Annotated in this window: 38 protein-coding genes and 1 pseudogene (1 of these 39 running past the window's edge); 28 read left to right on the top strand and 11 right to left on the bottom strand. The window is 64.6% G+C overall.

Annotation, left to right across the window (positions count from 1 at the left end):
• Nucleotides 1–193: 193 nt before the first annotated feature.
• The 4 genes from ABG80_RS21335 to ABG80_RS08655 all read left to right on the top strand — a co-directional run bounded on the left by ABG80_RS21335 (nt 194) and on the right by ABG80_RS08655 (nt 4345).
• Entirely contained in the window at nt 194–376 is a 183-nt protein-coding gene (locus ABG80_RS21335) for a hypothetical protein (RefSeq protein WP_456059601.1), read from the top strand.
• Between the two features lie 249 nt (nt 377–625).
• Nucleotides 626–3352 carry an AAA domain-containing protein gene (locus ABG80_RS08645; protein ID WP_058087357.1) on the top strand — a complete coding sequence of 909 codons (2727 nt, stop codon included), beginning with the start codon at nt 626–628 and terminating at the stop codon, nt 3350–3352.
• 27 nt (nt 3353–3379) lie between these two features.
• Nucleotides 3380–3943, top strand: a complete 564-nt coding sequence (locus tag ABG80_RS08650) for a hypothetical protein (RefSeq protein WP_058087325.1) — start codon at nt 3380–3382, stop codon at nt 3941–3943.
• A gap of 6 nt (nt 3944–3949) precedes the next feature.
• Nucleotides 3950–4345 carry a hypothetical protein gene (locus tag ABG80_RS08655; protein WP_058087326.1) on the top strand — a complete coding sequence of 132 codons (396 nt, stop codon included), beginning with the start codon at nt 3950–3952 and terminating at the stop codon, nt 4343–4345.
• Nucleotides 4346–4426: 81 nt separating this feature from the next.
• On the opposite strand, the gene ABG80_RS08660 is transcribed toward ABG80_RS08655, so the two are convergent.
• Nucleotides 4427–6865, bottom strand: coding sequence for a sensor domain-containing diguanylate cyclase (locus ABG80_RS08660; protein WP_058087327.1), 2439 nt, complete (start codon nt 6863–6865; stop codon nt 4427–4429).
• A 166-nt stretch (nt 6866–7031) separates the two neighbouring features.
• Between ABG80_RS08660 and ABG80_RS08665 the strand changes: the two genes are divergently transcribed.
• Complete coding sequence (locus ABG80_RS08665) at nt 7032–8234, top strand: amino acid aminotransferase (protein ID WP_058087328.1); 1203 nt, start codon at nt 7032–7034, stop codon at nt 8232–8234.
• A gap of 28 nt (nt 8235–8262) precedes the next feature.
• Here ABG80_RS08665 and ABG80_RS08670 read toward each other — a convergent pair whose 3' ends face one another.
• The 4 genes from ABG80_RS08670 to otnI all read right to left on the bottom strand — a co-directional run bounded on the left by ABG80_RS08670 (nt 8263) and on the right by otnI (nt 12323).
• Nucleotides 8263–9837 carry a methyl-accepting chemotaxis protein gene (locus ABG80_RS08670; RefSeq protein ID WP_058087329.1) on the bottom strand — a complete coding sequence of 525 codons (1575 nt, stop codon included), beginning with the start codon at nt 9835–9837 and terminating at the stop codon, nt 8263–8265.
• A gap of 140 nt (nt 9838–9977) precedes the next feature.
• Entirely contained in the window at nt 9978–10526 is a 549-nt protein-coding gene (locus tag ABG80_RS08675) for a YaeQ family protein (RefSeq protein ID WP_058087330.1), read from the bottom strand.
• Between the two features lie 10 nt (nt 10527–10536).
• A complete protein-coding gene (locus ABG80_RS08680; RefSeq protein WP_058087331.1) occupies nt 10537–11412 on the bottom strand; it encodes an alpha/beta hydrolase in 876 nt (291 codons plus the stop codon).
• Between the two features lie 68 nt (nt 11413–11480).
• The gene (otnI, locus tag ABG80_RS08685; RefSeq protein WP_058087358.1) at nt 11481–12323 is read right to left on the bottom strand and encodes a 2-oxo-tetronate isomerase; all 843 of its coding nucleotides are present in this window, start codon (nt 12321–12323) and stop codon (nt 11481–11483) included.
• Nucleotides 12324–12565: 242 nt separating this feature from the next.
• On the opposite strand from otnI, the gene ABG80_RS08690 reads away from it, so the two are divergent.
• Genes ABG80_RS08690 through ABG80_RS08700 form a run of 3 tightly spaced genes read left to right on the top strand, consistent with a single transcriptional unit; the run spans nt 12566 to nt 28035 of the window.
• Entirely contained in the window at nt 12566–13909 is a 1344-nt protein-coding gene (locus ABG80_RS08690; RefSeq protein ID WP_058087332.1) for a leukotoxin LktA family filamentous adhesin, read from the top strand.
• A 1-nt stretch (nt 13910) separates the two neighbouring features.
• A complete protein-coding gene (locus ABG80_RS08695) occupies nt 13911–26309 on the top strand; it encodes a beta strand repeat-containing protein (protein WP_058087333.1) in 12399 nt (4132 codons plus the stop codon).
• A gap of 10 nt (nt 26310–26319) precedes the next feature.
• A complete protein-coding gene (locus ABG80_RS08700; protein WP_160322498.1) occupies nt 26320–28035 on the top strand; it encodes a ShlB/FhaC/HecB family hemolysin secretion/activation protein in 1716 nt (571 codons plus the stop codon).
• Nucleotides 28036–28118: 83 nt separating this feature from the next.
• Here the strand turns inward: ABG80_RS08700 and ABG80_RS08705 are convergent, their stop codons facing one another.
• Nucleotides 28119–29948, bottom strand: a complete 1830-nt coding sequence (locus tag ABG80_RS08705) for a methyl-accepting chemotaxis protein (RefSeq protein WP_083505944.1) — start codon at nt 29946–29948, stop codon at nt 28119–28121.
• Between the two features lie 152 nt (nt 29949–30100).
• On the opposite strand from ABG80_RS08705, the gene ABG80_RS08710 reads away from it, so the two are divergent.
• Together ABG80_RS08710 and ABG80_RS08715 are read left to right on the top strand one after the other, a co-directional pair.
• Nucleotides 30101–31627: an MFS transporter gene (locus tag ABG80_RS08710; protein ID WP_058087335.1), complete on the top strand. Its 1527-nt coding sequence runs from the start codon at nt 30101–30103 to the stop codon at nt 31625–31627.
• 77 nt (nt 31628–31704) lie between these two features.
• Nucleotides 31705–32718, top strand: a complete 1014-nt coding sequence (locus ABG80_RS08715) for a M48 family metallopeptidase (RefSeq protein WP_083505946.1) — start codon at nt 31705–31707, stop codon at nt 32716–32718.
• Nucleotides 32719–32784: 66 nt separating this feature from the next.
• Here the strand turns inward: ABG80_RS08715 and ABG80_RS08720 are convergent, their stop codons facing one another.
• Entirely contained in the window at nt 32785–34230 is a 1446-nt protein-coding gene (locus tag ABG80_RS08720; protein ID WP_058087359.1) for an aminotransferase-like domain-containing protein, read from the bottom strand.
• A 175-nt stretch (nt 34231–34405) separates the two neighbouring features.
• Here ABG80_RS08720 and ABG80_RS08725 point away from each other — a divergent pair, with 175 nt between their 5' ends.
• A complete protein-coding gene (locus ABG80_RS08725) occupies nt 34406–34690 on the top strand; it encodes a DUF2917 domain-containing protein (protein WP_058087336.1) in 285 nt (94 codons plus the stop codon).
• A gap of 78 nt (nt 34691–34768) precedes the next feature.
• On the opposite strand, the gene ABG80_RS08730 is transcribed toward ABG80_RS08725, so the two are convergent.
• Nucleotides 34769–35404 carry an MBL fold metallo-hydrolase gene (locus ABG80_RS08730; RefSeq protein WP_058087337.1) on the bottom strand — a complete coding sequence of 212 codons (636 nt, stop codon included), beginning with the start codon at nt 35402–35404 and terminating at the stop codon, nt 34769–34771.
• A 513-nt stretch (nt 35405–35917) separates the two neighbouring features.
• A pseudogene (locus ABG80_RS21340) lies at nt 35918–36167 on the bottom strand (transposase); the annotation flags it as partial.
• Nucleotides 36168–36372: 205 nt separating this feature from the next.
• On the opposite strand from ABG80_RS21340, the gene ABG80_RS08735 reads away from it, so the two are divergent.
• The 4 genes from ABG80_RS08735 (at nt 36373) to copD (ending at nt 40766) form a co-directional block, all read left to right on the top strand.
• A complete protein-coding gene (locus ABG80_RS08735; RefSeq protein ID WP_058087338.1) occupies nt 36373–38223 on the top strand; it encodes a copper resistance system multicopper oxidase in 1851 nt (616 codons plus the stop codon).
• A 26-nt stretch (nt 38224–38249) separates the two neighbouring features.
• A complete protein-coding gene (locus tag ABG80_RS08740; RefSeq protein WP_235513793.1) occupies nt 38250–39224 on the top strand; it encodes a copper resistance protein B in 975 nt (324 codons plus the stop codon).
• 225 nt (nt 39225–39449) lie between these two features.
• Nucleotides 39450–39839 carry a copper homeostasis periplasmic binding protein CopC gene (gene copC, locus ABG80_RS08745; RefSeq protein WP_058087361.1) on the top strand — a complete coding sequence of 130 codons (390 nt, stop codon included), beginning with the start codon at nt 39450–39452 and terminating at the stop codon, nt 39837–39839.
• Between the two features lie 3 nt (nt 39840–39842).
• Entirely contained in the window at nt 39843–40766 is a 924-nt protein-coding gene (copD, locus tag ABG80_RS08750; RefSeq protein ID WP_058087339.1) for a copper homeostasis membrane protein CopD, read from the top strand.
• Nucleotides 40767–40829: 63 nt separating this feature from the next.
• Here copD and ABG80_RS08755 read toward each other — a convergent pair whose 3' ends face one another.
• Nucleotides 40830–42206, bottom strand: a complete 1377-nt coding sequence (locus ABG80_RS08755; RefSeq protein ID WP_058087340.1) for a heavy metal sensor histidine kinase — start codon at nt 42204–42206, stop codon at nt 40830–40832.
• Nucleotides 42207–42890 carry a heavy metal response regulator transcription factor gene (locus ABG80_RS08760; RefSeq protein ID WP_058087341.1) on the bottom strand — a complete coding sequence of 228 codons (684 nt, stop codon included), beginning with the start codon at nt 42888–42890 and terminating at the stop codon, nt 42207–42209. It lies immediately after the preceding gene.
• Between the two features lie 256 nt (nt 42891–43146).
• Here ABG80_RS08760 and ABG80_RS08765 point away from each other — a divergent pair, with 256 nt between their 5' ends.
• From ABG80_RS08765 to ABG80_RS08825, 13 genes are all read left to right on the top strand, one after another.
• The gene (locus tag ABG80_RS08765; protein ID WP_058087342.1) at nt 43147–43488 is read left to right on the top strand and encodes a copper-binding protein; all 342 of its coding nucleotides are present in this window, start codon (nt 43147–43149) and stop codon (nt 43486–43488) included.
• An 88-nt stretch (nt 43489–43576) separates the two neighbouring features.
• Complete coding sequence (locus tag ABG80_RS08770; RefSeq protein ID WP_200964289.1) at nt 43577–44008, top strand: hypothetical protein; 432 nt, start codon at nt 43577–43579, stop codon at nt 44006–44008.
• 26 nt (nt 44009–44034) lie between these two features.
• The gene (locus ABG80_RS08775) at nt 44035–44316 is read left to right on the top strand and encodes a DUF2933 domain-containing protein (RefSeq protein WP_058087344.1); all 282 of its coding nucleotides are present in this window, start codon (nt 44035–44037) and stop codon (nt 44314–44316) included.
• Complete coding sequence (locus tag ABG80_RS08780; protein ID WP_058087345.1) at nt 44313–44951, top strand: methyltransferase family protein; 639 nt, start codon at nt 44313–44315, stop codon at nt 44949–44951. The genes ABG80_RS08775 and ABG80_RS08780 overlap by 4 nt, the downstream gene beginning before the upstream one ends.
• A gap of 92 nt (nt 44952–45043) precedes the next feature.
• On the top strand, nt 45044–45352 hold the full coding sequence (locus ABG80_RS08785) for a heavy-metal-associated domain-containing protein (protein WP_083505947.1): 309 nt from the start codon (nt 45044–45046) through the stop codon (nt 45350–45352).
• Nucleotides 45353–45455: 103 nt separating this feature from the next.
• Complete coding sequence (locus tag ABG80_RS08790) at nt 45456–47840, top strand: heavy metal translocating P-type ATPase (protein ID WP_268760954.1); 2385 nt, start codon at nt 45456–45458, stop codon at nt 47838–47840.
• Nucleotides 47841–47847: 7 nt separating this feature from the next.
• The gene (locus ABG80_RS08795; protein WP_083505945.1) at nt 47848–49641 is read left to right on the top strand and encodes a DUF3141 domain-containing protein; all 1794 of its coding nucleotides are present in this window, start codon (nt 47848–47850) and stop codon (nt 49639–49641) included.
• Nucleotides 49642–49667: 26 nt separating this feature from the next.
• Entirely contained in the window at nt 49668–50276 is a 609-nt protein-coding gene (locus tag ABG80_RS08800; RefSeq protein WP_058087348.1) for a LemA family protein, read from the top strand.
• Nucleotides 50273–51109 carry a TPM domain-containing protein gene (locus ABG80_RS08805; protein ID WP_058087349.1) on the top strand — a complete coding sequence of 279 codons (837 nt, stop codon included), beginning with the start codon at nt 50273–50275 and terminating at the stop codon, nt 51107–51109. The genes ABG80_RS08800 and ABG80_RS08805 overlap by 4 nt, the downstream gene beginning before the upstream one ends.
• On the top strand, nt 51103–51609 hold the full coding sequence (locus ABG80_RS08810; RefSeq protein WP_058087350.1) for a TPM domain-containing protein: 507 nt from the start codon (nt 51103–51105) through the stop codon (nt 51607–51609). Before ABG80_RS08805 ends, ABG80_RS08810 begins: the two co-directional genes overlap by 7 nt.
• Nucleotides 51610–51973: 364 nt before the next feature.
• Nucleotides 51974–53167 carry a TolC family protein gene (locus tag ABG80_RS08815; protein ID WP_058087351.1) on the top strand — a complete coding sequence of 398 codons (1194 nt, stop codon included), beginning with the start codon at nt 51974–51976 and terminating at the stop codon, nt 53165–53167.
• On the top strand, nt 53164–54408 hold the full coding sequence (locus ABG80_RS08820; RefSeq protein WP_058087352.1) for an efflux RND transporter periplasmic adaptor subunit: 1245 nt from the start codon (nt 53164–53166) through the stop codon (nt 54406–54408). The genes ABG80_RS08815 and ABG80_RS08820 overlap by 4 nt, the downstream gene beginning before the upstream one ends.
• Nucleotides 54405–57671: the 5' portion of an efflux RND transporter permease subunit gene (locus ABG80_RS08825; RefSeq protein ID WP_058087353.1), read on the top strand. 159 nt of this gene lie beyond the right edge of the window; only the first 3267 of its 3426 coding nucleotides appear in the window; it begins with the start codon at nt 54405–54407; its stop codon lies off the right edge, out of view. Before ABG80_RS08820 ends, ABG80_RS08825 begins: the two co-directional genes overlap by 4 nt.

Here is a 57671-nt window from a genome sequence, read left to right on the forward strand (position 1 = left end):
CGCCCGCAAGGGCCTGAAGGGCCTTTTTGCGCCCGCCTTGTGGCTGGCCATGTGGGGCATGTGGGTCCGAGCAAGCCTTGAACGCAGCCACGATCATGCACTCAAGGGCTCAAATTGAATTTTGCAAGGCCGACTAGGTAGCACCGAGGCGGTCAAACACGCGGTCCACGCAGGGCTAGGAATCTCGCTTGTGATGGAAAGCGCGGTCAAGCATGAACAGGCAAGCGGATGGTTACATGCAATTCCGATTGAAGAAGATGTTTACAAAGATCTTTATCTCGTACATCGCTCAGAAACTTCGTTAAGCGGTCCGGTGGCAAGCCTTGCAGATTTGATTCTCCATTCTCCGGATTTAGGCTCAATAGAATATAAATAGCAAAACGAATGTCTGCTTCTGGCCGAGAGCTGACCTTCTCTGCGCGCATCTCACTGACCGCAACCGCTGCAGAACAGCCATTCGCCGCCCAACCATCCAACGCGCATCGTTGCTCCCATCCAAAGTCCTGGCCTGCCTGCTGATCACCCCCTTTGATGGTGGCAAGATTGCCGCCAACGAACAAACAAAGGGGTTGATCCACGGTGCATGAACGGCGCTGCCGGCCGATCTCCCCGGCACCAGGGCCTCATGACGCAAGACAGCCGCGTGTCCATCCACATCCAGGGACAAGACCGAACCCACCAGATCAAGGACTGGTCCATCCGCTGGAGCGATCCCCGACAGGCGCTCGTGCTCACCTGTCAGTTCCACTCCGACAAGTCGTTCACCAGCTTGCTGAGCGACTGCCGCATCACTCCCTGCACAGAGATGGATCAGCCCGTGCTGGTCAAGCAGGGCAGCGCCAGCGTCAGCGCGCTCGACAAGGCCGTGGTGCATGGTGGCAAGTACGCCGTGGTTCACTACCCTGGCAGCGCCAAGCCCTATGTTTTCAGGCTGGACGGCAAGGTGACGCTGCAGCCTCGCTCACCCATGAAGGACAGCGACGTGTTCCGCTACTTCGTGTCGGTGGCCCAGGCGCGGGCAGAGCAAGCCACGTCGCCAGAGCAGCAGCAGATCGCGGCCAACGTGCTCAAGCAGCTCGACAAGCTGCCACCCGTTGCCGACTCGGCCTTGCATGCCTACTGCACCGGGCAGCTGGCCCCCTTGGCACCAGCCGGGCCTTTGATCTACCCGTTCGGGGTCAACGCCAGTCAACTGCTGGCCGTCGAGCGCGCTTTGGGCTCGCAGGTCAGTGTGATCGAAGGGCCACCCGGAACCGGCAAGACGCAGACGATCCTGAACATCATCGCCAATGTGCTGGTTCGGGGGCAGTCGGTGGCGGTGGTCTCCAACAACAACGCAGCCGTCCAGAACGTGGTTGAGAAGCTGGAGAAGGCCGGCTTGGGGCACGTGGCGGCTCGGCTGGGCAGCCAGGAGCTGCGCGAGAAGTTCTTCGCTGACTTGCCTGCTGCGCCCACCGGCGAGCCCGAACTCGCTCCGACTTTGGACGCGCTGCAGGGCACCCTGTCGCAACTCAAGGGGCAACTGGAGGCCTTCAACGCCGCCGCTCGATGGCAGGCGGAGCTGGACGAGATCGCCATCGAGCAGCGCCATCTGCTGCAGTGGCAGCAGGACAACCCAACCAATCGCTTGCCCAGCCTGGAGCGGTACGACCTGTCTGCGAGCCAGGCAGTGGACCTCATGGCTTACCTGTCGCACCTGCAAGGGCGAAGCATCCGGTTGCGCGACCGCTTTGCGTTGTTTCGCCGCTTCAGGATCTTGCGGACCCGGCCGTTTGGCGACGCGGCCAGGCGGCAGGCGTTTGTGCGCGCCTTGCAGCGCCGGTTCTATGACCAATCCTTGCGCGACAAGGAGGCGGCCCTGGCCGAATGTCGCGCCGCTTTGAGCCGTGGCGACTTCCAGGTGTTGCTGCAGGCCTTGACGACCGACTCGATGCGCCACCTGAAGCGCCACCTCCATGGCAGCTTGCGTGCTGGCCAGGCTTTCGATGCCACCACCTACCGCCGCCAATTCGATGACTTCCTGAAGCGCTTTCCAGTTCTGTGCAGCGGCACGCATTCCATTGTCAACTCGATCGCGCCAGGGGCCTTGCTCGACTGCGTCATCATCGACGAGGCCTCGCTGCAAGACATCGTGCCGGGCATCCTGGCGCTGGGCTGTGCGAAGCGCATCGTCATCGTTGGCGATCGCAGGCAGCTGCCGCACATCCCCTTGCGCCTGGGCATGACCGCCCCAGCGGACGCGTGGGACTGCGAAAAGCACAGCCTGCTCGATTCATGTCTGGCCGTTTTCCGGGACAGCTTGCCGGTGACCCTGCTCAAGGAGCACTACCGGTGCCACCCCCGAATCATCCAGTTCTGCAACCAGCAGTTCTATGACAACGAGCTGATCCCGATGACGCGAGACAAGGGGGAACAGGCCCTGCGCCTGGTGGTCACGGCCAAGGGTAACCATGCGCGGCGCACCACCAACCTGCGCGAGCTCGACTCGGTCATGCAGGTGCTGGAAGATGCCGGCGAGACCTCGTCGCCGGGTGAAGACGGCAGGGGGTTCATCGCGCCGTTTCGGGCGCAGGTCAAACTGTCAGGCGCGCGCTTGCCCAGCGACTTCGTGCGCGACACCGTTCACAAGTTCCAGGGCCGCGAGTGCGATGAGATCGTGTTCTCGACCGTGTTGGACAAGAACTGCCGCGATGAGGAAATGCGATGCTTCGTGGACAACCCGTGCATGGTCAACGTGGCGGTGTCCAGGGCAAAACACCATTTCACCCTGGTGACCGGAGACGAGGTTTTCACGGGCCACAACGGGCCGCTGGCCGCCTTGGTTCGCTACATCAGCTACCACGCCGACGGCGACCAGATCCATCGCTCCCCCGTGGTCTCGGCTTTTGACTTGCTCTACACGGAACACGACCGGTCGCTGGCGCGTCTGCAGGCCAGGCTGCGCCCAGAAGACTCGCCGTACAAGTCCGAGCAGATCGTGGCCCAGCTGTTGCGCGAAGCTTTGTCGAGCCCAACTGTGCGGGCGTTGACGTTCCACGCTCAGGTTCCTTTGGATCAGGTGGCGGCTCGGCACAACCCTGCCCTGACAGACCGCGAGAAAACGTTCATGGCGAACCAGGCGAGCTGCGACTTCGTCGTTTACTTCAAGGTGGGCAAGGCCCCGGTCGCTGTGATCGAGGTGGATGGCGGCTCGCACGAGTTGCCGGAGCAGGTCAAGCGAGACGCCCTCAAGAACAGCATCCTTGAAAAGTGCAACATCCCCTTGTTGCGCCTGCGAACGGTGGAAGGGCGCATCGAAGAGCGGCTGGCTGCGTTCTTGGCACAGTGGGCGAGCAACGCAGCCAGCCATTGAACTGAGCGCCCGATATCCTCTGACGAAATGGAAAACGCGAATCACATGACTCGAATCACTCTTTTGCTTTCCGCTCTGGCCATCACGACACTGGCTTCGTGCGCGAAAAAACCTGAGTTCAGCGAATTCACGCTCGAGGACACATCGATCGTGGTGCAGATGCCAAGGCCCATCGAGCACAAAACCAAGGAGGCACAACTTGGCGATGAGGATGTGACGGCGCATGCATACATGGCCTCCTTCGATGGGGTGAACTACGTGTTGAACCACCAGGCCATTCCCGAAGCATTGCAGGAGCGGATGCGCCGAGTTCAGACCCAGGACGCGCTGGATTCAGCCATCGCCCAACTGGTGCAGACCTCTGGCGGGACCGTGATGGAGCAAAGTGGGGTGTCGCTGCCCGGCGCAACGAAGGGCTACCTGGGGCGCGAAGCCAAGCTGAAGTTGCCCGATGGGCGCAGCATGATGCTGATTCGCATCTTCCCTGCTGGCGAGTCTTACATTCAGATCGCCGCGACGTTTCCGGCCGAGCCGTCATACAACCAGGAGCTTTATGCGCGGCGTTTCGTCGAGTCCGTACGCCTGCGCTGAGCGACCATGAAGCACGTGTCGCGAGCATGGGCCGCGCCCGTTTCTTTGCTGGGTCTGACGCTGGCGTTGGTGCTGTCGCTCATCGCCCGCACGCGATGGCAGGTTGTGGCGGGTGTCATCGAGGTCGCACCTCGTGATGGCTGCCACGCCTTCGGTACCAGGTGCTTGAAGAAGTTGCCGTTCGACGCCATCACCCTGGGCCATGTCGTGATCGGCTCCAGCACCTCGTGCCTGCGGTCTTTGCGTGCGCACGAACACGCGCACGTCCGTCAGTACGAGCGATGGGGCGTGTGCCTGTTGATCGCTTACCCTGCCGCCAGCGTCTGGATGCTGGCTCGGGGGCGCAGGCCCTACCTGGACAACCCGTTCGAGGTCCAGGCGCGGGCCGCAGAACGTCGCTGACCAGGCCGTTCACCACGGCGGCTCACTCCGATGTGGGTGCGGCAGGGCGATTCGGCAGCGTGTGCCGCCGCCGGTTCCCCATCAGGGCTGGCCTGAGGCCACTTGGCTGCTGGCCACACACAAGCGATTGCGCCCTGCGGCCTTGGCTGCATACAAAGCCTGGTCTGCCTGCGCCAGCCAAGCGTCGGGTGACGCCAGGCCTTCTCGCCATTCGCAAAGCCCGATGCTCACGCTCACGCTGACCGCATGACCATCGAGGGTCACCACGCGCTCTGACAGCAATTGCCGGATTCGCTCCAGCGGGATGAGCGCTTCCTGCTCGCCCGTCGACGGCAGCAGCACCGCGAACTCCTCGCCGCCCACGCGCGCGGCCAGGTCGCTCTCGCGCAGCACCTCCAGCAGCACCCCGGCAAACGCCTTGAGCACGGCATCGCCCATGGCATGGCCATGCTGGTCGTTGACCTGCTTGAAGTGATCGAGGTCCATCAGCGCGATGGTGGCCGGTGCGCCGTAGCGTCGGCACTGGGCCAGCAGGCTGTCGGTCACGTCGAAAAAGCGGCGACGGTTGGCCAGCCCGGTCAGCGCATCGACCGTGGCCTGGCGCACCAGTTGCCGCTCCACGCGAGCGCGCTCTTCTTCCACCGCTCGCGCGTGGATCAAGGTGCCCAGGGTCAGCGTCAGCGGCTCCAGCATCTGCACCATCGCGGGCTCGTAGCCTTCCTGGCGATTGCCCAGGGCCAGCAGGCCCAGCACCTTGCCGTCGTGGCGCAAGGGGATGCCCATGAAGCCCTGCAACGACGGGATGCCGGGTGGGTTGGTGTTCTGACCCGGGTGGTTGATGGCGTCGTTGGTGCACACCACGGTGTTGTGCTTGACCACGTAGCCGAACAGGTTGTCGAGTTCGGTGAAAAGCACCCCCTGGGCCGCGTGCAGGTGCCTTTGCTGCCAGTGGTGGCTGGAGGTGTCCCAGCTCAGGTTGGACACCGATGGCACCCGCAGGGCGGCGCTGCCGTCTTCTGCTGACTCGAGGATGCCGATGAAACCGAATCGGCTTTCCGTGAGCTCCAGCAGCGGCTCGAAAAGGCCTTCACAAGCGGTGGCCAGGCTCTTGTCCTGCAGAAAGGTGCGTTGCGCCACGTTGACCAGCGAGAGCAGCTTTTGCTGGCGGCGTCGCAGCTCCTCAGCGGCTTTGGCTTCGGTGATGTCGATCAGCGTGCCCACCACGCGGGAGGGGCGGCCCAGGTTGTCGCGCGAGACCAGGCGGGCGCAGCTTTGCACCCAGATGTAGTGGCCTTCGCGGTGGCGGATGCGGTACTCGATTGAAAACAGCTCGTTGCGTGCAGCGAGCTCGGCATCGCTCAGGGCCAGGCGTTTGACCGCCTTCTCGATCAAGGCAGGGCGGTCAAAGGGGTGGACCAGGGCCATCCAGGCATCGCTTGAAAGCTCGAACTCCTCGTGGCGCAAGCCGAGCATGCGGGCCACGCGGGGGTTGCAAAGGCGTTTTTGGGCGATCAGGTCCATGTCCCAGGCGCCGATGCGTGCCGACTCCATGGCCAGGTGCAGGCGCTCGTTGGTGGACGCGATGGTGGTTTCCAGCTGCTTTTGTCGGCTGGCGTCGCTCAGGTAGCCGCGGATGCGCTGCAGCTTGCCTTGCCGGTCGTGGTCGCCCACCGTGATGAGCTGCAGCCAGCGTCCGGTCAGGTTGAGTCGAAAGCGAGTCTGGTTGTGGGCCGAGCTGCCTGAGGTCGTGGCGGGGTGCTGGTGGCTGAGCAGGGCCAGGCGAACATCCTCCGCGTCGCGAGGGTCAACGCAGGTGTGCAGCGCGGCGCCCGCCAGCAAGGCCATGGCCACGTCGGTGCCCACGACGCTCGCCAGGTTGTCTGATCGGTGCTTGATCCGGGGCTGCGTGGGGTGGTTGTCCCACGTGAGGGCGGCAAAAGGCCCATCGGCGAACAGCTCGCGCTCGCGTTCGGCGTTGATCTGAACCTGTCGCAGTCGCATGGCATCGCAGACCACTTGGGCCATGTCGGCCAGGATGGCTTGCTGGTCGGCACCAAAATCGGCGCGGGCGCGCTCGTCGAGCACACACAGCGTGCCCACCACTTCGCCGTGGACCAGCAGGGGCGAGCCGGCGTAGAAGCGCAATGGGCTGGGCGAGCGACGCAGCAGGGCGTGCTGGGCGTGCCTGGGGGCGTTGCTCAGGTCCGGACAGACCAGCGCCTGGCCGGTTTGAACCACCTCGTGGCACAAGCTGCCTTGGCGGGGGGCTTCGGCCAGCGTCACGCCGACGCGGGATTTGAACCAGATCCGGTCGCGGTCAACCAGCGAGATCAGGCAGACGGGCATGCGCAGGCTGCGGGCCGTGACGGCGGTGAGCCGGTCGAGCTCGGCATCTGGCGGGGTGTCGAGCAGTTCCAGCCGCGCCAGCGCACGCAAGCGAGTGGCTTCCTGGGCAGGGCGCTCTGCCGGCTGGTCTGCCCTTTGTTCGGCCTGGTGAGAGGCGGGCACAGAGGGGTTCATGTGGCTCCTTGTGGGAGACATTGTCTCAGGCGATGAGGCCGCTCCCTGATCTCATCATCGGCAGGCCGCCCCCAAAACTGGAGGGTGAACCCACGCAGCACCGGGGCGGGCCCCCACGATAATGCGCCCTGACCCCCTCTCATCCTGCTGTGCCCCAGGAGCCAACATGTTTTTGCACGTCGACGCCTACCCCGGCGACCCCATCCTCACCCTCAACGAGGACTTCCAGAAGGACCCGCGCGCGGACAAGATCAACCTGTCCATCGGCATTTACTTCGACAACGAGGGCCGCCTGCCGGTGATGCGCGCGGTGCGCGAGGCGGAGTCGTCGCTGCTGGCCAAGGTCGGCCCCAAGCCCTACCTGCCCATGACCGGTCACCCCGGCTACCGCCAGGCCGTGCAGGAGCTGCTTTTCGGCGCCGACCACGAGGCCGTCAAGAGCGGCCGCATCGCCACCATCCAGACCCTGGGTGGCTCGGGTGGCCTGAAGGTGGGCGGTGACTTCCTCAAGCGCTACTTCCCCGACTCGCAGGTGTGGGTGAGCGACCCGACCTGGGACAACCACCGCGCCATGTTCGAAGGCGCAGGTTTCCAGGTCAACACATACCCGTACTACGACCCGGCCACCAAGGGCCTGAAGTTCGACGCCATGCTGGCGGCGATCGACGCGCTGCCCGCCCAAAGCATCGTGCTGCTGCACGCCTGCTGCCACAACCCCACCGGGGTGGATCTGAACAACGCCCAGTGGACGCAGCTCATCGAGGTGCTCAAGAAGCGCCAGCTGCTGCCCTACCTGGACATCGCCTACCAAGGCTTTGGCGACGGCATCGAGGAAGACGCCTTCGCCCTGCGCGCCCTGGCCGATGCCGGCGTGAGCTTCTTCGTGGCGAACTCGTTCTCCAAGAGCTTCTCGCTGTACGGCGAGCGCGTGGGTGGCCTCAGCGTCGTCTGCCCCGACAAGGCCCAGGCCCAGCTCGTGCTCGGCCAGCTGATGTCGGCGGTGCGCCGCAACTACTCCAGCCCGCCGACGCACGGTGCGCAGATCGTGGCCCAGGTGCTGCAGTCCAGCGAGCTGCGCCAGCTGTGGGCCGACGAGCTGAGCGAGATGCGCCAGCGCATCAAGGTGATGCGCCAGCGCTTGTACGACGGCGTGGTGGCCCGAATGTCGGACCGTGTGCCCGGCCGCGACGTGCGCTACTTCATCGACCAGCGCGGCATGTTCAGCTACACGGGCGTGTCGCCGGAGCAGGCCGATGCCTTGCGGGTCGAGCACGGCGTGTACGTGCTGCGCTCGGGCCGCATGTGTGCGGCGGGCCTGAACGCCAACAACGTGGACGCCGTGGCCCGGGCCTTTGCAGCCGTGCTCTGACCCACCGTGAGGTGGATGGCGGAGCGCCTCAGCCCCGCTCGTCCGTCTTGAAGCGCGCCACCACGCGTGCCAGCGCCTCGGCCTGATCCTTCAGGCTGCTGGCGGCGGCGGTGGACTCTTCCACCAGGGCCGCGTTCTGCTGGGTCATGCTGTCGAGCTGGTTGACCGAGCCGTGCACGCTGCCCACGCCCTGGCTTTGCTCCTGCGTCGCGTGAGCGATGTCATGGATCAGCCGGGCCACCTGGTTGACCGACTCCACGATGGCCGCCATGGTCTGCCCCGCATCGTGAACGAGGGCGGCCCCCGATTCCACGTGTTCGGTCGAGTTCTGGATCAGGGCCTTGATCTCGCGAGCGGCATTGGCCGAACGCTGCGCCAGGGTGCGCACCTCGCCTGCCACCACCGCGAAGCCGCGTCCTTGCTCGCCTGCGCGGGCCGCCTCCACCGCCGCGTTCAGGGCCAGGATGTTGGTCTGGAACGCGATGCCGTCGATGACGGTGATGATGTCGGTGATCTTGCGCGCGCTGCCGTGGATGGCCTCCATGGTCTGCACGACTTGCGAGACCACCTCGCCACCTCGGCGCGCCTGCTCGGCCGCGTCGCTGGCTCGGGCCTGGGCCGAGCTCGATGACTCGGCGTTGTTGCTGACCGTGGCGCTGAGCTGGTCCATGGCCGAGGCGGTTTGCTGCAACTGGGCGGCAGCGTGCTCGGTGCGTTGGTTGAGGTCCTGGTTGCCCATGGCGATCTGGTGGCTGGCCATGGCCACGCTGTCCACGCTGACGCGCACATGGCTCAAGGTCTCACCCAGCTGTCGGCCCATGGCCTGCATGGCTTGCAACAGGCGGGCGACCTCGTCCTGTCCTTGCGCCAGCGGGTGCGGGGCTTGTGCCTGGGCCACGTCGCCCGAGGCGATGCCTTCGGCGCGATGCACGGCCAACTGGATGCCTCGGCCCAGGTCTCGCGCGGTGCGGTACGACAGCACCCACACGCAGGCGGCCACGAGGCCCACGATCACCAGGCTGCCGGCGATCTCTTGCCGGAAAGCGGCCTCCAGGTCGTCGATGTACAGGCCCGAGCCGATCACCCAGCCCCAGGGGCCAAAGGCCTTGACGAAGGACACCTTGTCGACCGGGTCTTGCGCGCCCGGCTTGGGCCACTGGTAGGCCACGAATCCACCATCGGCCGCAGCCTTGGCGGTGGCGATGAACTCGCGGAACAGGAAGGTGCCCTGAGGGTCCTTCATGTCCAGGACGCTTTGGCCATTGAGCGCGGGCTTGATGGGGTGGTGCACCATGCGCCCCTGCAGGTCGTTGACCCAGAAGTACTCTTTGCCGCTGTAGCGCAGTTGGTCGATGGCGGCCAGGGCCATCTTCTGCGCGGCAGCCTCGTCGAGCTGGCCGCTGGCTTGCTGGCTGTGTGACCACTGCAGCACGGCGTGGGCCACCTCGACGGTATGCCTGACGGCGGTGCGTCGGTCATCGAGCTTGGCCTGGTGGGCCGTCCACAGCAGGCCCCAGGCCACGGTGAGCAGCGAAACCACCGAAAATGCGGCCAAGGCATGCAGGCGCCCGGCCACGCTGAATCGTCTGAACCAAGTGAACATGTGCTGAGCCCCCATTGCGTTGCACGCGGGACGCACATGGACCCCGCGATGTGCAAATCTTGGGGCCCGCGGTGCCGAGCCAGGCGCCGATCTCAGCTGGAAACCACGTTCAATTCAGTGCTTTGTCGCCCCGCAGCGGGTCAGTTCAGCTTGACCGGCGTGACCTCGATGGTCTGCTCGCCATCGTTGACCCAGGCCGTGCCGTCCTGCACGGTGAACTGCAGCGCCATGCTGCGTCGCGCGAGGGTGGCCAGAGCCTGGCTCTGCTCGGTGGGCACCTGCCAGACGGTCAGGTTTTGCGCGCGGGTGAGCTTGGAAGCGATGCCCTCCCACCAAATCGGCGTGCTCGACTGAAAGGCCCACAGGCTGACCTGGCGCGCGCGTCCGCTGGCCTTCATCAGGCGCTTGTCATCGGGCTGCCCCACTTCCACCCAGTGGAGGATCTCGTCGGAGAAGCTCTTGTGCCACAGCGCGGGCTCGTCGGGCTCCCACATGTCCTTGGCGAACTCCAGCGTGCCCTCCGAGGTGTCCTGCGGCCAGCCCAGCACGAGGGCGAGCACGCGGATCATCATGCGCTCGTCGTTTTCAGACGGGTGGCGGGCGATGGTCACCGAGATGTCGGTGTAGACGTTGCGGTCCATGTCGGCCAGCTGGATGTTGGCCTTGTGGATGGTGGCTTTGAGCGCCATGGTGTGTTCTCTAATTCTGGGCAGGGAAGGTCGATTGCAGCCAGTCGCTCATCGCGGCCAGCACCCGGGCTTGTTCGACCTCGTTGAAGATCTCGTGCGACAGCTGCGGCCAGGGGTGGCTGTTGACGCGATCGCGCGGGGCGCTGGCAGCGAAGGCGGCCGAGCCGGCCGGGTCGACGCAGCGGTCTTCGCCCCCCCACATGACGAGGGTGGGCACCCGCCATTGTGCAGCCCGGCTGCGCACCACCTGTCCGGCTTCGAGCAGCCAGGAGGTCAGGCGGCCGGTGACGCGGTCGTGCACCAGGGGGTCGGCCTGGTATGCGGCCACGGTGGCAGGGTTGTGGCAGATCCACGCGGGCTTGAGCCCGTTGCCGACGGCGACGTCGGGGGTGAGCTGGCCGACGGTGGACAGCAGCAGCTTCTGGAAGGCGCTGATCGGGATGGCCAGCGCGGGCGAGGACAGCACCAGGCCGTCGATGGGGCGGGCCCAGGCGGTCGCGTCAGCCGGGTTGGTCAAAGCGGCCGCGAAGCGCGCGGCGATGGCACCCCCCAGGCTGTGACCGACCAGCACCAGGGGCTGGGACGGGTAGGCCTGGCGCGTGGCATCGACCATGGCGGCCAGGTCGTGCAGCAGGTCGTGGTGGTCGCGCAGCGCACCGCGTTTGCCGGGCGAGTGGCCATGGCCACGGTGGTCGAAGCCCACCACCGCCCAGCCTTGCTGGTTGAGGTGGCGGGCCACGTGCTCGTAGCGGCCGATGTGCTCGCCCAGGCCATGGACGAGCAGCGCCACGCCGGGCGCGGGGCGGGCGCCGGCCAGGGGCCAGTGCCGGGTGAACAGGGCCAGGCCGTCGCGCGTGGCAACGGTGGCGGGGAATTCGACCATCATGATGTGTACTCCTGTCATGGTGGGTTGAGTGGCCGCCTGGGGGCGGGCAAAGGTCTTGACGGGCTGGTTCAGCCCGTGGCGTCGGGGGCATTCGCCCGGCGCAGCCAGCCCAGGCCGGCCGAGGTGGCTGTGCCTGGGGCATCGGGCCGCACCTTGGCCCTGGGGCGGTACTCGCAGCCGATCCAGCCGGACCAGTTGAGCCGGCGCAGCTCCTCGAACACCCAGGGGAAGTTCAGTTCACCGGCATCCGGCTCGCCCCGGTCGGGCACAGCCGCGATCTGCAGGTGGCCAACGCGGCCGGTGGGCAGCATCTGGCGCAGGCGCATGGTGACGTCGCCTTCGACGATCTGTGCATGGTAGAGGTCAAGTTGCACTTGCAGGTGCGCGGAGTCGATTTGCTCCACCAAGGCGAGCGCTTGGCCTGAACGGGTCAGCAGGTAGCCGGGCATGTCGCGCGGGTTGATGGGCTCGATGGTGAGCGTCCGGTCTGCCGCGCGTGCTTGTTCGGCGGCCCAGCGCAGGTTGGCCTCGTAGGTGGACCAGGCCTGCGCGCCGTCCTGGCACAGCCCGGCCATGACGTGCACGCGGGGGCAGCCCAGCTGTTGGGCCAGCTCGAGCGCGGAGATCAGGCTGCTGCGGAACTCGGCCTCGCGCCCGGGCACGCCAGCCAGGCCCCGTTCACCGGCCGCCCAGTTGCCAGGCGGGGCGTTGAAGAGCGCCAGCGCCAGGCCGAGGTCGCGCAGGCGGGCGGCCACTTCGGCCGTGGGGTGTTCGTGCGGAAACAGGCATTCCACGCCTTTGAAGCCATCGCGGGCGGCTGCCTCGAAGCGGTCCAGGAAGGGCAGGTCGGTGTAAAGCCAGGACAGGTTGGCGGCGAATTGCAAGGGATTCAAGGGGGCGAAATGTGACATGGCGCCATCGTGTTGCGGCATGGCAAAGGCGGCCGCAAAAAGGGCAGCGTAGCATCCATTCGCGGGGTGCTTACCCCCTGGCTCATCCTTTTGGCCTATGGCAGATTCGGGCCGCCCCTCAGCATTTCGTTGCATGTGACACGTTTTGCTTCGGGCGTTGTCGGTCAAATGTTGCAGGTGGGGGAGCAGCCGGCGGTCAGACCTGGACCGCGGCTTGCCTTCTGCCTTTGCGGAGGTCCCCCATGAGCCACGGTGCCATCACCCAATTCCGTCGTCAGTACCTGGCGATCCTGCGCCGTTGCGCCACGTTGAACGCCATGGGGTGGATGGCCTGCGGGCTGGGGGCCGGCGGCATGGTGCTGCTGACGCCGGTGGACGCGCAGGCCCAGGGCATCGTGACCGACGGCCGCACCGCCACCACGGTGACGGGAGGGGGCACGGCCAACGTCACCGTCGACACGGGCACGGTCAAGGGCGTCAACGCCTTCAACAGCTTCAGCCAGTTCAACGTCAACGCGGGGCAGACGGTCAACCTGAACCTGCCCACCGGCACGGCCAACCTGCTCAACCTGGTGCGCGACTCGGCCAGCAACATCGGGGGCATCGTCAACGCCTACAAGGACGGCCGCATCGGCGGCAACGTGTTCTTCTTCAACCCGCACGGCTTCGTGGTGGGTGCGGGCGGCCAGATCAACGTGGGCAGCCTGCTGATGGCGACGCCGACGTCGGCTTTCATGGACAAGCTGGTGGGTGCCGATGGCGCCATCGATGACGCCTCGGTGGCCGATGCGCTGGCCGGGCGCATCCCCCTGACCGCCAGCGGTTTGATCACCGTGCAGGGCCGCATCCGCGCGGCCGATGGCGCTTTGCTGCAGGCCAACACCGTCGACATCAGCGGCGGTGGGCAGGTGCGAGTGGGCGCGGCGGCCCGCAACGAGCTGGCGGCCTTGGGGCAACTGGTCAACGTCAACGGCCTGAGCGCTGGCGGCGCCACCTTCGTGCAGGGCGAGACGGTGCAGATCGTGGCCGAGGACGACATCACGCTGGGCGGCTCCATCTACACCGATGGCGCCAACTACCAGCTCACCGCCAACGACCGCATCGTGGTGGGCGAAGACGTGGTCATCTCCACCCGCGACGTGGCCGACCCGGCCAACGCCAACCACGAGACGGCCACATCCGAAGGCAACTCGGGCGACCTCAAGTTGCTGGCCTCGCACATCGAGCTCAAGCGTGGCGCCAAGTTGCTGGCCCACGCCGACAACGGCCACACCGCTGGCGACGTGACGGTGCTGGCGCGCGACATCAACGCCATCGGTGCGCTGCGCGAAGCCGATGCCAGCATCGGCATCGACCGAGCCACCATCAAGGGGCGCGACATCCTGATCCGCGCCGAGGCCGACACATCGGCCATCGCCGTGGCGCTGGCACAGAACCCGGCCACCACGATCGAAGAAGCGCAAAAGCTCGTCAACAACGAGCTCGATGACCTGCTCAAGGATGGGCCGGGCGGCGAGTTCATGGCGGTCACGACCAAGGCCACGGCGCGCACCACGTTGCAAGGCGCGCATCGAAGGCTCGCGTGACGTGACGGTCGAGGCGCTGGCTACGGCCCGTGCCGGCTTCGAGAAAGACGCCCTGGCCGAACTGCTGGTGCGCGACGCGCCTGCCGCGGGTGGACAGCCCGCGGTCGCCACCGTCATCACCGGTCGCAACGTGACGCTGCGCGCCGAGGCCAGCACCTCGTTCACGCTCAACGTGCTTGGCTCGGTGATGAAGCTGGCCGACCAGAGCTGGTTGCCGGCCGACGACGCCACCCTCAAGGCCTTCAACGACCAGCTGTTCGACTTCAGCAGCGTGCCGCTGGTGTCGCTCTCCAAAGCCAAGGGCACCGTCCAGCTTGACGACAACACCGTCGTCAACGCCACGGGTGATGTGACGGTCAAGGCCGATGCCATTTCGGCGGCCAAGCCCACCTTCGCCAGCCCGTTGCTGTTCTCGGCCGCCTGGGCGGAGTCCACCGCTGAAGCCAGCACGAAGGTGCAGGGGCAGACCGAGCTGAACGCCGGTGGCGCCGCGAAGGTGCAGGCCTCGACCGACGTCGAGGTCAACGTCAACGCGACGGTCAACTCGACGAACAAGCCGATTGATGCGGTGTTCGTCTACGCCGACAACTCGGCCACGACCACCGCTGAAACCGGCGCCGACACGCGCATCCGCGCCGGCAGCGTCGAGGTCAGCGCAGCCAACACCACCGACCTGTCGGTGAGCGGCACGGCGGCCAACACCGGTGGCAGCGGCGTGGGCATCGCCGTGGCGGTGAACCTGTCCGAGAACAGGGTGAGCGCCACCCTGGGTGGCGATGCGGCCAGCACCAGCGGCGATGTTGACGTCAAGGCCAGCATCGAGATGCTGAAGAACACGACGGGCGCCGACGCCTCGACGCTGGGCAACCCCAGCTCGCTGAGCGCAAGGATGACCAACTTCCAGGCGGGCATCCAGCGCAACGTGACCAGCGGCTTGCTGGGCGCGACGGGCAAGCTGAGCTCTGGGACGGCCGACAAGGTCAGCGGTTTCCTGTTCCCCGGCATCAAGGAAGGCAAGTTCAACCTCTCGGGCGCGGTCAGCTACAACGACTCGCTCAACGTCGCCAAGGCCAGCGTGGCCGACGGCGCCACCGTGAGCTCGGCGCGCGACCTCAACGTCATCGCCGACATCAAGGACCGCCCGACCTCCACGGTGGGCGCCAAGTCCACCTCCACCGGCACGGCCATTGGCGGTGCGGTGGCTCTGGGCAACTTCGAGAACCAGGCCCAGGCCTGGATCGGCAAGAACGCGAAGGTGGACGCCAAGCGCACCACCAAGGTCGATGCGCAGACCCGCATCCCCTTTGCCTGGCAGATCGATTGGAGCTCGCCCGACCAGATCCTCAACCACCTGCAGGGCAGCGTGCTGGACCTGGTCTTCACCAGCTTCGGCATCAACTCGGCCAGTGGCAAGAGCGGGGCCGGGGTGGCGGCAGCGGTCACCGTCTTTGACATGAAGAACTCGGCCCAGGCCTGGATCGATGAAGGCGCCAAGGTCAACACCGTGTTCACGCCGGGCTCGGAGGGCACGGGCGGCCAGTCGGTCACGGTGCACGCCAAGAACGACGTCAACACCGTGCACGCGGTTGGCATCGCGGGCAAGAAGTTCCTGGGCACCACGGGTGGCAAGGCGGCGGTGGGCGGCTCGGCCAACGTGCTGGACCTCGACACCACGGCCACCGCGCTGATCTACGGCGGCGCCGATGTGCGCGCCACGCAGGGCGTGACCGTCGACGCCGAGCAGACCACGCAGATCGTCAGCGTGGCCGAAGCCGGTGGGCAGTCTGACAACGTGGGCGTGGAAGGCGCGGTGGGTGTGCACCTGATCAAGCAGCGCACCGAAGCCGGCATCGACGACGACGCGCGCGTGCAGGCCGGTGGCCCGGTGACCGTGCAGGCCAACGGCGACCTCGAAGACATCACCGTGGCCGGTGGCGTGGTGGCGACCAAGGGGCAGGTGGGCATCGGCTTTGCGGTGTCCGTCAACCAGGTCGACACCGACACCAAGGCCATCATCGGCAACGTCGATGCCGCAGGTGCCGACGCGGCGGGCGTGCAAGGCTCGGTGCGCAGCAGCGGCGCCGTGACGGTGCAGGCGATTTCGGGCACCGAGGTCGGCGCCTACTCGGTGGCGGGCTCGCTGGCCACCAACTCCAAGGCACAGACCGAAGCGCCTTCGGGCTCGGACAGCAGCACGCAGTCGGGCAAGAGCGGCGCGGGCTCGGGCAAGTTCGGCATCGCCGTCTCGGCCGACGCCGCGTACAACGAGATCACCGCGAACACGACCGCTGCCATCACCGATGGCGCGAACATCGCTCAAGGCACGGACGTGGCCGTGACCGCCACCAACGACCTGGCGCTCAACGCGCTGGCTGGCGCGGTCACCATTTCCACGCAAGCCAACGGCAACGGCCTGGCGGGCTCGTTCGCCTACAACGAGCTGGGCGGCTCAACCTCGGCCTACATCGATGGCGCCACGCTGCGCAACACGGGCACGACGAAGGTCGAGGCCACGGTCGATGGCGAAATCAAGACGCTGTCGGCCTCTGTGCAGGCCAGCCACGGCAAGCTGGGTGTGGCCGGCTCGGTGTCGATCAACGAGATCGCGCACGCCACGCAGGCTTTCCTGCGCGGTGCTGACGTGTCGGGCACCAGTGGCGTGACGCTGTCGGCGCGTGACAGCGCGGCCATCAAGTCGGTGGCCGGTGCCATCGCCTTCGGCGGCAAGGCCGGCATCGGCCTGTCCTTCGGCTGGAACCACATCGACAACCGCATCAGCGCCTTCATGGCGGGCAGCGACGTCAACACGTCGGGCGCGGTCACCGTCAGCGCCATCAGCAACGCGAGCATCGACACCATCGCGGCGTCGCTGGGCGCCAGCTCGGGCCAGATGGCGGGCGCAGGGGCCGTGGCCATCAACCAGATCGACACGCAGACCACGGCGCGAGTGGAAGGCCAGAAGACGGCCTCCGGTTTGGACGCGGCATCGCTGAGCGTGAGCGCTTCGGACGAGTCGGACATCAACAGCATCGTCGGGGCGCTGGGCCTGAGCGCAGGCAAGGCCGGCTTCGGCGTGAGCTTCGCCTGGAACGACATCGGCTCGCAGGTGCACGCCAGCCTGGTCTCGCCCAACGTGAGCACCACGGGCCTGACGTCGGTGAGCGCCAAGCACGATGGCGACATCGAAACCTACGCGATGGCAGGTGGCGGCGCCGCCAAGGTGGGCGCATCGGGCTCGCTGGCCATCAACGACATCACGACGCAGCTGAGCGCGACCACGCAGGGCGGCCGCGTGACGGCCTCAGCCGTGGACGTGAAGGCGCAGGAGCGCGCGCGCATCTTCGCGGCCACCGGTGCCTTGTCGGGCGGCGGCACGGCGGCGGTGGGCGCGTCGGGCTCGTACAACCACCTCTCTGGCACGGTGCTGGCACAGGTCACCGGCGGCCAGGTGAGCGCACAGACCGGCTCGGTGACCGTGCAGGCGCTGCGCGATGGCGAGGTCGAAGTCTGGGCCGCATCGGGCTCGGGCGGTGGCACGGCGGGCTTTGCCGGCTCGATTGCCATCAACGACATCGGCGGCAGCACCACGTCGCGCGTGAGCGACGGCGCGCAAGTCCAGGCGCAAGGCAATGTGCGGGTGACGGCCGAGGCCGATGACCGCATCGAGGCCCGCGCCGGCACCGTGGCCCTGGGGGGCACGGTGGGCGGCGGTGGCGCCATCGCCATCAACGACGTGCGCAACACCACCACGGCTGAAGTCACCGGCAGCGGCACCACGGTGAACGCGCTGGCTCAGGGCAGCAGCACGCTCGCGGTGGACAACGGCTCCTTGGCCGCATCGGGCAGCACGCTCGACGCGCGCCAGCAAAAGGATTCGCTCAAGGGCACCGCCGTGGTGGCCTCTTCGACCAGTCAAGTCGAGACCATCCTGGCCAACGTCTCGGGCGGGGGCAAGGTGGGCGTGGCCGCCAGCGTGTCGGTCAACATGCTGGGCGGCAGCACCACGGCGCAGGTCAAGGACGGCGCTTCGGTGCAGGCCGATGCCACGGGCGCATCCAGCGAGCAGCAGGCTCGCGTGGGCGCTTATCACCACGATGAAGTCGTCGCAGGTGTCGGCAGCGCCGGCGTGGGCGGCGCCGTGGGCGTGGGCGGCTCGGTTGACACCACCATCCTGTCGCACCAGACCCTGGCGCAGGCCCAGTCGGCCACGGTGGCCGCGCGCAACCGGGTCGCCATCGACGCGGCGCACACCGCCGCCACGCAGCAGGTCGTGGTGGGCGCGGCGGGCGGTGGTGCCGCTTCGCTGAGCCTGTCGGGCAACGTGCTGCTGGCCAAGATGAACACGCAGGCCCTGGTCGATGGCGCCACCGTGCGCTCCACCGGTGGCAACGTCAGCGTGCAGGCTGATTCGGTCCTGGCCGCCGAGCACATCGCCGGTGGCTTGAGCGCCTCGGGCGCGGTGGGCGTGGGCGCCACGGCCGTGGTCACCCTGGTCGAGCAGCAAACGCGCGCGGCCACGCTGGGCAGCAGCGTGATCGACGCCGCCGGCCAGACCAGCGTCGAAGCGCATTCCGAGCAAGACGTGGACGTCAAGGCCGCCACGGGTGCGGTGGCGGGCGGCGCAGGCATTGCTGGCACCGTGGCCGTGACCGTGCTCAAGGGGCAGACCGACGCGGCCATCGGTGGCGGCACCCTCGTCAACCAGGACCTCACCCTCAGCAGCCCCGCGCAGTCGGTGAGCGTCAAGGCCACCGACAGCGTGACCGTGGACAACAAGCTGGGCGCCTTGGGCGTGGGCATCACCACAGGCGGCATCGGTGCCACGGCCGACGTGATCCTGGCCAACTCGGGCACCTCGGCCACCATCGCCTCGGGCGCCAAGGTGCGTGCCGGTGGCGACGTCAAGGTCGAGGCCAACACCCAGCGTGACCTGAGCTCCATCACCGTTGCCTTCTCGGGCGGCGCCACCTTCGGCATCTCGGGTGCCGTCTCCTACATCGGCGCGGGCGGCCGCGCCAGCAGCGACGCGCAGTCCGAGCTGATGGGCTCGGTCAACGAAGCCAATCGCGTCAGCAGCGGTGGCTTGTTCGGTGACCAGGCCAGCTCCGACGCTGGCGGCACCGCAGCCAGCACCCAGCGCGCCGACACCGCGCGCAGCGGCATGAACCTGGGCCGGGACCTGACCACCGTGCCAGCCGGCACCAGCGCGCTGGCCCGCGTGGGCAGTGGTGCCGAGGTGAACGCCGGCCGCGACGTGCTCGTCAAGGCATCGACCTCGACCGATGTGGACGCGCACGCCATTGGCGCGGCGGTCTCGGGCGGCCTGTCCATCGGCGGGGGCATCGCCATCGCCAACGTGGCCGACCAGACGCTGGCCCAGGTGGCCGGCACGGTGACCGCTGGGCGCAATGTGCGCATCCAGTCCTTTGACGGTGGCGCGGGCCAGAGCCTGCTGCAGACCAAGGCGGGCGGCGGCGGCCTGGTGGGCCTGGGCGCCTCGGTGACGATCTTCGATCGCACCAGCTCTTCCACCGCCGAGGTCACGGCCGACGCGGTCGTCACGGCTCAGGGCACTGCGGCGGCCGAGCCGGGCGGCGTGTCTGGCCAGGTCGCGGTGGACGCCGGCAGCGAACACCACCTCAAGTCGCAGGCGCTGGGCGCGGCCGTGGGCATCGGTGCCGTGGGCGCGGCCATCGCTCACGTCGACAACCAGGCATCGACCACCGCCAGCGTGGGCGATCGCGCCCGCATCACGGGCAAGTCGATCGACGTCAACGGCCACAGCCTGACCGACGCCCAGGCCGAGGCCACGGCGGCGGCGGGTGGCATCGTCAGCGGTGCCGGCGCCGATGCGCGCGCCAACGACCAGCACACCGCCAAGGCCAGCGTGGGCACGGGCGCTTTGCTCGATGCCTCGGGCGGCCTCAACCAGGTGCGCGCCAGCATCGACCCGCATGCGCGCGCCGAGACCTTCGGCGTGGCCGTGAGTTCGGGCGTGTCGGTGGGCCTGTCGATGTCCGAAGCCACCGTGCTGGGCAAGGCGCTCAGCCAGGTGGGCGACACCACCACGCTCAAGGGCCAGGACATCCTGGTCGCGGCCAACACGCTGCAGACGGGGTCGCCCACGGCCCGCGCCAAGGCCGAAGCCGTGGCGGGTGGCGCGCTGTTGGGCGCAGGCGCCACCTCGGCCGAGGCGTCGGTGCAGACCACCACCGAAGCCAGCCTGGGCCAGGGTGTGCAGGCCACCGCCACGCGCAACCTGAGCGTGCTGGCCAACTCGGCCACCTCGGGTGACACCTCGGCCACCGGGGTCTACGCCGGCTTCATCGCCGGGGGCAGCAACGAGGCCGTGACCAAGGCCAACACGACGACCACCGCCAAGGTGGGACAGGGCGCGAACCTCAGCGCCACGAACGCGCTGGCCGTCAACGCCACGGGTTCGGACGCCTTGCGAGCCGACACCGAAGCCGGCGCAGGCGGCCTGGGATCCCTGGTGGCCTCCAAGGCCGAAACCCAGGCCGAATCCCACACCAGCGCCGCCCTCGGGTCCCTGGAGACCAGCGGCGGCCAGGCCAGCGCTGGCAGCGTGCAGGTCAACGCCACGCAGACCACCAACTTCAACGCCACGGCCGATTCGCTCAACGCCTCGGTGGTGGGCTACTCCGGTGCCCGCGCCGTCAACACGGTCGACACCGACACCCGCGCCGACATCGGCCTGGGCTTCAACGTCACGGCCAACAACGGCAACGTCCAGGTCAAGGCCGTCAACCACGTGATCAAGCAGGCGCTGGCTTCGGGTCAGTTCAACGTCGACTCCGCATCGGGTGGCCTGCTCAACGGCGCGGCCGCCCGCAGCCAGACGCTGATCCGCAACCGGGCCCACGTGGGCGTGGGCGCTGGCAGCAACGTCACGGTCAACATCCCGGGCAGCACCTACGGCCAGGTCGAGCTGGGCGCGCTCAACCACATCGACGCGCACGACAGCGTGCGGCTGGACTCGGGCGGTGCCATCGCCGTGGCGCGCAGCGAGTCCGAGATCCGCGCCGACCTGAACCACGCCGAAGTCAAGGTGGGCGCCGGCGCACAAATCAAGGCCGATGGCGAGATCAACGCCTCGGCCCGCACCGATGCCCAGGTGTTCACCGAGGCGCGCTCCAAGACCTATGGCCTGGCCGGCGCTGCGCAGGGCGAGACCCTTTCGCGCATCGCCGCCGACAACGTGGTCGATGTCGCGACCGGTGCCCTGCTCGAAGGCCAGCGCGACGTGCACCTGATGGCTGGCACCGACCGCAGCGCGCCCAATTTGCTGCAGGCCGACGCCGACACCCGCCTGTGGAACCGCACGGCGGTGCCCATCGAGACCGACCCCAAGGCGCACGCCGAGGTGGTGCAGTCCAACGACATCAACGTGGCCGATGGCGCGCAGGTGCGATCGGTGCGCAGCGTCTACCTGACCGCCACCGAAGGCGACCACCGCACGCGTGGTTTTGGCGAAGGCACCGATGCCTACCGCGAGGTGCTCTCGGCCATCGGTGAGTTCTTCGGTGCCGACACCTCCTCGCTCAAGATCAGCGGCGGCAGCACCTGGGACAACACCCGCAACCCCAACGCCATCACCTCGTCGGTCAACGTCGACGGCAAGGTCGAGGCCGGCATCTGGCACCTGCAGCACCTGACCTACCGCGCCGATGGCGGCTTCAGCATGTCCGAGGGCGTGAGCTTCACCTCGCGCGACAACGTCAAGCTGGCCGATCTGCTGACGGCCGAGATCGACAAGCTGCGCCAGAAGGCCGACCAGGTGCGCAACGCGGCCAACAACTACACCGGTGACACCAACGCCGCCGACGTGGCCCTGGCGCTGGACAACGATGCCGACATCCTCGAGGCGCAATTGGCAGCCCTGGGTGGTGAGACGCGCGTCGGCTTCCTCGACGTCGGCCCCATCCTGGCCACCACCGGCAACGTCAACGTCACCTCGCGCGTGCTCACGGGCGCAGCCAGCGGCCAGCTGATTGCCCCGGGCGACGTGCGCATCGACATCGACAACCAGTCCACGCGCTTCATGACCACCAGCACGCTGACCATCCCCGACGAGGAGGGTGGCCAGGTGCTGTGGAACGGCCAGCGCGTCTCCTCGAAAGAGCAGATCAACGCGCGCAACCGCGCCGGTCAGACCACGGCCGTGTCGGTGGTGGACGCCCTGTCCACGCCAGCACCGGTCATCAGCGTGCTGAACTCCAACAGCAACGACACGGCCACAGGATCGCCTGCGCAGCTGTGGATCCAGGGCGACATCAGCAACCTCGGTGGCCTGGCCAAGGCCAAGAGCCACGGCACCATCCGCGCCTCGGCCAACATCAGCGCCGAGACGGTGGAGATCGCCACGGGCGGTGATTTCATCAAGACCTACACGCCAGGCTTCACCCACCAGGGCGGCGACCCGATTTCGCAACTGGGCAACGTGCCAGGTTCTCGGGAGGGCGATGCCATGGCTCTGGGCGGCAGCGACGCCACCGACAGCGTTTCCGGCGACTACGTCAACAACGGCCTGCCGGGTGACTGCCTGACCGTCTCCTGCGGCAGCACCATCGCTGGCAACAACGTCTACATCAGCGCCGAGAAGCTCAACATCAACGGCTTGATCCAGGCCGGCCTGCCCATGCGCAGCGTGAAGGTCACGCAGGCCCTGATCACGTCGAAGGCATCCGACATCGCCCAGGCGCGCATCAAGTACCTGGCCGGCACCGGCGACCGCTACCTGGACCTGACCAACCCCGAGCCCGGCAGCGCCGACATCAAGGTGCGCTACGACGCGGCCAACGATCGCCTGGAGCTGGACAACGTGCGCATCGGCGGCGGCCACATGGAGCTGTTCGGCAACATCTTCTCGACCGGCAATGGCGAGCTGCGCGTGCTCGATGGCTACGGCCGCATCGACATCGGCAACGAAACCGCTTACGACATCGCGCTGGGCCGCGTGGACACGGGCCAGGGCGTCGAAGGCAAGATCCGCATCACCGACACGGGCAAGCGCGTGATCGGTGTGGGCCAGGTCGATCAGACCGGCACCCGCACCGACGGCAAGCCGCTGGTCACCGAAATCACCCGCCTGGGCAACCAGATCCAGGTGCGCGACAGCCGCACGGTGGACGCCGATGGCAAGCCCACCTACCTGGCCGACACCGAAGACGGCAAGTCGACGGCGTACGACCCGGTGGCCAACCGCCGCTTCAACTGGATCAACGGTCGCACCCAGAAGTGGACCGAAGAGCGCTACTACACGACCAAGATCGCATTGGGCGCCGACTGGCTGGCGCCGGACTACGACGACCCGGACCGCATCGTGCCTGGCATCCCCACCTACGTGCAGCGACTGACGGGCGACTGGTTGTCCGTGGGCGGTGGCAACGAGGGCTACCGCATGGACTACACCCAGGTGACGTCCGACAAGACCCTGGTCGCTGGCTACCCCACGGTGATCGACCGCTACTGCATCGGCATCTGCAAAGTGGCCATCTACGAAGAGATCAAGAGCCAGGCCAACTTCGAGTGGACCGTCAAGGAGTACTTCCAGCACAGCCTGAACGCCTCCAAGCAGATCAAGGTCAACTTCGTGGGCGAGGACACCTCGGCCGTCAACATCACATCCAACACCGGCAAGGTGCTGCTGGGTGGCCTGGTGCGCAGCCTCACCGGTGCGGCCAACATCACCGCCACCAACGGCATCCAGCAGGTCAATGACCAGGCCGTGATCAACGCGCAGGCCGTGAACCTCAGCGCCAACACAGGCGCCATCGGTTCGGCCACGCAGGCGGTGCACATCGACCTCACCGACGCCGACCCCAGCCGCGGCCTGATCAATGGCACGCTGACGGCCCGCGCCCGCGATGGCATCGCCATCCGCGAGACCGATGGTGACTTGCGCATCGCTGCGGCCGAAGTCGCCGCCGGTGCGCTGCGCCTGAGTGCCGACGGCCACATCGCGACGACGGACCCGACTGTCACGCTCAAGGGTCGCGACGTGCGCCTGGTCAGCGACAGCGGTCGCATCGGCAGCGCCGCCTCACCGCTGCGCATCGACACCGACGCCGTGATGGGCGTGCTCTCGGCGCAGGCGCTGGACGACATCCACCTGCGCGAAGTCAGTGGTGACCTGCGCGTCGAACAGGTGGCCTCCACCGTCGGTGACGTGCACCTGAGCGTGCCCGGCGGCAAGCTGATCGACGCCAACGACGTCGAGGTGCTGGACCCCTTGCAAGCCCAGCAGTTGCTGGACCTGTGGGACACCATGCGCCTGCGCGAGAACTCCTACCAGGGCAGCGCCAGCCAGACCGTGCGCAACGCAGAGCGCCTGGTCGAGACCGAGTACCAGCGCTACTGGCAGCTGCGCAACGTGCGCAGCGACGGGGCGGGTGGCTACACCGCCGACGCCTTCGATCCGGCCTACACCTTCAAGCTGAGCGCTGCGCAGGCCGCCGAGCTCAAGAAGGCCAACCAGTGGACGGATGCCGATGTGGCCTCCTTCGAGCAGCAGCAGACCAGCGCCTTCCGCGCGGCCCACGCTCGTTTCGGTGGCCAGGCCTACAACGCCAACTTCACGCACAAGGCCTCTGACGCCGAGGTGGCAGCCCTGACAGAGGGCGTGAAATGGTCCGATGCCGAGCTGGCCAACGCCATCGGCGCCGGCCTCTTCCGCCCGGTGGCCGACACCGAGGTGCGCGTGGAGGCGGCCAACATCATCGGGCGCAACCTGGTGCTCGACGTGGCCGGCTCCATCGGTGAAGACGCTGGTGTGGTTCGCATCAAGCGCCAGCAAGGTCTGACGAACGATGAGAAGCTGGCCCTGCTGAGCGCCGAGCTGCAGGACATGACGGTGACCGACACCGAGATCCTGATCGCGCAGAAGAAGGACATCGACGTCGAGGCCAGCGGCACGCTCCGTGCCCAGGCGACAGGCCCGATCTTCATCGGCAGCGAAGGTGACCTGGCGCTGCAGAACGTCAGCAGCAACCAAGAGGTGCGCATCAAGAGCGGCTCGGGCCTGAGCAACGCAGCCGCCGATGGCGTGGCCGCGGTGCAAGCCGGTGCCCTGGTGCTCGAAGCGGGCCAAGGCGACATCGGCTCGGCCAGCAAGGCGATGCTGGTGGACGTGGCCGATGGTGGTCGAACGACCGCTCGGGCCAAGCAACACATCTGGCTGACCGAGGCCACCGGCGACATGGCTGTGGGCACTGTCTACGCCCAGGAAAGCGCCACGCTGACCGCGCCCGGCGCCATCCTCGATGGCCGCAACGACCGACAGCTCGACGTGCAGGCCCGCGAGATCAACCTGATCGCGGGCACCACCATCGGCCGCGACGGTGGCATCGACGAAGCACTCGAGGTCAGCACCGGCGCCAACGGCCTGCTCAACGCCAGCGCACCCGATGGCATCTTCCTGGCCGGCATGGGGCAGAACAGCCGCTTGGGCAACATCACCACCGCGGGCCGCTTCGCGTACGACGCGCTGGCCAGCAACCTGACCCTCACGGGCCTGGTGCAGGCGCGCAGCATGCGCCTGGGCGCCGACGACGACATCGTCTTCACGCCGGGTGGCAAGCTGGTGGCCATCGAGCGCATCGACCTCGAGGCTGGGGCCGATGGCCAAGGCAGCGTGGTGGTCGAGTCCGCCGTCACCGCCTCGCCGCTGGTCAGCTCGCCGGTGGTGCGCATCGTCGCTGCCGACACCGTGGGCGAAGGCCAGTCGCTGAGCATCGACAGCCCCGATGTGGGCTTCGAAGCGCGCAACATCAACGCCCAGGTGAGCACACCTGGCGCCTTGCTGCTGAGCGTGGCCGGCAACAACGGCTTGCCTGCGCAAAGCGTGTCGCTCGACGTCAGCGCGGGTGAAGGCGCCGACCAAGGCGTGACCTTCGCGCTGCTCAATGCCGAGCGCTCGCAGGTGCGCTCGGCCAACGCCGCACCGATCACGGTGGAACAAGGCCTGGTCACCAACTGGACCGAGTTCTTCACGCCCTTCTACAGCGTGCGCCTCGACGCCGCCGACCGCCGTGCCCAGCAGGGATGGGACGTTCACGGCTACACGCTCGACGGTGCCTACGACCTGGTGCTGACGCCGCAGGCCGCGCTCATCGGCGCCTACGTGCTGGTGGGCAACCCGGAGAAGGTGATCTTCAGCAACCCGAGTGGCGTCGTCACCGGCGAGACCCGCACCGTGGGCGACCTCGGTGGCCAGCGCGACCAGGTGGCCACGCGCACCCTGAGCGTGGTGCGCAACGTCCAGGGCAACCTGGCGCCGGCCGCTGGCGTGCTGCAAATCAGCGGCGACCCCTTCGAGTGCAAGGACCACGAAGCCGAGTGCCTGGAGCTGGGCATCGCCCCGCCGGCAGCAGGCCAATGAGGACATGACCATGAACCGCCCCCAACCCCTCTTTGCCGCCGCCGTGGCGCCGGTTTCCCTGGCGGTCTGCGCCTTGCTCGCGGGGGCCTTGCTGGCTTCGACCGCACAGGCGCAAACCACGCTGCCATCGGGCTTGACGCCCGGTGCCGCCCAGGCCGCCGAGCGCCAGCAACGCGAGGCCCAGCAGCGCGAAGAGCGCCTGCAGCAGGGCGCGCCGGACGCCTCGGTCCAGGCGCCGGCCACGCCCAAGGCCACGGCCGCCAGCACCGAGCGCAACATCCGCGTCGAGCGCTTCGAGGTCGATGCCTCGCAGATCCTCGGCGCCCAGGAGGTGGACGCCGTGCTGGCGCCGCTGCGCGGCCAGACCGTCAGCCTGGCCGACCTGCAAGCCGCCGTGGCTCGCATCAACGAGCTGTACGACGCGCGCCGCGCACTCACCGCCCGAGCCGTGCTGCCCACGCAGACCATCAAGGATGGTGTGGTGCGCATCCGCCTGGTCGAAGCCAAGACCGGCGAGCTGCGCATCAGCGGCCAGCAGGCGCTGGCAAGCGACTACGTGCGCGACCGCCTGCACCTCAGCCAGGACGCGCTGTTGTCCGTGCCTGCGCTCGAAGAAGACCTGGCCAAGTTCAACCGACTCAACGAAACCCAGTTGCGTGCCAACGTCGTGCCCGGCAAGCGCTTTGGCACCACCGACGTCGAGATCACGGTCAGCGAGCCCAAGCGCCTGCGCGCCGACCTCTTCGCCGACAACGCCGGGCGCGAAACCACGGGCCGTGGCCGCGTGGGCGCGGTGCTGCGCGGCAGCAACTGGCTGGCCGACAGCGACACCGCATCGCTGACCGCCACCACCGCGCGTGGCTCCAACAGCCTGGCGGGCTCGTACTCGCTGCCCATCAACCGCCACGACACCCGGCTTGATCTGTCGGCCAGCTACGGCGACATCCGCATCCTGCGCGGGCCCTTTCAGCCACTGGAGATCACCGGTCGTTCGCAGGACGCGACGGTGGGCGTGAGCCAGCCGCTGGTGACCGAGGCCGAACGCGCGTGGTCCACCTACGCGCGCCTGTCCGACCGCCAGTCGCGCAGCTCGTTCTCGGGCTTCAAGCAGACGCACGAAAAGCACCGCGTGATGACCTTCGGTCTGGCCGGTGACCAGCTCACCGACGGCCACGCCTGGTTCCTGGATCAGCAGCTGGTGGTGGGTTCGACCGACCTGGCGGGTGACGCCAGCTTCATGTACTACCGCGCCCAGGGCAACCGGCTCGACCGCCTGGGCGAGCGCACCCAGCTCATCAGCCGCGCCGCGCTGCAGCTGTCGCAGAACCGCCTGCTGCCTTCGGGCGAGCAGTTCCAGGTAGGCGGTGCCTACACGGTGCGTGGTTACTCGGAAGGCCTGGTCTCGGGCCGCCACGGTTACCAGCTCAGCGTGGAGATCCGCCAGGGCCTGGGCGCCATCGAGTACCTCGAGCGCGAGCCCAACGCGCCGCGCTGGCAGTGGCTGGCTTTCATCGACCACGGTGCGGCCATCGCTTACCGGCCGGGCAACCTCAAGGCTGTTCAGCGCGACGACTTCCTCACCAGCGCCGGCGTGGGCGTGGTGATGGACTGGCGCAACGTCAACGCCCGCCTTGTGCTGGCCGCGCCGCTCAAGCGGCACCATCCGGCCGAGACCGATCGCAGCGATGTGCGCGTGCACGCTTACGTGAACGTGGCGTTGCAGTGAAAAATCCGCGAAGCCCTCACAGGCGTTTGCGGATCTTGTGGACCTGATCGCCTGAATCGCGTCAGGCCATGATCAGCACGTGATCAGAAGGTTTCCCAATCGCCATCGTCGGCGGCGGCCGTCGCGGGCGTGAAGCTCGCGGTGGCGGCAGGGGCTGCGGCTGCAGCGGCCGGGGCGGCAGGCTTGGCCGCCGGCTTGGGCAGGCTGGCACGGGCCACGGGCTTGCTGGCTGGGGCAGGCTTGCTTTCCGATGCGGGCTTGCTGGCGCTCGCTGCAACGGTTGCCGAAGAGGTCAGGGCCTTCGCCTCGCTGACCCCGCTCGAAGACGACAACATGGTCGGTGCCGAATGCAGCGACTTGACCGGCGTCAGCACGGGTTCCGCATGCAGCTTCTGCGTGCCGCCCGCGCCCAGCTTGAAGGCCGAGACGGCGGAAGCCAGTCGCGTGGCCTGCTCTTTCAGGCTCTCTGCTGCGGCGGCGGACTCTTCCACCAGCGCGGCGTTTTGCTGCGTCATCTGGTCGAGCTGGTTGACCGACTGGTTGACGGTGCCGATGCCCTGGCTCTGCTCCGACGACGCGGCGCTGATCTCGCCGATGATGTCCGAGACGCGCTGCACGCTGGTCAGGATCTCGACCATCGACGAGCCAGCGTCCTGCACCAGCTTCGAGCCTGATTCGACCTTCTCGCTCGAAGCGTTGATCAGCGTCTTGATTTCCTTGGCGGCGTTGGCCGAGCGTTGCGCGAGGGTGCGCACTTCGCCAGCCACCACGGCGAAGCCACGGCCCTGTTCACCGGCGCGGGCGGCTTCCACCGCCGCATTCAGCGCCAGGATGTTGGTCTGGAAGGCGATGCCGTCGATCACGGTGATGATGTCGGTGATCTTGCGGCTGGCGTTGTCGATCTCGGCCATGTTCGAGACCACCTGCGAGACGATCTGCTCGCCACGCTGGGCGGCGGTGGCCGCGCCAGATGCCAGCTGATTGGCCTGGCGGGCGGCGTCGGCGCTTTGCAGCACGGTGCCGGTGAGCTCTTCCATCGAGCTGGCGGTTTGCTGCAGGTTCGAGGCGGTGTGCTCGGTGCGCTGGCTCAGGTCCTGGTTGCCCGTGGCGATTTCCGTCGATGCGGTCGAGATCGAATCGGTGGCCTGGCGGATCACGGCGATCGTGTCGCGCAGCTTGTGCGTCATGTCCACCACCGAGCCACGCAGCGAGCCGGTGTCGCCTGCCTGGTGCTGCAGGTTCATGTCCAGGTGGCCATCGGAAATGCGGCTGACCAGGTCGCGCAAGGTCGAAGGCTCGTCGCCCAGGTCCTTCCACACCGAGGACACGATGGCGGCCGAGGCCGCGCCCAGCACGCCCAGCACGATGACGCCGGTCACGATGGTGACCCACAGGTTGGTGTCCACGCCGGCGCGCGCCGAAGCTTGGGCCTCATCGATGGCAGCTTTGGCCGAAGCCTTGTGTTCGTTCAGCAGCTTGTCCAGCGACTGCAGCGAGCTCTGCATTTTGCCGAGCTGGTCGCCAGGGGGCTGCTGGGTCAGCAGCGCACGCGTGGCGCCGATGGCCGAGGACTGGTAGGCCTCGAAGGCATCACCCAGTGTTTTGGCGATCGCGGATTTTTCCGGCAGCTTGCCCATGTCGGCCAGGGCCTTCTTGGCCGTGGCCACCATGGCGTCGGTTTCCTTGAGCTTTTCGGCTTCGCCTTCTGCGGCGGCGGTCTGCAGGGTCAGGCGCAGTTGCTCCACGCTGCGGTCCACCGTCTGCACGTGGGCCATGTGCGGGTTGTCGACCTCGTGGAGGTGCTGGAGGATCCCGGAGGTGCGCTCGCCAACAGCAAAGCTGACGGCCACGCCGACGACGAAGACTGCGGCTGCGCTGATCGGCAGCATCCAGATTTTGGTGCGAAAGTTCATCTTGGCTCCTGCGAGGGAAGAGGGCAGACCGGGCGAACGGCATGCCCTCCACGGTGAGGCTATCGGCATGATGGCCGAGGCTCTGAAGTCAAAAGGCGCAAATAAGTCGTGCTTCCCAGGCCGTTTGTGCGCCTGTTCCTACAATCCGCGCCATGTCTGCACCTTTGCCCGCCGGCCCGGCTCGCTCCGCTGTCGTTCGCAACCCGATGTTCTGGGTGGCGCTGCTGTATTTCTCCGAAGGGCTGCCGCTGGGCGTGTTCTACGACCTGTTCCCGGTGCACATGCGCCAGGCGGGGGTGGGGCCAGCCGAGATCGGGTTGCTCAGCCTGCTGGGGCTGGCCTGGACGGTGAAGTTCCTGTGGGCGCCGCTGGTCGATGCCTGGCGCCACCACCGGCGCTGGATCGCGGCGGCCAACGTGGGCATGGCCGCGGTGCTGCTGACCTTGGCCACCCAGCCCGAGGCCCTGGGGCAGGGCGCCACCTGGCCCTGGGCCCTGCTGGCGGCCTTCACGGTGCTGTCTGCCACCAACGACATCGCCACCGATGGCTACACCATCGAGCTGCTGGCCAAGGGGCAGTACGGCCTGGCCAACGGACTGCGCATCGGTTTTTACCGCGTCGGCATGCTGGCAGCAGGCGGTCTGTTGGTGGTGGCGGGCTGGATGGGCACGCCAGGGCAACCGGCCTGGTCTGCGGCGTATGCGGCCGGCGGGGCGCTGATGGTGCTCAACGCGGCTTTGATTTTGCTGGCGCCGGCGCAGCCACCGCGTGCGCCCGCGCCGAAGGGCGCTGCAGCCGACGAGTGGCGGGTGCTGCGCAGCCAGCCCCAGTGGCTGCTGGCCTTGGGCCTGGTGCTGGCGGGCCTGCTGTGGCCGGTGCTGGGGCCGGTGGGCAAAGCCTTGTCCTGGGCGCCGGTGCAGGCCATCAGCGGCACCTGGTGGTTCAAGGGCGGCATCCCGGTCGGTTTGATGCTGTTGGGCGCCAGCCTGATGGTGCGCGCGGCGCGGGGCCCGCAGGCGGCTCGCCTGGCCGACGGGCCGGTGTTTGGCGCCTGGGTGGCCCTGCTGGCGCGACCGGGCATGCTGGCGGTGCTGGTTTTCATCCTGCTGTTCAAACTGGGTGACGCGGCCATGGGCTTCATGGTCAAGCCCTTCTGGGTGGACGCTGGTTTCACCCCGGCGCAGATCGGCCTGGTCAGCGTCAACGTGGGCCTGGGGCTGTCGATCGCCGGGGGCCTGGCGGGGGGCTGGTACGTCGACCGAGCCGGCATCTTCAAGGGGCTTTGGGTGCTGGGGCTGGCGCAGGCGCTGTCCAACCTGGGGTACGCGGCGGCGGCCTCGGTGGTGCCCCACGCCTTGCCTGGAGCCGAAGTGAGCGCTAACCATCAAATGGTGGTTTACGCCGCCAGCGCGCTGGAGAGCTTCACCGGCGGCCTGGGCACGGGAGCGTTCCTGGCCTTCCTGATGGGCATCACCGACAAGCGCCGCGCCACCACCGAGTACGCCATCCTGTCGTCGATTTTCGCTTTCTCGCGGGCGGTGGCGGGCTGGGCTGGCGGCCTGGGGGTCGAGCAGATGGGCTACTCGGCCTTCTTCCTGCTGACCTTTTTCCTGTCATTCCCGGCCTACGCGCTGCTGCCGGCGGTGCGGCGTATGCTGTTGCGCGACGAGGCGCGTTGACTCCTTCAGGGCCGCCCCCATTTGTGGCCCTGCCCCTTGAGACCCCAGCAACCCGCGCCCAACCGCTGCCAAACACCATGCCCCTGAACGCTGTCGCCCACCCTCGCCGCATCAACGAACCACGCCAAGCGCTGCGGCCACGCGCCCGGGTGGTCGGCCTGTGCGTGGCGCTGGCCGCCAGCCTGCTGATGCCGGTGGCCTCGGCCTGGGCGCGCGAAGGGGTGGACGTGGGTGGGCAGTCGGGTTTTGCACGCCTGGTGCCGGCCGAGCAGATCGAGCAGGCCGCCGCCCAGCAGTACCAGCAAATGGCCGTGCAGGCCCGTCAGCAAAATGCGCTGCTGCCCGACAACCACCCGCAGGTGGTCCGCTTGCGCACCATCGCCAAACGCATCATCCCGCACAGCCTGAGCTGGAACAAACGGGCCAAGCAGTGGCAGTGGCAGGTCATCGCCATCCACTCCAAAGAGCTCAACGCCTTCTGCATGCCGGGCGGCAAGATCGCTTTCTACACGGGCATCCTGGAGCAGCTCAAGCTGACCGATGACGAGGTCGCCATGATCATGGGCCACGAGGTGGCTCACGCCCTGCGCGAGCACGCCCGCGAGCGCATCGGCAAGCAGTCGGCCACGCGCCTGGGCGCCAACGTGATCTCGGGCCTGCTGGGCCTGGGTGGCCTGGGTGATTCTTTGCTGAACATGGGTGGGCAGTTGCTGACCCTGACATTCAGCCGCCAGGACGAGTCCGAAGCCGACCTGGTCGGCATGGAGCTGGCTGCGCGCGCTGGCTACAACCCGCAGGCGGGGGTCACCTTGTGGCAGAAGATGGCCGCGGCCTCCAAGGGCGCGCCGCCTCAGTTCCTGTCCACCCACCCGTCCAGCGGCACCCGCATCCAGGACATCCAGGCCAACCTGCCCAAGGTGATGCCTTTGTTCGAGCGTGCGCCCAAGCCCGAGCAGCGTTGGGACGCCCCAGCCCGCTCAGGGCTGAACACGGCCGATCCGCTGGCATTGGCGTTCTGGGGGCGGGGTGAGGGCGCTTTGGGCCGGAGCCCAGCGTCCATGCCTGTCGGTCACGGCGATCACGGGCACTGAGCCGATCGGGGCGACACCGCGCTCAGGCGCACCGTGTGAACGCAGGCGCTTGATGAGGCGAGGGCCTCAAGGGCTGGTGGCCATCAGTTCCGCAGCCAGCTTGCCCACGCGGGCCAGCGCACGCCGCTCGGCCTCGCCCCACTTGCCCCCCAGCCCCAGGCGCATGCAGCGCTTGAAGCGGTCGCTGGTGCTGAACAGGCTGCCCGGGGCGATGCAGATGTGCTCCTCCAGGCAGGTGTGGAACAGCTCCACGGTGTCGACCTCACCCGGCAGCTCCAGCCACAGGATGAAGCCGCCTGAAGGCGAGGTCATGCGCGTGCCCTTGGGGAAGTGGCGCGAGATGAGCGCACGGGCCTCGTCCATGCGCGCCGCGACCACACCACGAAGCTGGCGGTAGCCGGCCTCGATGCCGGGCTGGGTCAGCAGGTCGGCCAGGGCGCGCTGCAGCATCACGGTCTCGCTGCCCGAGGTGGCCGACTTCATGCGCTGCAGGCGCTCGGTGCGACCTGGCGCGGCGATCCAGCCCAGGCGCAGGCCCGGCGCGATCGTCTTGCTGAACGAGCCGCACAGCATCACCTGACCGCCGGTGTCGAACGACTGCACCGCGCGGCGGCGGTCGTCGTCCTCGCACAGGTCGTTGTAGAGCACGTCCTCGATCAACGGCACCTGGTGGCGCGCCACCATCTGCGCCAGGCGCTTGCGTTCGGCCAGCGGCATGCTGCAACCCAGCGGGTTCGACAGCGTGGGCACGGCCAGGATGGCCTTGACGGGCTGGGTGTCCAGCGCCAACTGCAGGGCGTCGAGCGACAGGCCGGTGCGCGGGTGGGTGGGGATCTCGAGCGCGCGCAGGCCCAGGCTTTCGAGGATTTCCAGGAAGCCGTAGTACGTGGGGGACTCCAGCGCCACCACGTCGCCCGGCTTGGTCACCGTGCGCAGGCACAGCGTGATCGACTCCAGGCAGCTGCTGGTGACGATGACGTCGTCGGCGTTGACGTGACAGCCCATGCGCAGCGCGTGCCGCGCGATGGCCTTGCGCAGCGATTCATCGCCGGGGCCGAAGGGGTACTGGCACAGCGTGGCGCGGTGGCGCTGGGTGGCGCGGCTGACGGCGCGGCGCACCCGGTCCTGGGCGAACAATGCGGCATCGGGGCAGGCGGCGCCAAAGGACACGTAGTCCGGGTGGTGGGCCACGCTCATCATCTTGCTGGCCATGGCGCTGATGCCCACGCTGACCGAGCGCTTCGGGGGGCGCGAGGTGTCGGGCTCGGGCAGCTGCGGCGGGCGCGCGGCGACGAAGTAGCCCGAGCGCGGGCGGGCTTCGATCAGGCGCGCGTCTTCGAGCGTGCGGTAGGCCTGCACGACGGTGGACTGCGAGACCCCGTGCTGATGCGCCAGGTTGCGCACCGAGGGGATGCGCTCGCCGCGCGAAAGTGTGCCGGTGCGGATCTGCCGGGCCATGGCGTCGGCGATGCGCAGGTAGAGGGTGTCGGGCAGGCTCGCGTGGGTGTGCATGAGCCCCATTCTGTATGGAACCCCCACCGTTTGACCAGCACAGATGGTGGCGCACACGACCGGCACAGCCGGGCCGTGGTGCGGCCTGTGTGGGTGGCATTGGTGGCCTGCTGACGCGGCCACGTGGCGCAGTTGCTGCCTAAGGTGAGAGGCCCACCCACCCACGAGGCTCACCATGTTCAACTGGATCAGGGGTTTGGTCCCCGCGCTCGCGCCCGTCACCTCCGTCAACCTCAAGGGGCCGGTGGTGCTGCCCGCAGGACAGGTTCATCGGCTTCGACTGCGTGCCGGTGACGCCCTGCTGGTTCGCCATGGGCAGGTGTGGATGACGCGGCAAGGCGATCCATTGGACCACGTGCTCAGTCCGTCACATGGGCACGTGGCGGCTCGGCCGGAAGAGGTGGTGCTGGAGTCGTTCGTGCGGGACGGCAGCGCTTACGAACGCCAGCCGTTGCCTTGACGCAAGGAACCTGCCTTGGTGGCCCTGCGCGGCGTGGTCGACACGGGCGACGCACCCCTCGTGGGTGCGAGCGCAGGGTCAGCGTTTGAGGAAGGGGTTGAACTGACGCTCTTCGCCGAAGGTGCTTTCCGGCCCGTGACCCGGCGTGAACGTGATGTCGTCGCCCAGCGGCAGCAGGTGCTGCGTGATGGCGCGGATCAGGTCACCATGGTTGCCACCGGGGAAGTCGGTGCGCCCGATGCCGCCGTTGAACAGCACGTCGCCCACGAAGGCGTGGCGCGTGCCGTCGTGGAAGAACACGACGTGGCCGGGCGTGTGGCCGGGGCAGTGCAGCACCTTGAGCGTCTGCTTGCCGATCTCGACCTCGTCGCCATCGTGCAGCCAGCGCGTGGGCGCGAAGGGCTCGGCCTGCGGAAAGCCGAACATCTGGCTTTGCTGGGGCAGGGCGTCGATCCAGAACTGGTCTCCCTCGTGCGGGCCGATGATGGGCAGGGTCAGGGTGCGCGCCAGCGTGCCGGTGCCGCCGGCGTGGTCGATGTGGGCGTGGGTGAGCCACAGGGCCTTGAGCGTCAGGCCGCGTTCTTCGACCGCTTGCAGCAGCTTGCCGATGTCGCCACCCGGGTCGATGAGGGCGGCCTCGTTCGTCTCGTCACACCAGACGAGGGAGCAGTTCTGTTCGAAGGCGGTGACGGGGAGGGTGAGGCGGCGCAGCATGACGCCGATGGTAGTTCTTCTGAACAAAGTCACAAAATTCAAAACAAGGTTTCAAAACTGCGCCATCCGACCCTCTGACAGGGCGAAACATAGTTTCAAAACGCCTTGATTCAAAACACCTTCTGGAAAGGGTAGCACTTGGTGCGCTTCTCGGCCCAGTCAACGCGCCAACAGCCGTAAATCCCGTCCCAGCCGATCGGATGAAATCGTCATTGGATGCAAGCTAACCGACAGTCAGGTGGACGAGTCGACCGGCGCGCCATGACGGCTAAAGGCTGATCTGCGACATTCGCGGGTGGTTCCTGGACGGCAGCGACTGCCAATAGCGAACATTGAGGGCCGGTGGCCTCAACCGACTGCTTTGCAACTAACACCAGTCGCTCGACGGCACTGCAGGCAGCAAGCCGGTTTGAATGGTCGCTCTGCGCAGAGTGACCGGCTCAAACCGACCCGTAGCGTAAGTTGGATCGCCCGCTATGAAATTGCGCTACGCAGGGACAAGCGGTCGGTCTAGCCACCCAGGCCAGTGAAGTAACGGAATAGCGGCATGTCATGCAACGCTTCTTCCATGGCCAGATCGTTCAACGTAAACCACTGCTGCATGAACTGGATGCACAGTTGCTACTCCACCGGAAACGGCGGAAGGCCACGTTTGCCTTCTGGCATGTAGGGAGCGATCAACTCTACCAATTCGGACCATCGAGGAGCTTCGATGCCGCGTGCGTCTCGTCGAAGTTCCCCATCTAACTCTCGCTTGCTTCATGAGCTCAATGAGCTCAGGCAACCACGCAGGTGCCACGGACGTGTTCGGACGATTTATCCAGGCCTTCCGCACCATTACGCGAATGTAATGCGCAGGTCATTCAAGGGAAAGGTCCGCCTCCGTAAGCTATTGCCTACTGCGCCAAGGTGGGTGCCCCAGGTGGCACCCAGGAGCAACACCCAATTGCATCTCCAGGAAACCCGACATGGCACCTCGAAACCCTCTTGTCTTCCCATCTGCCGGCTTGAGCCGTCGCCGCTTTGTCCAGGGGCTGACCGCTGGTGGTGTACTCAGCGGCTTGTCGCTACCGGCGATGAAGGCGCTCGCGCAGGCAGGTCAGCTCAGCCGCGGCACGGCGCCCGTTCTGCGCGGAAATACTTTTGACCTGGTGATCGCGGAGTCGCCAGTTAACTTCACCGGGCAGCCCGGCGTCGCCACGACGATCAACGGGTCCCTGCCTGCTCCGACCCTGCGCTGGCGCGAGGGCGAAGAGGTGACCATCCGGGTGACGAATCGGTTGCGCGAGGCGACCTCCATCCACTGGCATGGCATCATCCTTCCATACCAGATGGACGGTGTGCCCGGTATCAGCTTCCCCGGTATCGCACCCGGGGCGACCTTCACCTACCGTTTCAAGGTTCAGCAAAGCGGCTCCTACTGGTACCACTCGCATTCCGGATTCCAGGAACTGACCGGCATGTACGGTGCCATCATCATCGACCCGGCTGGTCCGCAGACCATCCAGGCCGACCGAGACCATGTCCTGCTCTTCTCGGACTGGACCGACGAGGATCCGATGCGGGTCTTCGCCAAGCTGAAGGCTCAGGGCGACTACTACAACTACAACCAGCCGACCGCCATCGACTTCTTCCGCGATGTGTCCCGCGATGGACTGCAGGTTTCACTCGCCAAGCGCAAGATGTGGAACGAGACGCGCATGAATCCGACCGATCTGGCCGATCTATCTGCGCAGACCCTGACCTATCTTGCCAACGGCGTCACGCCGGCCGGCAATTGGACGGCGTTGTTCAAGGCTGGCGAGCGGGTGCGTCTGCGCATGGTCAACGGCGCGGGCAACACCTTCTATGACGTGCGCATCCCCGGCCTGAAGCTCAAGGTTGTGCATGTCGACGGGGTGGACATTGAGCCCATTACTGTGGACGAATTCCGCTTCGGCCCTGGAGAAACGATCGACGTGATCGTAGAGCCCCGAGACGATGCTTACACGATCTTCGCGCAGGCGATGGACAGGACCGGCTATGCGCGCGCTACGCTGGCTGTGCGCGAGGGCCTGCAGGCACCTGTGCCCGCGCTCGATCCCGTCCAGTGGTTGACCATGGCCGACATGATGGGGAGCATGGACCATGGCTCAGCAGAAGGCGAGAGCATGGAGATGACCGCCATGGCGGGGATGCCCGAAATGACCGGGATGGCCGGAATGGATCACAGCGCCATGCAGGGCATGAACCACGGCGCGATGGCCATGGATCACAGCAAGCACGCGGCGGCCGCCGGCAGTCTGGCGATTCCGTCGACTCTGGCACGCCACGCGCGCACGGAATACGGCGCGAGCACGGACATGCGTGTCGACATGGCGCGCACCAACCTGGACGACCCTGGAATCGGCCTGCGAAACAACGGCCGTCGGGTGCTCACGCTCGCTGACCTGCACACGCCGTCAGGACCGATGGACAGCCGAGGCCCTGGGCGAGAGGTCGAGCTGCACCTGACCGGCAACATGGAGCGCTACACCTGGTCGCTTGACGGGCTCGAGTTCGGCAACTCCACGCCCGTGCACTTCCGCCACAACGAGCGCCTGCGGGTCATTCTGCACAACGACACGATGATGACGCACCCCATGCACCTGCACGGCATGTGGAGCGAGCTGGAGAGCCCTGACGGCAAGTTCCTCGCACGTCGGCACACCTTGCCTGTGCAACCCGCGCAGCGAATCAGCTTCCTTGTGACGGCCGACGCACTCGGACGTTGGGCTTGGCACTGCCACCTGATGTTCCACATGGACGCAGGCATGTTCCGCGAGGTCGTGGTGTCGTGAGTCCCAGCGAGAAAAGGAACCCCAAAATGTTCAAACCAGGATATCTCCCAACGTTGGCCATGCTGGTAGCAACGTTGACCACCGTGAACGCGCATGCCCAGACTGCCGCGTCCGAGGACCACAGCGCGCACCACGGTGCAACCTCGGAGCAGCCAGATACGGCGCCTGCCCCGACTGCGGCAGACCCTCACGCCGGGCATAGCACTACGCAAGGCGATGCGCCCCCGGCCATGGACCACGGCGACATGAAGATGCAGGGCGGCTCGGCGCCGGCGGACGCGCGCGACCCGCATGCCTATTCCAATGGCCTGAAGCTCGGCGAAGGCGATTATGCAGTTCCTGGCGTTCCTCGCCTGATGCTGGCCGACGAGCACCGCTTCGGTTCGCTCCTCGGTGAAACCCTGGAGCGTCAATTCACCCGCAAGGGGGGCGACAGCACGGCCTACAACTTCCAGGGTTGGTACGGTACGACCTACAACCGGCTGGCCTTGAAAGCCGAAGGCGCCATCTCCAACGGTAAGCTTGAGGAGTCTCGCACCGAGCTGCTATGGGGCCGCGCCATCGCCTCGTACTGGGACACCCAGGTTGGGGTGCGGCTGGACAGCGGTGAAGGCCCCAGTCGCCAATGGCTGGCCTTCGGCATGCAGGGGCTGGCGCCCTACTGGTTCGAATTGGACGCTACCGCCTATGTGGGCAATGGCGGAAGGACGGCCTTGAGGCTCGAAGCGAGCTATGAGTTGCTAATCTCGCAACGACTGATCCTGGTGCCGAAGGTCGAGACGCAGTTCTACGGCAAGGACGATCCCGAGCGGCGCATCGGCAGCGGCCTAGCCGAGGCATCGGCCGGGCTGAGGTTGCGCTACGAGATCAGCCGCCAATTCGCGCCCTACATCGGCATCGAGCGTGCGGGCTCGTTCGGGAAGACGGCCGACTACGTCAGCGCCGAAGGCGGACGAGCAAAGCAAACACGCTTCGTGGCTGGCCTGCGGTTCTGGTTCTGACAGCGCCTCTGGCGCACCCATCCACTTGCCCCTAACCAAACTGGGAATCATGATGAAAACTCACCGTGACACCTCAGCCAGCAATTTGCTGCCTGACCGAGCGGCATGCCAATCATGATTTGGTGGATATCTCCCCCCTCGGTTTCCGATGTTGAAGAATTCGAAGGACCTTCAAGTCCCACGTTCTGCTTTTCCCTCCATCACTCCCACTGCATGGGATTATTCATGACGCTCTCAAACCTCTTCTCCAAAGCGACCCTCGCTGTCGCCTCCGCCTTGTTCGCTACAACGGCAGCATTTGCCCATCCGGCACTGTTGTCCAGCTCACCGGCGGACAAGTCCCAGGGCCCGGCTCCCGCGAAAATCGAATTGAAGTTTTCCGAAACGCTGACCACGCAATTCTCGGGCGCGAATCTCATCATGACCGGCATGCCGGGGATGCCGAACCACGGCGCGATGAAGATCAACGCCAGCGTCGCTGGTGCCAGCGATGGCAAGACGATGATCATCACTCCCGCCAGCCCCTTGGTCGCCGGCGACTACCGCGTGGAATGGCGGGCCGTCTCTTCGGACACCCACCCAGTCAAGGGAAGCTTTACCTTCCAGGTGAAGTGAGCCATGACGGACGATTGGCTCAACATTGCGCTGCGCTTCGCGGTGTACATGGATCTGGGCGCGACCTTTGGTGTCTCCCTGTTCGGTGTGTACGCACTTCGTCTGGACAGTCGTTCGTCCCTCGTCGCGCAGCGCTTCGCCCGCGCAGCTTTTGCCGGTGCGCTCGTGGGCATCGCGTTATCGCTCGGCGCCATGGCAGTGCTCGCCAAGGCCATGTCCGGCGCTGCCACTTATGGAGAGCTGAACAGCAACGTCTTCGAGATGATCATTTCGGAGACGGCTGTGGGCATTGCCTGGTCGGTTCGTCTGCTGGCCCTTGTTGCATGCGTCGGTCTCGCCGTGTCGAAGCTGCGCACAGTGCACCGGCTGATTGGCTCGACCGCCTTGAGCGCTCTGGCACTCGCAACGTTGGCTTGGTCCGGACACGGCGCGATGAGTGAAGGGGCTCAGGGCTATCTGCACCTGGGGTCTGACATCGCCCATTTGTTGGCGGCCGGCGCCTGGATCGGGGCACTTTTTGCCTTCGTCATGCTGGCGATGCATCGGGCTGCAACGACAAACGAATCGGTCGAGATTCTGAGCCGGCTGTCAAATGGCTTTGCGCAGCTTGGCACCGTGATCGTGTCGACGCTGGTCGTGACGGGCATCGTCAACTATCTGCTGATCGTGGGTGCGTCAGTCAAGCCGATTTTCACGACGCTCTATGGCGGCCTGCTCGCACTGAAGATCGCATTGTTCATCGGCATGCTCGGATTGGCAGCTGCCAACCGCTTCCAGTTGAGCCCGCGACTCGAAGTGGCGCTGAGCATAGGAGATCATGCGCAAGCGGCCGTACTGTTGCGTCGCAGCCTGGTCATTGAGGCATGCATGGTGGTCCTTGTTATCGCATGTGTTGCATGGCTAGGCGTTCTTTCTCCAACCCAATGACGGTCGCATCGCGATTACGTGAACCCCAACCTGCCGACCAAAGCCACTGAGGTCTGACGCCTGTCAGTGTGGAAATGACAAGGTGAATTGCGTTTTACCGCCTCCTGATCGGGCCGAGGCATTGCCACCATGGGCTTCAACGATGGCCTTTGTAATCGACAGGCCAAGCCCAGTTCCATCAGAGTCAGGATGCGATCTTGCAGGATCTGCGCGATAGAAGCGGTCAAACAACCTTGGCAACACAAGAGGATCAATATCTTGGCCCGTGTTCTCAACTGTGATCTCGGTGGTTTTCGCTGACGCAACAATGGCAATTTGAACGACACCCTCTTTCGGCGTATGGCGGAGTGCGTTCGACAGCAGGTTGCTCACGGCGCGACGAAACATCAACCGGTCACCGTAAATCTGTCCATCGCCGTGAGTGCTCAAGCAGATGCGTTTGTCATCGGCAACAGCGTCATAGAACTCCAACAGTGCCTGTACTTCACGTGCCGCCGAGAAACGCTCCTTGTTGGGCAGGTCAACGCCTCGCTCGGTCTTGGCCAGGAACAACATGTCCGATACCATGCGAGCCAGGCGCTGCAACTCTTCGGCGTTGGATGCGAGGACGTCGCGGTAGGTAGGTGCATCCCGGTCGGCGGAGAGCGTCACCTGCGTCTGTGTGAGCAAGTTGCTGATGGGGGTGCGCAGTTCATGGGCCAGGTCCGATGAGAACTCTGACAGGCGCAGGAAGTCCTCCTGAAGCCTGCCTAACATCTGGTTCAACTCGCGTGCCAGGTCAGCCATCTCAATCGGTACGGCCTCAACAGGCATGCGCCTTTCCAGTTGTTGGCCCGTCACCCCAGCCGCTCGTGTCTTCATGTCGCGAAGCGGGGCCATGCCTTGATGCGCAGCGATCCAACCCAGAACACCACTGATGAGCGTTGCAATGACGGCGTAGATCACCAGTTTGCCTTGCAACTCGGTCAGAAACTTCTGATGGTGTGCTGTCTCAATCGCAACCGTGACATCTAATCGTTTGACCTGATCGTACCCGGGTGATGATTGAGAGTGGACTGCGTGAAAGTCACCTTCCCCGTGTTCCCTGGTGGGCTGCGCGTGGTCGCCTTGAATGCTGTCTGCGCTGAAGTCCTTGGCTAGATCGCCGACACCATTGGTTTGGAAGATCACGTCACCACCTGGTACCTTGACCAGCACATAGAGTCCATGATGATGATTCAGTGCCTCACTCAGCCGGGAGCGCGCGTCTCCAAGTGAATTGGACTTGGTCAAAATTTCGTCGATCAAGTGCTGCTTGTCTTCCAAGGTCGTACGGTCAAGCTCCTGGAAATGCTGATCCGTTGCCAGCAAGAGCAAGTAACCCAAACCGAGCACAACGGTGGCCGCCACGATCGTGAAAAACACAGTCAGGCGGCTGGTCAACGAAAGATGGCGCAGCACTTACTGATCCTCCGGCGCTTCCAGCACATAGCCCATGCCACGGACCGTCTGAATCAGCTTGGTATCGTGCCCCTCGTCGATCTTCACGCGCAGACGCCGCATGGCCACCTCGATCACATTGGTGTCGCTATCGAAATTCATGTCCCACACCTGCGACGCGATCAGCGAGCGAGGGAGGACTTCGCCCTGACGTCGCATCAGGAGTTCGAGGAGCCCGAATTCCTTGGCCGTCAGGTCGATGCGCTTGCCCGCGCGCGAGACACGCCGACGCAGCAAATCCAAATCCAGGTCAGCCACCTTCAGTCTTGTGGGCTCGTTCCCGCTGCGACCTCGCCGCAAGATGATGCGCACGCGTGCCAACAGCTCGGCAAATGAGAAGGGCTTGACCAGGTAGTCCTCGGCGCCCAACTCCAGGCCCTTCACGCGGTCCTCCACCTGATCGCGCGCGGTCAGGAACATGACCGACGTCTGCAGACCCCGTTCGCGCATGGCCTGCAATACCTGCCAACCGTTCAGGCCCGGAAGCATCACATCCAGAATCACCAAGTCAAACTCGCTGTGCTCCATCAAATGCAAGCCATCCGTCCCGTTCTGGGCGAGATCAACAAAAAACCCGGCTTCACGCAAGCCTTGGCGCAGGTACTCACCGGTTTTGGGCTCGTCTTCGACGATCAAGATGCGCATGTTCGTTCTTCTCTCTCTGGTGTGAGGATAGTGTGACAAGCTTTAGTGCCGCTGACATGTAGATAACAAACATGTAATTTGGTAGATGGCTTTTTGTCAGGAATAACTCTTCAGAATGAGTCCTAGAGTTCACGGCGTCGCAGACCAGGAGTGCATGTCGAGTCCATCACACCAGAAGGGTGCTCTTTGGCTTGTTGACATGCCCTGACGCGACAGCATCGACACATACAGCTACTCGTATTCATCAGAGGAAACCATGAACAAAATCAACCAACTGCTGACCATTTCTGCGTTGGCCCTGAGTGTGGTCATACCTGTGAGCAGCTTTGCTCAAACAGCCATGGATCACAGCAAGATGGGCATGTCGCATCCGGCCGCCATGACCGACGGAGAAATTAAGAAACTGGACGTCGCCAACGGCAAGATCACGATCAAACATGGCGACATCTTGCACATGGACATGCCAGGCATGACCATGGTGTTCACGGTGAAGGACAAGAGCTTGCTGTCCCAAGTCAAGCCGGGAGACAAGGTCAAGTTCATGGTAGTGAACGAGGGCGGAAAGCTGGTGGTCACCGATATCCAGCCTGCCCAATAAAAAACGCTGACCCTGCGTGCTGTAGCCGCCATGTCTCCTGGAGCCAGGACGGGCATCGGCTGATTTCAAACCCTGACAGGAGAAAACCATTACCAACATTCGCAAGACTCTGATTGCACTCTGTGCCGCGACGGCATCGATGGGGGCCTTCGCACAGGCTGCCGAGGAACATCAAGCCCACCATCCAGCGGGCGCAGCTTCGGCGGCAGGGCCTGTCAAAAAAGCGCCAGTGAAAGCCATGGGGGCGGACAAGATGGCGGCGATGGACCAGCACATGAAGTCGATGCAAGCCATGCACGAAAAGATGATGGCTGCCCCCACCCCTGAAGCGCGTCAGGCCCTGATGGCTGAGCACATGAAGACGATGCAGGAAGGCATGACCATGATGAAACAGATGGGAGGCAAGGGCATGAAGGGTGACATGGCCAGCCGTCAGCAAATGATGGAAAAACGCATGGACATGATGGAGTCCATGATGCAGATGATGATGGATCGTATGCCCCCGGCTCCAGCCAACTGATTCGCATCAATTGATCGGAGAATCGCATGAACCACCAACACAAGGGCCATGATTCGCCCCCGAACTTCTGGACGACACGCTATGCCATCGGTTTGGTGGTGATTGGTGGCGTCACAGCCTACTTTCTGCTGGCGGAGCATTTGGCCCATGTGGTGGGCGCTTTGCCATATCTGCTTCTTTTGGCCTGTCCGCTGATGCACGTCTTCATGCATGGCGGGCATGGTCATCAGAATCAGCACCCGGGCCAGCCGGACAAACCGAGCAGCGCGAAGTCACGCAAGCCAGGAGAGCCAGGAGAGCCATCATGAATCATGCTGATCCTGCGTATGGCCTGTGGTCTCTGGTCATCTTCAATTCGGCGATCTTCATCATGTTCGCCTTCAGCTTCTTCAAGCCTGCGACAACGCGGGATTGGCGTTCATTCAGTGCCTTTTCCGCGTTCATCGTTGCCTTGTTTGTGGAGATGTATGGTTTCCCTCTGACGATTTACCTGTTGTCAGGATGGCTCCAGACTCGATTCCCTGGTCTTGACCTTCTCTCCCACAACTCCGGCCATTTATGGTCCACGCTCCTGGGCGAGAAGGGGGATCCGCATTTCGGCATCCTTCACATCGGTAGCTACATTTTTCTGGGCTATGGCTTCTATTTGTTATCCAAGTCCTGGAATGTGCTGTACCACGCACAGCGCCGCCACGGGTTGGCCACATCTGGGCCCTATGCACGCATTCGGCACCCACAGTACGTCGCCTTCGTGATGATCCTACTTGGCTTTTTGTTGCAGTGGCCCACCTTGCTGACGCTGATCATGTTCCCGATTTTGCTGGCCATGTATGGGCGTCTTGCCATCACAGAAGAGGCCGAGATGCGTGCAAGTTTTGGCGATGAGTTCGAACGCTATGCGCAGAAGACACCCAGGTTCATTCCTCGACTGAAGTTGAAATGACCGATTGGCGGGTGTGCCCCTCATGAAGGGGGCAAAACGTACGTTTGTCTGGTAGCCGCCAGCCAGATGATCTTGGCTGAATGGAGCAGAGCATGGAACAGATCGAACTGAAGGTGACGGGCATGACCTGCGGCGCGTGTGTCTCGCGTGTCAGCAAGGCCGCGTTGGGCGTGGCAGGGGTGCACAGCGCCGAGGTGGAGCTTGAAAGCGGCTTGGTGCGCGCCAGCGTCGATGCGGCTGACACGGTGCAGCCAGTGCTGTTGCAAGCCCTCGCGGCGGCAGGTTACCCAGCGGAGTCAGTTGCGTTGGCCTTGGACGGGCTGCGCAGTGAACCCGAAAACGCCGCAACCAGTTGTGGCAGTGGCGCTCGCACAGGTCGAGGGTGCTGCTGCGGACACTGAGTTCCGTCAGTTTGACAGGCTTACCCGCGGACGATGGTGACGGCAACGGGCCGACAAGCCGACCATGGCGCACCTGTTTGGGCGCCAATGCAGAAGAATGAATATGGAAAACGAGACCATGCACGAACACGCCCACCATAACCACCATCACGCAGGTTCTGACGGTGATGATCACCCGCCTGAAGGGGCGGAGGTCGCGCCGTCACTGAAGGATCCTGTCTGCGGCATGGCAGTGACCGAGCAGTCTGCTCACACGCTCGTCCACGAAGGACGACCCTACTATTTCTGCAGCGCTGGCTGCCAGAGTAAGTTCGCGACCAATCCGCTGCGCTATGTGCAGTCGCCCGATGCTGCGCCGGCGTCCACTGCGCCTGCGCCGTCGACGCCCGCGGCGATCTACACCTGCCCGATGCACCCCGAGATCAGGCAGGACCATCCAGGCAGCTGTCCCAAGTGCGGTATGACACTGGAGCCACTGATCCCTGAGCTGGAGGAGGACGAGAACCCCGAGCTGAGCGACTTTCGCCGCCGATTCTGGTGGACGCTGCCGCTCACAGTGGTGGTGACGATCCTTGCGATGGCCGGCCATCGGCTCAACTGGTTCGATATGGCAGTGCAGAGCTGGATTGAGTTGGTGTTGTCGCTGCCGATCGTGCTGTGGGCTGGCTGGCCTTTCTTCTCGCGGGGCTGGCAGTCGGTTGTTAACCGCAGCCCCAACATGTGGACCCTGATCGGCCTGGGCACCGGCGCCGCCTTTGTCTACAGCGTGGTCGCCACCGTGGCTCCACAGGTCTTTCCGGACTCGTTCATCTCCATGGGTCGGGTCGCGGTCTACTTCGAAGCGGCCGCCGTCATCATCTCGCTGACCTTGTTGGGGCAGGTGCTGGAACTGAAGGCCCGCTCGCAGACCTCGGCTGCGATCAAGTCGCTGCTGGGTCTGGCGCCCAAGACGGCGCGTCGCATCCGTCCCGACGGCACTGAGGAGGATGTGCCGCTGACCCATGTGCATGTGGGGGACCTGCTGCGCATCCGTCCCGGCGAGAAGGTGCCGGTGGATGGCACGGTGACAGAGGGCAGCAGCGCAGTGGACGAGTCCATGCTAACTGGCGAGCCGGTGCCGGTGACCAAGCGAGTGGGCGACAGTGTCATCGGCGCGACGCTGAACACGAATGGCGCGCTGGTGATGCGATCAGAGAAAGTCGGCTCGGCCACCATGCTGTCGCAGATCGTACAGATGGTGGCGCAGGCGCAGCGTTCCAAGGCACCGATGCAGCGCATGGCCGATCTGGTCGCTGGCTACTTTGTGGTGGCCGTGGTTGCGATCGCACTGCTGACATTCTTTGTCTGGGGCTTTCTCGGTCCACAGCCTAGCTGGGTCTATGCACTGATCAACGCTGTGGCGGTTTTGATCATCGCCTGCCCTTGCGCGCTGGGGCTGGCCACACCGATGTCGATCATGGTGGCCACCGGTCGCGGGGCCACACATGGCGTGCTGTTCCGCGACGCTGCTGCGATCGAGAACCTGCGCAAGATTGACACGCTGATCATCGACAAGACCGGCACGCTAACCGAAGGGCGACCGGCGTTCGACCGTGCGGTGGCCGCAGCGGGGTTCGACGAGGCCGAGGTGCTGCGCCTGGCGGCCAGCCTGGACCAAGGCAGCGAGCATCCGCTGGCCGACGCCATCGTGCGCGCGGCACGCGAGCGCGGCCTGTCCCTGGGCAAGCCGGAGAACTTCGAGTCGGGCTCGGGGATCGGTGTGCGGGGCCACGTAGGTGCCCGCGAACTGGCGCTGGGCAACACGGCGTTGATGGACCAGCTCGGTGTGTCCGTTCAGGCTCTGGTTCCGCAGGCGGAGGCGCTGCGCTCGGAGGGCGCGAGCGTGATGCACCTGGCGGTCGACGGTCAGCTGGCGGGCTTGCTGGCAGTCTCCGATCCGGTCAAGGCGAGCACACCTGAGGCGCTCGCCACGCTGAAGGCGGCCGGACTGCGCATCGTGATGGCGACCGGGGATGGTCTGACCACGGCGCGCTCGGTCGGCGCACGGCTGGGCATTGACGAGGTGCATGGCGAGGTCAAGCCGGCAGACAAGCTAGAGCTGGTGGCTCGTTTACAGAAGGAAGGCCGAGTCGTGGCGATGGCCGGTGATGGCATCAACGATGCACCGGCGCTGGCCAAAGCCGACGTTGGGATTGCCATGGGCACTGGTACGGACGTGGCGATGAACAGCGCCCAGGTCACGCTGGTCAAGGGGGATCTGCGCGGCATCGCGGTCGCCCGCTCCCTGTCGGAGGACACCGTAGGCAACATGAAGCAAAACCTGATGTTTGCCTTCCTCTACAACGCCTTGGGCATTCCGATTGCGGCCGGTGTGCTGTACCCGCTGACAGGCTGGCTGCTGTCGCCGCTGATTGCTGCGCTGGCGATGAGCTTCAGTTCGGCTTCGGTGATCGGCAATGCCCTTCGCTTGCGTTCGTCAAAAGTGTGAGCTCCTCATGAAGACTATATTGAAACCTCGCAAGCTCCCAGCAACAGCGGGCACCTTGGTCGCCAGTGGTAAGGGACTGGTGGTTGGTGAAGATAGTGCCAAGGCCAGCGCCGCCAGTGAACCTGAAATTCAAATTACAGGCGGTCATCAAAGCGTGACTGAGCAGTTGTTTCGCTACCAAGTCGATGTGGTTCAGCGCTCGATCTTGTTCATGGATGTGTTGCGCCAGCGTGCCGACAACATGCTCTCCCACGAAGCGGCAGGGATGCCACCCTTGCTGGACTTCGCGCATGAGGTGGTGCTGGATGCAAGGCAGTTCGCTGTGCCGGTGAACTACGCCCTGTTGCGCATCCTGCCCGCCAAAGAAGATGGGCCGACTAAGGTTTCCCCCGACCACAGGCCTATCCTCGTAGTGGACCCGCGTGCCGGTCACGGCCCAGGCATCGGGGGATTCAAGCGCGACTCTGAAGTGGGCATGGCCTTGGCCGATGGCCGGGCGGTCTATTTCGTGGTGTTCTTCCCCGAACCTCGTCCTGAGCAGACGCTGGCCGACGTCCACCACACCTTGCGCCGCTTCGTAGCGAAGGTGTGCGAGTTGCATGACGGTGTGGCGCCGGTTCTGTACGGCAACTGCCAGGGCGGCTGGGCGGTAGCCTTGCTGGCCGCTGACTGCGAAGGTACAGCCGGCCCGGTGGTGATGAACGGCTCGCCGCTGTCGTATTGGGCGGGAGCCTCGGATGTGAACCCCATGCGGCTGGCTGGCGCCTTTTTGGGAGGCGCCTGGTTGTCCCACTTCACGTCGGACCTGGGCAACGGCCTGTTTGACGGCGCCTGGCTGGTTCAGAATTTTGAGAGTTTGAACCCGGCGCACTCGTATTTCACCAAGAACTATCAGTTGTTCTCTCAGGTTGACACCGAGCGTGAGCGCTTCCTGGATTTCGAGCGCTGGTGGAGCGGCTACTACTTCTTGAGCCGTGAAGAGATCAAGACCATCGTGGAGAATTTGTTCATCGGGAACCAACTTGAACAAGGCCTGATGCGCATCTGCGAGCACTGTGTAGCCGACCTGCGCCGCATCCGTCAGCCGGTGGTGATCTTCGCCTCCAGCGCCGACAACATCACCCCGCCGCATCAGGCGCTGAACTGGATTCCCGCTGTCTACCCCACCACCCAGGCGCTTAAGGACGCCGGTCAGCGCATCGTGTACCTGATCAACGGGCATGTGGGGCATCTGGGCATCTTTGTCTCGGCCAGCGTCGCGCGTCATGAGCACCACGCCATCTTGCAGGAGTTGAAACACATCGAAACCCTTCCACCCGGGCTCTACCAGATGGTCATTGATTCTGCTGATGAGGCAGAGGGATCTCTTGGCGCCGCACGCGTGCACTATGAGGAGAGGCAAGTGGAGGACGTGCACTACGCCTACCCCAGGCAGGCTTTCGAGAAGGTACGCCAGGTTTCGCAAATGAACGAGTCTGTGTATGCCAGTTGGGTCAGCCCGTGGGTGCGTGCCGTGGCCAACCCCTGGGGTGCTGCACTCCAAAAGTGGATGCATCCAATGCGCGTTCAGCGCTATGCCTTTGCGACGGCGCTCAATCCTTTGGCCGCCTCGCTGACACCTTGGGCGGCCTGGGCCAATGACAACAGGCAGCCTGTTGATCCCGGCAATGTTTTTTTGAAAACCCAGGCACAAGCGGCCAAGAGCCTGGCCGACGTCATGGACAACGGCCGACACCTGCGCGATGCCATGGGCGAGACCCTGTTCCAGATGTACTTCTGCCAAGAAGTTCAAGACCTTTAAATCACCATCCAATCTGGAGGAGTGACATGCGCAAGCTGATCGCCATCACGACGTCCGCAGCAGCCCTGAGCCTGAGCGGTTGCGGCTACAACACCTTCCAAACGACCGACGAGCAGATAAAGGCAAGCTGGTCAGAGGTGGTGAACCAGTATCAGCGGCGGGCCGATCTGGTCCCCAACCTGGTCAACACAGTCAAAGGTGAGGCCAACTTCGAGCAAGGCACGCTGACCAAAGTGGTGGAGGCGCGCGCCAAGGCCACGTCCATCCAAGCCACGCCTGAGTTGGTCAACGATCCCCAGGCCTTCCAGAAATTCCAGCAGGCTCAAGGTGAATTGTCTGGCGCGCTGTCTCGTTTGCTGGTGGTGACGGAGAACTACCCGACGTTGCGTGCGAACCAGGGCTTTCGGGACCTGCAGGCTCAGCTGGAAGGCACGGAAAACCGCATCACCGTTGCGCGCAATCGCTACATCAAGTCAGTCCAGGACTACAACGTGACGGTGCGCTCCTTTCCCTCAAACCTCACGGCCATGGTCATGGGCTATAAGGAAAAGCCCAACTTCGCCGTGGAGAACGAAAAGGAAATCGCCAAACCCCCCACTGTGGACTTCGGCGCTGCGGCCGGGGCATCGAAGTGACATCGACCATCGCACGAGTGCTGCTGTTCACCATCGCTATCTGGTGGACGGCACTGGCCGGTGCGCAAGTGCCCGTGCCGCGCTTGAGCGGGCGCGTGGTTGATCAAACCAGCACGCTGAGCGCCGAACAACAAGCCAGCCTCACTCAAGCGCTGGAAGCCTTTGAGACCCGAAAGGGCTCTCAATTGGCCGTGCTGATCGTGCCCACGACTACTCCTGAACCCATTGAGCAGTTCGCTCTGCGCGTGGCCGAGCAGTGGAAGATCGGGCGCAAGAAGGTAGACGATGGCGCCATTTTGGTCGTGGCCAAAGACGACCGCACCTTGCGCATCGAGGTTGGCTATGGCCTGGAGGGGGCGCTCAATGACGCGACGTCCAAGCGCATCATCAGCGAGGTCATCGTGCCCCGCTTCAAGCAACAGGATTTTGCGGGTGGCATCGCGGCGGGGATTGATCAGATCATCCGCGTGGTTGATGGTGAACCTCTGCCTGCCCTGCAGGAGCGGCCCAAACCGGGGGGCAACGACGTGCAGCAATTTGCGCCAGTGGCGATCATTTTGGTACTTGGCTTGGGCAGCATTTTGCGAGCGTTGATGGGGCGTTTGCCTGGTGCGGTGGTCACGGGCGGAGTGGTGGCAGGGGTGACCTGGTTCATGGCGGGCGCACTGTCGCTGGCCTTGGCTGCTGGGCTGATGGCGCTTGTGTTCACGCTCGCTGGGGGCGTGGGCTTGTTGGCTGCCATGGGCGGCCGAGGCCACCGTGGCCACGGCGGCGGTGGTTTTGGAGGTGGCGGCGGTGGTTTTGGCGGCGGCGGCGCGTCCGGGAGATGGTGATGAACAAATTCGCCAGGATCTTGTCGCACTTGACGAACACACGCGGTTGCGTCCGCCGTGCCTTTCCGCCCAAGTCCATGAAAGCCATTGAGCAAGCCATCAAGGCGGCCGAAGTCGGTCATGCAGGCGAAATTCGCTTTGTGGTGGAAGGCGCGCTGGATGGCTGGCCTTTGCTGAAAGGCCAGTCCGCGCGTGAGCGGGCTATCGAGGTCTTCTCTCTCCTGGGCATCTGGGACACCAAGCACAACAGCGGTGTACTGATTTACCTGTTGCTGGCTGATCGGCGCGTCGAAATTGTTGCAGATCGGGGCATCCATGCCCGGGTCGGACCGGGCGGATGGGAGGCCCTGTGCCGTGACATGGAGGCTTCGTTTCGCAGTGCCCAATACGAACAAGGTGCCATCAAGTGCATTGACGCAGTGGCGCAGCATCTCTCTCGGCATTTTCCTTCGCGAGGGTCCGCCCATAACGAGCTACCAGACACCCCGCTGGTTTTGTGAGCCGTGCTCAGCGATCGAAATACAAATCGTGAAACGGCAAGACGGCTAAACCTATGCGCCGTCCTGTTGATAGATGGTTTGTTGGTTAGTTTCGATGAAGACAACGGGCCCAGCATTGCAGAAATGTAATGTGCCCACGACATAAAAAAAATGTGTCTTGAGTTATCTTCAAGGCTCTTTGGCGAGATTGACTGTGCTGAGATTTGGCATCGCCTTACCCCCAATTGCTCCGTGGTTGAGTCGCTTCAACGCCCCAAGGGGCTCTGTAAAAGAAGGTGGCATTTTGTCCTGTCGACTCCACATCCGCAGTTTCATTTTTCTTCTTTCAGCGTCCTGTGCAGCGGGCTCGGCTATAGCAGAGTCAATGCTCCCAGATCCGCTGAAGCTGATTGATGTGACTGCCATCGCATTAGGTAGCCGGCCTGAGGTGTTGGTGGCCAAGGCCCGCGCTGAAGCTGCAGCGCAGCGCCCCAACATTGTCTCAGCCCTTGAAGATCCGATGATCTCGGCTTCTATCGATCACTACCCATACAACAATCCGATGATGGAGGGCGGAAGGCGATACAACAAGAGCTTTGCGATTGAACAGAAATTTCCGCTTTCTCGGGTGCGCGCTCATCGCGCGGATGCAGCCCGTGCGGAAGCAGATCGCGCCAAGGCTCTCGTAGCCGGTACTGAACTGGATGTTGTCCTTGATGCGCAACGGAGTTTTTTCATGCTCTATGAGCGCCGGCGCATGAAGGGCGTTATCGAAGAGCAGATCTCGCTGGCCCGACAACTTGTGAGTGCAGCAGCCAGTCGTTACTCCAGTGGCTCCGGCGTGCAGGCGGATGTTTTGCGCGCCGAGGTTGAAGTCGCACGCTTGCGGGCGGAGCAGCAGTCCCTTGCCGCACAGATTCGAGCTGCCGAAGTCATGCTCAATGTCAGCCTGGGGCGGTCGGCACAAGAGGCCATTCCTGCGTTGCAATACAAGCCCAATCGCGAAGAACCTGGACCGGACGCCAACTTGCTTGATCAAGCCTTTTCAAATCGACCTGAATTGGCGGCAGGGGTAGCCGAAGTGGCCAAGTCAAAAGCCGATCTGGAGGTCATGCGGACGATGTACAAGCCCATGGCCATGATTCGGATCGGTGAGGCCTCAACAATGGCCGAGGGGCGCGGCGCGATGTTCATGATTGGTGTGAGCGTACCGCTGTGGAGGGAGCGCCTGGACGCAGGTGTGACCGAGGCGCAGGCCATGCAGCGCATGGCAGATGCAGATTTGGATTCCATGCGGCGCATGGTCGCGGGCGAGGTACTTGCCGGTAGGGAAAAAGTCAATGCGGTTCGCACGCAATTGCGCGCGCTTGAATCGGAAGTGCTGCCACGCGCGCTCATAGCAGTGGACTCATCTCTTGCTGGTTATGCCTCAGGCAAAGGGTCGTTGGTTGCCGCTATCGAGTCCGCTCGCGCACTTTGGAGCGTGCAAGCAGAGTTGATCATGGCTGAGTCCGCACTCGGTGAAGCGTGGGTAAGGCTGGATCGTGCAATCGGGAAGGCTCAGGAAAATAAGCAATGAAAAACATCAGCCGATTTACTCTGATCGTGAGCGCCACTCTCCCTGTCGGCCTGCTCGTCGCATTTCTCGTGGTCCAGGACCAACGGCAGGGTTGGCCGTTCTCTCAACGTGGGGGGAGCCCGCTCGCCCATTCGACCTCGCCAGTTGTTGACAAGGGCCGTCCGCTGAACGCTCCTGCGGCTCGCCAGGCCATTGAACTGCCATCAAATCAGGTCGAGACACTGGGCGTACAGATCGAGTCGGTAGGGCTTGGCGTGTTCAATGATCCAGTCCGCGCTGTTGCCACGGTCTCTGTTGACGAATCGCGAGTGACGCATGTCCACACACGCGTGGCGGGGTGGCTGGAAGCGCTGTACGTCAACACGACAGGACAGCAAGTCCGGGCAGGACAGGCGCTGGGGGCCGTTTTCTCTCAGGAGTTGTATTCCTCCCAGAGTGAATACCTTTCAGCATTGCGTCGTGCTGCCAGTGGTCCCGCAAGCGTCGTGTTGGAGGCGGCCCGCACACGCTTGAAATTGTTGGGCATGAGCGATGCAGAAGTAGCCAACATTGAGGCTACTGGGACGGTGCGTCGACTGGTGACGATTACGGCGCCGAAAGGCGGCATCGTGCTCAACCGTGGTGTCACCGAGGGTACTGCGATCGACCCCTCAACCGAGATCCTTACGCTGGCCGATCTGTCTCAAGTATGGGTGATCGCCGAAGTCGCAGAGTCAGATGCCTCGCGCATCAGCGTGGGGACGATGACGACGCTGACCTTCCCCGCCTCTGGTCGCGAGCCCATTTCGGCTCGTGTTAGCTACATCTACCCGACGCTCACAGAGGGGACCAGGACAGTGCGCGTCCGCTTGTCAGTTCCGAATGTTGCCGGGGTGTTGCGCCCTGGTATGTTCGGCAGCGCTCAGTTTGCCGGTGTCTCTCGGGATGCGCTCACGGTGAAGCGCGACGCGGTCGTCGACACGGGGCAAAAACGGCATGTATTCGTCCAGACTGCGCCGAATGTTTTTGAACCTAGGGAAGTCAAGGTGGGCGCCCAATTGGCTGACCGCGTTGAAATTCTTCAGGGGCTGGCGGCTGGCGAGCGTGTTGTGACGTCGGGTGTCTTCCTGATCGACTCGGAAAGTCGCTTGCGGGCCTCTGGCGGTGCAGTGCATTCCGGCCATGGCGGTTCGCCCTCCGATAAGAAAAGCGGGACCACTCCGCCAGCTGTTTCTGAGAAGCATGAGGAGCACAAACAATGATTGAGCGCATCATCGAATGGTGCGCACAGCATCGCTGGATAGTTCTCGGTATTACGCTCATACTTTCGCTGTGGGCGGTGGATTCCATACGCAAGACGCCGCTCGACGCTCTGCCAGATCTATCTGACCCTCAGGTGATTGTCTTTACCGACTGGATGGGACGCAGTCCGGACTTGGTCGAAGACCAAATTACCTACCCGCTCGTGCGGGCCTTGCAGAGCACGCCCGGTGTGCGCACTGTTCGTGGTTATTCCATGTTCGGCATGAGCTTCATCTATGCCATTTTTGGTGATGAAACGGACATTTATTGGGCCAGAACTCGCGTGTCCGAGCAGATTGGGCGCGTTCAGCAGCAACTCCCCATAGGCGTGGTGCCAACGCTTGGCCCAGATGCCAGTGGCGTAGGTTGGATCTATCAGTACGTGCTGGAGGACACCTCTGGGCGCATGAATCTAGCTGATCTGAGGGCGTTGCAGGACTTCACCGTACGCCCTGCGTTGCAGGGCGTACTAGGGGTTGCAGAAGTGGCCTCGGTTGGTGGCTTTGAGCGCCAATACCAGATTGTCCTGAATCCGAAGAAACTTGCTGCCTATGGCGTCACGCCGATGGATGTCTCACGCGCCGTTCGTGACTCCAATGCGGAAGTCGGGGCGCGGGTACTGGAGATGGGGGGGCGCGAATATGTCCTGCGGGGCCGGGGTTATGCGAAGACCCTGGCGGACTTGGAGCAGAGCGTGATTTCGGTGTCCAGTGGTGGCACGCCGATCCTGCTCCGAGACGTTGCGAGTGTGCAATTCGGATCAGATATTCGACGAGGTGCGGCTGATCTGGACGGCAAAGGGGAAGTCGTCGGCGGCATTGTCGTCATGCGCCTGGGCTCTAACGCCCTAGAGGTGATTCGCGCTCTGGAAACCCAGATCGGCCAGTTGTCTCTGCCGCCCGGCGTGCGCCTGAAGGTGACGCACGACCGATCCGAACTGATCGAGGGATCGATCAAAACGCTGAGGGAAACCTTAATAATTGAAGGTGCGATCGTTGCATTCATCTGCCTGATATTCTTAATGCATACTGGCTCGGCTCTGGTTGCGCTCATCATCTTGATGATGTCTGTTTTGCTGTCGTTCATCGGTATGCGCTACCTCGGTCTGTCGGCCAACATCATGTCGCTGGGCGGCATTGCCATCGCGGTTGGTGAGTTGAGTGATGCGGCTATCGTTCAAATTGAAAATGCTCACAAAAAGCTCGCGGAAAACTCGCGTCCTGAGGATCGCATCCGCATCATCATCGATTCGTGTAAAGAAGTAGGACGGCCGATCTTCTACTCGTTGCTTCTTATCACGGTGGCATTCTTGCCAATTTTGACGTTGACCGGACAGGCTGGGAAGCTGTTCGCACCTCTGGCATACACCAAGACACTGGCGATGTTTGTTGCGGCTGTCTTGTCGATTACCTTGGCCCCACCACTCTTGGTCTGGTTTCTGCGCGGTCGCTTTCGCACCGAGGCGGAGAATCCCTTGAATCGGGTATTTGGGCGTTGGTACCGACCCATCTCTGCCTTTGTCGTACGCCATCGTCATGTGGTGGTTGCCATATCAGTGTTGGCAATGGTCGCGACGGTTCCGGTCTTCACGCGCATGGGCTCAGAGTTCATGCCTCCGCTGGATGAGGGCTCATTGCTCGTGATGCCAACGACCTTTTCTGGCATTTCAATCGAAGAAGCGCGGCGTGCGGTGACCGCCCAGGACCGCATTATCAAAAGCTTTGAAGAAGTGGAGACTGTGCACGGCAAGGCCGGTCGCGCGGAAACTGCAACCGACCCAGCCCAATTGGACATGAGTGAGTTGGTTGTGACGTTGAAGCCCCAGGAAAAGTGGCCAACGATCCCAACGCAGCGGTGGTACAGCGACCAGGCTCCAGAGTGGCTGAAAGTCGGCCTGAGACTTGTCTGGCCAGAGCGTCGCCAGCGCACTATCGCAGAACTCTCGCGCGATCTGGACAAAGCCTTGCGCATGGCCGGCTATCAAATGGCCATCGCACCGCCCATTCGAACCCGAATCGACATGCTCACCACTGGTGTGCGCACACCAGTAGGGATCAAGGTCTTCGGCCCAGATCTGGCGGCAATCGAGCGGCTCAGTCTTGAGCTGGAAGGAATGCTGCGTGAAGTACCGGGAACTCGCAGCACGTTTGCTGAACGCCAAAGCGGGCGTGAGTACATTGACATCGTGCCCAGGCGCGATGCAATCGCGCGCTATGGTTTGAGCGTGCGCGATGTGCTGGATTCGGTCGAAGCAGGCGTCGGCGGGATGTCTGTATCCACCATCATTGACGGGCGCGCCCGTTACTCAGTTAATGTGCGCTACGGCGCTGACTTCCGCACTGACCCGCAAGCATTAAAGGAGTTGTTGATACCGATTCCTGCTCCCAAGCCCCTCTCATTCGTGGGTGGGCAAGGTTCGGGCGGCGGCAGTTCACCCACAGGTCAGCCCGAAGTCCAATCGCGGAGTGCCGCGATGGGAGACTCGGGCGGCATGGCTGGAGGTGGCATGGCTAGCGCAGGCATGTCCACAAGCTCCGGCAAGATGCCGGCGTCGGCGGGCAGCGGGAATGACTGGGACCGATGGCGGCAAGCCGGGACGATCGTGCCACTTGCTGAACTGGCTGACGTTCAAGTTGTCAGCGGGCCACCGATGATCAAGAACGAGAACGGCACACTGGTTGGCTATGTTTTTGCTGACATCGACAGCTCGAAACGCGACTTGGGCGGGTGGGTGAAGGACGCCAAGGAAGTTGTTGAAAAGCGGCTTACTCTGCCGACTGGATTTCGCCTCCAATGGACTGGCCAGTATGAATTCATGGCGGAGATGGAGTCTCGTTTGAAAACTGTGATTCCTCTGACACTGGTGCTGGTAGCTGCGTTGTTGTACATGTCGATGGGGGGCTGGGCTCAGACATGGCTGGTCATGCTGGCCCTGCCCTTTGCTATTGCTGGCAGCATATGGATGTTGGCTTATCTCGATTACAACCTGTCCACTGCAGTCTGGGTTGGATTGATCGCAGTGGGGGGCGTTGCAGCGCAAACAGGCATCGTGGTTGTTTCGTATCTTGATCAGGCTTACAAGGATGCGGCGAGCCAAGGTCGCCTGCGCATCGCTGAAGATATTGATGCGGCCGTAGTAGACGGGACGTCAATGTGTCTTCGCCCAATGCTGATGACAGTTGCCACCACGGTATTTGGCTTGATGCCCCTGCTCTGGGAGTCG

Origin of the sequence: Aquabacterium parvum (genome assembly GCF_001447195.1) — a bacterium.
GTDB classification, from domain to species: domain Bacteria; phylum Pseudomonadota; class Gammaproteobacteria; order Burkholderiales; family Burkholderiaceae_C; genus Aquabacterium; species Aquabacterium parvum.

What these genes read in the sequence shown, in the direction of transcription:
- ABG80_RS21335 (WP_456059601.1), top strand. Translation starts at nt 194, where the DNA reads ATGGAAAGCGCGGTCAAGCATGAACAGGCAAGCGGATGGTTACATGCA.
- ABG80_RS08645 (WP_058087357.1), top strand. Translation starts at nt 626, where the DNA reads ATGACGCAAGACAGCCGCGTGTCCATCCACATCCAGGGACAAGACCGA.
- ABG80_RS08650 (WP_058087325.1), top strand. Translation starts at nt 3,380, where the DNA reads ATGGAAAACGCGAATCACATGACTCGAATCACTCTTTTGCTTTCCGCT.
- ABG80_RS08655 (WP_058087326.1), top strand. Translation starts at nt 3,950, where the DNA reads ATGAAGCACGTGTCGCGAGCATGGGCCGCGCCCGTTTCTTTGCTGGGT.
- ABG80_RS08660 (WP_058087327.1), bottom strand. Translation starts at nt 6,865, where the DNA reads ATGAACCCCTCTGTGCCCGCCTCTCACCAGGCCGAACAAAGGGCAGAC.
- ABG80_RS08665 (WP_058087328.1), top strand. Translation starts at nt 7,032, where the DNA reads ATGTTTTTGCACGTCGACGCCTACCCCGGCGACCCCATCCTCACCCTC.
- ABG80_RS08670 (WP_058087329.1), bottom strand. Translation starts at nt 9,837, where the DNA reads ATGTTCACTTGGTTCAGACGATTCAGCGTGGCCGGGCGCCTGCATGCC.
- ABG80_RS08675 (WP_058087330.1), bottom strand. Translation starts at nt 10,526, where the DNA reads ATGGCGCTCAAAGCCACCATCCACAAGGCCAACATCCAGCTGGCCGAC.
- ABG80_RS08680 (WP_058087331.1), bottom strand. Translation starts at nt 11,412, where the DNA reads ATGATGGTCGAATTCCCCGCCACCGTTGCCACGCGCGACGGCCTGGCC.
- otnI (WP_058087358.1), bottom strand. Translation starts at nt 12,323, where the DNA reads ATGTCACATTTCGCCCCCTTGAATCCCTTGCAATTCGCCGCCAACCTG.
- ABG80_RS08690 (WP_058087332.1), top strand. Translation starts at nt 12,566, where the DNA reads ATGAGCCACGGTGCCATCACCCAATTCCGTCGTCAGTACCTGGCGATC.
- ABG80_RS08700 (WP_160322498.1), top strand. Translation starts at nt 26,320, where the DNA reads ATGAACCGCCCCCAACCCCTCTTTGCCGCCGCCGTGGCGCCGGTTTCC.
- ABG80_RS08705 (WP_083505944.1), bottom strand. Translation starts at nt 29,948, where the DNA reads ATGAACTTTCGCACCAAAATCTGGATGCTGCCGATCAGCGCAGCCGCA.
- ABG80_RS08710 (WP_058087335.1), top strand. Translation starts at nt 30,101, where the DNA reads ATGTCTGCACCTTTGCCCGCCGGCCCGGCTCGCTCCGCTGTCGTTCGC.
- ABG80_RS08715 (WP_083505946.1), top strand. Translation starts at nt 31,705, where the DNA reads ATGCCCCTGAACGCTGTCGCCCACCCTCGCCGCATCAACGAACCACGC.
- ABG80_RS08720 (WP_058087359.1), bottom strand. Translation starts at nt 34,230, where the DNA reads ATGCACACCCACGCGAGCCTGCCCGACACCCTCTACCTGCGCATCGCC.
- ABG80_RS08725 (WP_058087336.1), top strand. Translation starts at nt 34,406, where the DNA reads ATGTTCAACTGGATCAGGGGTTTGGTCCCCGCGCTCGCGCCCGTCACC.
- ABG80_RS08730 (WP_058087337.1), bottom strand. Translation starts at nt 35,404, where the DNA reads ATGCTGCGCCGCCTCACCCTCCCCGTCACCGCCTTCGAACAGAACTGC.
- ABG80_RS08735 (WP_058087338.1), top strand. Translation starts at nt 36,373, where the DNA reads ATGGCACCTCGAAACCCTCTTGTCTTCCCATCTGCCGGCTTGAGCCGT.
- ABG80_RS08740 (WP_235513793.1), top strand. Translation starts at nt 38,250, where the DNA reads ATGTTCAAACCAGGATATCTCCCAACGTTGGCCATGCTGGTAGCAACG.
- copC (WP_058087361.1), top strand. Translation starts at nt 39,450, where the DNA reads ATGACGCTCTCAAACCTCTTCTCCAAAGCGACCCTCGCTGTCGCCTCC.
- copD (WP_058087339.1), top strand. Translation starts at nt 39,843, where the DNA reads ATGACGGACGATTGGCTCAACATTGCGCTGCGCTTCGCGGTGTACATG.
- ABG80_RS08760 (WP_058087341.1), bottom strand. Translation starts at nt 42,890, where the DNA reads ATGCGCATCTTGATCGTCGAAGACGAGCCCAAAACCGGTGAGTACCTG.
- ABG80_RS08765 (WP_058087342.1), top strand. Translation starts at nt 43,147, where the DNA reads ATGAACAAAATCAACCAACTGCTGACCATTTCTGCGTTGGCCCTGAGT.
- ABG80_RS08775 (WP_058087344.1), top strand. Translation starts at nt 44,035, where the DNA reads ATGAACCACCAACACAAGGGCCATGATTCGCCCCCGAACTTCTGGACG.
- ABG80_RS08780 (WP_058087345.1), top strand. Translation starts at nt 44,313, where the DNA reads ATGAATCATGCTGATCCTGCGTATGGCCTGTGGTCTCTGGTCATCTTC.
- ABG80_RS08785 (WP_083505947.1), top strand. Translation starts at nt 45,044, where the DNA reads ATGGAACAGATCGAACTGAAGGTGACGGGCATGACCTGCGGCGCGTGT.
- ABG80_RS08790 (WP_268760954.1), top strand. Translation starts at nt 45,456, where the DNA reads ATGGAAAACGAGACCATGCACGAACACGCCCACCATAACCACCATCAC.
- ABG80_RS08795 (WP_083505945.1), top strand. Translation starts at nt 47,848, where the DNA reads ATGAAGACTATATTGAAACCTCGCAAGCTCCCAGCAACAGCGGGCACC.
- ABG80_RS08800 (WP_058087348.1), top strand. Translation starts at nt 49,668, where the DNA reads ATGCGCAAGCTGATCGCCATCACGACGTCCGCAGCAGCCCTGAGCCTG.
- ABG80_RS08810 (WP_058087350.1), top strand. Translation starts at nt 51,103, where the DNA reads ATGGTGATGAACAAATTCGCCAGGATCTTGTCGCACTTGACGAACACA.
- ABG80_RS08815 (WP_058087351.1), top strand. Translation starts at nt 51,974, where the DNA reads ATGCTCCCAGATCCGCTGAAGCTGATTGATGTGACTGCCATCGCATTA.
- ABG80_RS08820 (WP_058087352.1), top strand. Translation starts at nt 53,164, where the DNA reads ATGAAAAACATCAGCCGATTTACTCTGATCGTGAGCGCCACTCTCCCT.